The following is a 56,487-nucleotide window of genomic DNA, read 5'->3' as shown; positions in this document are numbered from 1 at the left end:
CTTCGCAACCATAGAGAATGTAATGTATGCCTGGTACAGTCAAGCTTCTATCGGCACGATGTTTGTCAGAGCACTGCTTCCCGTTTCGGGACACGCCATGTTTGGAGTCATCATGGGTTACCATATGGGCCGAGCTAAGTTCTCCAAGGGTGCCAAGACCAGGAGAACGCTTGCTCTTTCCCTGCTGCTGCCGCTGCTGTGGCACGGAATCTATGATTTCATCCTCTCGACCATGACGATTTACTGGATTTGGTTCATCGTTCCGTTGATGGCGCTGCTGTGGTACGGGGGCATGGGCAAGGTGGCCAGGGCCAACAGCCGCTCGCCGTTCCGTTTCTTGAAACGTGAGGAAGAGGTTAACCTCTAATCCAAATGGACACACTTATATCCGAAGGGTAGTTCCGCATGCAGGAATTCCAGAGAGGAGAGAGGGTGTCTTTTTTGCGTGTTAAGATTCGAATTATTTGCAAGCAGTGCGGTGAAACCTACATATTGAGAGGCAGCAAGGAGCAGGGTGTAATCCAGACCGGATTCAAGCAATGCCTGTGCAATAGCAGCAGCGGATTTGAGATCGAAGAACGCTACTGACGACCTGCGAGCAAGATTTACAGGGCAACCCAGTGCATAAGTCTTCCTGGTTATTGTCAAACTAACGGCAATTAGCTACCGAAAGGAGATTTGTTGCCCTATGTACAAAAGATTAAGTGCGATCATGTTCCCGCTTGCCACCTTGCTGCTGATTGGAGCGCTGGTTTGGGGTTATCAGGAGAATCAGGAGAAAAATTCGATTCTGATCAAGGCCGAGAACCAGTACCAGCGGGCCTTCCACGACTTGTCGTACCATGTGGAGCGGCTGCACGGGGAACTGGGAAATACGCTTGCGGTGCATACCGCAGCCAGCGGAATGCACCGCAAGGGGCTGGTGAATGTGTGGCGCCTGACCAGTGAAGCGCAGAATGAGATTAACCAGCTGCCGCTGACCCTGCTGCCATTTAGTGAGACGGAAGAATTCCTCTCCAAGATCGCGAATTTCTCTTATAAGGCTGCTGTCCGCGATTTCAACAAGCAGCCGCTGTCCGAGGCCGAAATGGCCAATCTGATGACCCTTTATAAGGACTCGGGTGAAATCTCGAAGGATCTGCAGGATGTTCAGAACAAGGTAATCAGCAATCGGCTGCGTTGGATGGATGTGGAGACAGCGCTGGCTACAGAAGAGAAGGCGGAGGACAACACTATTATCGACGGCTTTAAAACGGTGGACAAGCGTGTAGCAGCCTATCCAGAGCTGGATTGGGGCCCATCCGTCGCCAGTATTTATGACAAGCGTTCGGTCAAGAAGCTGGGGGCACTCCGGTAACTGCCGAGGATGTGAAGCGCAAAGCCCGCAAATTCGCGGAAGCCGGCCCGGAAGCCCGCATTGAGATCAAGGAAAACGGCAAAGGCACCGAATGGGCTTCGTATACGGCGACAGTCAGCGGCGCTAAGAACAAGCCGGCGCTCAGTATGGATTTCACCAGAGAAGGCGGGCTGCTGATCTCTTACAGCGACAGCCGCGAGGTGGGGCCGGCCAAAGTATCCATGGAACAGGCGGTAGCGAAGTCACAGGAATTCCTGAAGCAGAAAGGATATCCCAACATGACGGCCGTCAATGCAGACCGGTTCGATAATATGGGCAATCTCACTTTTGTGACAAGCCAGGACGGTGTGCTGATCTATCCCGAGAAAATGACGCTTCGAGTCGGTCTGGACACCGGGGAGCCTACCGGCTTTCAGGCCAGCGATTACGTCCGCCAGCATAAGGACAACCGGGAGCTGCCGAAACCGGCGCTAACCTCCGCGCAGGCAGAGAAATTCCTCAATCCGAAGCTCAAAATTCTGTATCAACGGCTTGCCTGGATTGAGAATGAGGATGCTGCAGAAGTGCTGACCTATGAATACGGCGGAACTATCAACGGGTCCCAGTACCGGATTTATCTGAATGCCGAGGATGGGCATGAGGAAGCGGTGGAGGAGATCAGGACTTCTACCGGGGGAAAGGATAAGAAATAATCGAAGTGCGAAGCAGGGAGCGCCAATTAAGGGTGTTCTCTGCTTTTTTATTGCAAGGCAAGGGAAATTTTTCTCGCCCGCTTATAAAACGCCATGCTATAATCAATGTTAGCATAATCACTATACGAGCTGGCGGTGACATCTTTGTATCCCAAAATCAATGAGTATCTATACATACAGGTTGCGTCTAGCGACGACGCTGAGGCAGAAGTGGAATATAAATCAAGAATTGCGGAGAACGAGGACGAAGCTTTTTGGATTGAAGTTCCAATACAAGAGAGCAATGGTCGACTCAAAAAGCTGTTCATAGGGGATGAGCTTTCTGTATATTTCATTACGGAAGGTGGGATCAAGAATTATTTCAACACGCATGTGCTGGGGTTCAAGGAAGATGTAATTCGCATGGTGCGTGTCAACAAGCCTGCTGCCGAATCGATCTTCAAGATCCAGAGACGAAGCTTCTTCCGTGTGAATGCTGAACTGGAGCTGGCGGTCAGAGACAAGCTAGGAAACCGTTTCCTGGTTCGTACCGACGACATCGGCGGCGGCGGAACCTCGTTTCTGACAGATGGCAAAGTAAAGCTTGAAGTTGGCTGTAAGCTGTTCTGCTGGGTGCTGCTGCCCTATCGCAACGGGAGCACGGAGCATGTCAATTTCGAAGGTGAAATCGTCCGCATCAAGACACTGGAGAACGGGCGCAATCTGGTGATGCTGAAATTTGCCGCTATTTCCGATTCGGAGCGCCAGAAAATTATCCGCTTCTGCTTCGAGCGCCAGTTTGATTTCCGCAACCGCTGATATTTTTCCTTCTATTTCTCGCAGAAATGGATGCCGCCTCTTACAGAGGACGGCGAAACCGTTTCTTCTTACCGTGTGAACAGTCTATGCTGTTTTGCACTGAAGCGTATTCTGTGGTATAATTTTATAAGTCGCAGGCAATGCCTGCTTTTTTCTTGATAATATCAGTAAGCATACACAATTTGTGTGTGCTTACTGATATTGCAGGAACCAGCCACTGTGTTTCGGTGGGCAGGCTTCCCGATTGATGAAGAGTGTTTGAGGAGGTAATGCCCCGTTGGATAGGCAGGGTACACATACTTACGAGAGATTTAACGTCGCCATCGACGGACCTGCCGGGGCAGGTAAGAGCACAGTAGCCCGCTTGGTCGCCCGGAAGCTGTCTTACATCTATGTCGATACCGGAGCCATGTACCGGGCCATAACCTGGTATATGATTCGGAAAGGAATTTCCTATCTGGATGAGGAGCAAGTGGACCAGGTTGTCCGCGACCTCATGATTGAGCTTATTCCTGAACAGGATGTGCAGAAGGTGCTGATCAATGGGGAAGATATTACTCCGCATATCCGCAGTCTACAGGTCAGCGGCCAGGTGTCGCAGTATTCGAAACTGAAGGGTGTCAGAACCAGACTGAGCGATCTGCAGCGCGAAATGGCGCTCCGCAAAGGCGTGGTGATGGATGGCCGCGATATCGGTACGACCGTGCTGCCGGATGCCGAAGTGAAGATTTTCATGACGGCAAGTGTTGAGGAACGGGCTCTCCGCCGTTACAATGAGCTGAGAGATGCGGAACAGGTTACGCTTCAGCAGCTTGAACATGATATCGCAGAGCGGGACCGTCTGGATGAAGGGCGGGAGATTTCTCCGCTGCGCCGTGCCGAAGATGCCATTCTTCTGGATACGACGTTTATGGATATCAATCAGGTTGTGGAGGCCATTGTGTCCCATTGCAGAACTCATGTGGACGAGGAGAGAAATCATTTATGATTTATGTAATTTGCCGGGGTTTGCTTCGCTTGATTTATGCCATTGTTTACCCGCTGAATATCGTGGGCAAAGAGAATGTGCCGAAGGAGGGCGGGGTGCTGCTGTGCGCCAACCATTTAAGTCTGCTGGATCCCATGACCATTGGGATTAAGCTGGACCGCCAGGTAAAGTACATGGCCAAGGCGGAGCTGTTCAAGGTTCCTGTTCTGGGCTGGCTCATCAAGAAAGTGGGCGCTTTTCCTGTGAAGCGTGGAGGCGTAAGCAAAGAATCCATTAAGACGGCTCTTAATACGCTCCGCGGCGGCAATGTCATGGGTATTTTCCCGGAAGGCACCAGGAATTCTGATGCCGGCGTTGCCAAGAAGGGTGCAGCGAGCTTCGCATTGCGCAGCGGCGCTGCCGTTATACCGGCTGCTATTATCGGTCAGTACAAGCCCTTCCGCCGAATGACTGTTGTTTACGGCGCTCCCGTCGATCTCAGCGCGTTCGAAGGCGCAGGCAGTGACTCTTTGGAGGCCGTCACCGATGTTATCATGGGACGCATCCGCGAGATGATCGCTACCGGCAAGCCAAGTGCGAGCTAGAAGTAGCGGTAGGCTGTTAGAACATACTATTATGAAATTACACATGCTTTTATTTAGAGTTATGGATTGTTTTGAACTCTGCTATGCGCGGGTTTAAATAAATGGGGTTTTGAATCGAGGAGGGTAATCACATGTCTGAGGAAACTAGAAATCAGGAAGCTGCGGATAACGTTGAGAATAACGAAACCGTAGAAGCAACGGAAACTGTGGAAGCCACTGTGCCAGCTGCAGAAGAAGCCGTTGCCGGTAACGAAGAAGAAGTGACGAACCAGGCTGATCTGGAAATCATGACTTTGAAAAAAGGCGATACCGTGAAAGGAACAATCGTCAAAATTGAAGATAACCAGGCTTATGTAAGCATTGGATATAAATACGACGGTGTGATTCCGATCCGCGAGCTGTCCTCCGTACAACTGGACAACGCGGCTTCCGCGGTGGAAGTAGGACAAGAAGTGGAATGCAAAGTGGTTAGCATCAACGACAACAAGGAAAGCCTGGTTCTTTCCAAACGTGCCGTTGACAGCGAGAAATCATGGGAAGATCTGGAGAAGTATTTTGCTTCCCAGGAAGCTTTCGAAGTTACCGTTGCCGATGTAGTCAAAGGCGGTCTGGTAGCTGATGTTGGCGCGCGCGGATTTATCCCTGCGTCCATGGTTGAGCGTCATTTCGTAGAAGACTTCAGTGATTACAAAGGCCGTACCCTGCGTGTTAAGGTGAAAGAACTTGACCGTGAGAACAGCAAAGTAATCCTGTCCGCTAAAGAAGTGCTCGAAGAAGAATTCGAAGCTAACAAGCTGAAGATTATGGCCGAGCTCTCCGAAGGACAGATTATCGAAGGTACTGTGCAACGTCTGACTCAATTCGGCGCATTCGTTGATGTTGGCGGAGTGGACGGATTGGTGCATGTCTCCGAAATCGCTTGGAACCATGTGGAGAAACCATCCGATGTGGTCTCCGAAGGTGACAAGGTTCGTGTTAAAGTATTGAAGGTTGACCCTGAGAAGGGCAAAATCAGCCTCAGCATCAAAGCGGCTGCTCCAGGTCCTTGGGATTCCGCTTCCGGCAAGATCAACATTGGCGATGTAGTAACAGGCGAAGTTAAACGTCTGGTCAACTTCGGCGCATTCGTTGAACTGCTTCCTGGTGTAGAAGGCCTCGTGCACATCTCCCAGATCTCCCACAAGCACATCGCAACTCCTCATGAAGTGCTTAAAGAAGGTCAAGAAGTGCAGGTTAAAGTCTTGGACTTCAACCCGTCCGAGAAACGTGTCAGCCTGAGCATCAAGGAAACTGAAGAAGCTCCGGCTCCTTCGGCCAGACCTGAAAGAAGCAGCAACAACAGAGACAGAGCACCTAAAGAAGTGCTGAACAACCCTAACGTATCGCTTAGCAACGAAGGCCTCAGCTTCACGCTGGCTGAACGTTTCGGCGACAAGTTGGATAAGTTCAAGGGAAACAACTAATCCCTTTCTGAAACTTTGAAGTTATACGGGTAAAGTAATCGGCGAACCCTCGTGATCGAGGGTTCGCCGATTGTGTTTTAAAAAGCTATGGATGGTTAGCTAAGTTTAATTTTTTTTGCTATGATGAGTAGCGTAAGAAAGACAGGAGGAATGGAATATGGCAAGACCCGTTGTGGCAATTGTCGGCAGGCCTAACGTCGGGAAATCGACGATCTTTAATCGGCTGATTGGCGACAGATTGGCCATTGTTGAGGATAAGCCGGGAATTACACGTGACCGGATTTACGGAATTTCGGACTGGAACGGTAAGTCCTTTAGTGTAATTGATACCGGAGGTATTGAGATTGACGGTGAGGATGCAATTCTGAAATCAATCCGTATTCAGGCGGAGCTGGCGATTGAAGAAGCGGATGTCATCATCTTTATGTGTGACGCGAAGAGCGGACTGACGAACTCGGACGAAGAAGTCGCACAACTGCTGTTCCGTTCAGGTAAGCCTATTGTACTAGCCATCAATAAGGTGGACAACATGAGACGTTCGGATGACATTTATGAATTCTACAGTCTAGGCTTCGGTGAACCGTTCGGAATTTCGGGAAGCCATGGCACAGGGCTTGGCGATATGCTTGATGCGGTCGTTGAGCGTCTGCCCGAGAAGACGGATGATGAATATGATGAAGATGTGATTCGTGTGGCTCTGATCGGCCGTCCGAATGTAGGTAAATCGTCGCTGGTAAACGCGATTCTGGGCGAAGAACGCGTAATTGTCAGCGAAGTCGCCGGAACTACGCGGGACGCGATAGATACTCCTTTTGAACGGGATGGCCAGCGGTATGTACTGATTGATACTGCAGGTATGCGCAAACGCGGCAAGGTGTACGAGAACATCGAGAAATACAGCGTCATGCGGGCCATGCGGGCAATCGAACGTGCCGATGTGGTGCTGGTTGTGATCAACGGTGAGGAAGGCATTATCGATCAGGATAAGCATATCGCCGGTTACGCCCATGAAGCGGGCAAAGCATCTATCTTTGTGGTGAACAAATGGGATGCCGTCGAGAAGGATGACAAGACGATGCAGAATTTTGAGACTAAGGTACGGGATCATTTCCTCTTTATGAGCTATGCTCCGGTGGTCTTCCTCTCGGCATTGACCAAACAGCGTCTGCAGAAGTTGCTGCCGGTTGTTCAGCATGTCTCACAGCAGCATGCGCTGCGGATTACAACCCATCTGGTCAACGATGTGGTGTCCGATGCGATTGCAATCAATCCTCCGCCGACGGATAAAGGCCGCCGTCTGCGTATTAACTACGTAACCCAGGTTGCGGTTAAACCGCCGACCATTGTCGTTTTTGTCAATGACCCGTCTCTGATGCATTTCTCCTATGAACGTTATCTGGAGAACAAGATCCGTGCGGCGTTTAATTTCGAAGGAACACCTATCCGCCTCTTTACACGGCGTAAATCCGAAAACGAAAGTTAGGGGAGAAGTAGTGTGGCGCTTGAAGTTCTGGTTATAGTTGTAAGCTATTTGCTGGGCTCGGTCAGCTTCAGTATGCTGTTTGCCAGGCTGTTTAAGGGAATTGATATCCGCCAATATGGAAGCGGCAATGCAGGCGCTACCAATACACTGCGCGTTCTGGGCAAGGGGCCAGCTGTACTGGTCCTTGTCCTGGATGTCCTGAAGGGGGTCGCGGCCGTCTGGCTGGGCACCTTGGTGGGCGGCTGGGACAGCTGGCCTGCGGCGCTCTGCGGAATTGCCGCCATTATCGGGCATAATTGGCCGCTTTATTTTCATTTCCGCGGCGGGAAGGGCATTGCCACAACCATCGGAGTGATGGCTACTCTCTGCTTATGGCCTGCACTGCTTGCTGGTGTCATCGCCATCCTGTCTATCGTATTCACCCGTTATGTGTCGCTCGGTTCCTTAATTTTTGTGGCGCTGACTCCGGTAGCACTGCTGCTTACAGGCTTTGCGGCGCCGGTGCTCTGGGCCAGCCTTATTATTGCGGTATTCGCCTTCTGGCGGCACCGCAGCAATATTGTGAAGATTGTGGAAGGCCGGGAGAACAAGCTCGGCTCCAAAGCCAAAGGGGGAGAACGTGTTGTCTGATAAGGTCACTGTACTTGTCGCAGGCAGCTGGGGAACCGCATTGGCCAGTGTGCTCGCGGCTAACCATGCAGAAGTGCAGCTATGGACGCGCAACTCTGAGCAGGCGGCTGAAATCAATGCTTTACATACCAATGAACATTATTTGCCGGGTATTAAGCTGCCTGCCAATCTATTCGCTACTACTGACATGGAAACGGCTGTAGACGGCTCCAAAGCCGTTGTAATTGTGGCCCCTTCTTCTGCCATGCGGCAGGTGGCCCGCAGCCTGAAGCCCTTCTGGAAGGATGATATGCTCTGTATTCATGCCACCAAGGGTTTCGAAACCGAAACGATGAAGCGCATGTCCACCGTGATTTCCGAGGAGCTGGGCTGTCGTGAAGGGCAGGTTGTCGTGCTCTCCGGTCCCAGCCATGCGGAGGAGGTTGTACGCCTGTGTCCAACAACCGTAGTAGTGGCTTCGCCGGAGGATAAGCTGGCGGCTGCAGCTCAGGAGCTATTTATCAACAATGATTTCCGTGTCTACACGAACCGGGATCAGGTAGGGGTGGAACTGGCCGGCGCGCTGAAGAATATTATTGCCCTTGGTGCAGGACTCTCCGATGGCCTTGGCTTCGGAGACAATGCCAAGGCGGCGCTGCTTACCCGTGGGCTGGCTGAAATCTCCAGGGTTGGCGTGGAGCTTGGCGCCAATCCTTTAACCTTCGCCGGACTGGCCGGAATCGGCGACCTTGTCGTAACCGCAACCAGCCAGCACAGCCGCAACTGGCGCGCAGGCTCCCTGCTGGGACAAGGCAAACCGCTGCCGGAGGTGCTGGAGTCGATGGGCATGGTAGTAGAGGGTATCCGCACGACGGAAGCGGCATATGCCATCTCGCTGAAGCTTGGTGTGCAGATGCCAATAACCGACCAGATCTACCATGTGCTCTTCAAGGGCCGAACCCCGCGCAGCGCGGTGGAAGCCTTGATGGGCCGGGACCGCAAGACGGAGATGGAGAATATCTCTCAGGAAACCTGGGAGCAGTGGCATTCCTGATCCCGGTCACCTTTTTCCGTAAATCCTCATATGCTGAGTTTGGGGACTTACGGAGGAGGGATGAGAATGAGCAGAGATTTTTCCAAGGACGCACTGAATGCAATCAACAAAAAAACAGGGAAGAACATTTCCGAAGGCGCCATCAAAAAGCTGGCCGGAACGGTCAAGCCGGGAACCACACAGAACGAGGCCCAGCTCCGCCAGTTGATTAAACAGGTGTCATCAATGGCTAAAGTACCGGTCAGCGAAGCTACCGTGCAGGAGATCGTCAATGCCGTCAAAAAAGGCGGCGCAGGCGCAGGCACGATAGAGTCATTAATGAAAATGATGCTGAAAAAATAGTTCTGCCACGCGCAGGTGGCATGTGAAGGGCATGGCCCATGGAATCCGGCGGATTCCATGGGTTTTTGCTCTTTTTGTGCGTGATCTGCCCATAATTCATGGTATAATAAGCCCTATAAATTACAGCTCTCTAGGAGGTTTGACCATGGATCCGATGGCTAAGATGTGGCTGTCCCTGATTGCAATTCTTGTGATGGGGTTGTCGGTGTTCCTGATTACCTTTGCCCGCAGCAGAACGAAGGGTCTGCTCAGAGGGGTGCTGTCTGTCGTAGCTTTTATTATCATGCTGATCGGTTTGCTGGGCGGGGCGGCCTCTATTATGTAAGCAGTTACAGAGCATATAGTTCAGCCTAATCCAGATACAAATTGCTGAAATGAGGCGCAGATCCAATGGCCAGAGCCGGGATATCAAGTGAACTGGGAAAAGCGTTAGGCCGGGTTACAGAGTTGTTAAGCTTAAACGGACGGGAGGAGCGGCCGGTATGGCTGCTTGGGGGCAGCTGCAGCCTGGCGCTGCAGCAGGTACCGCTGCAGGCAGCACCTAGGGATGTTGATCTGTATGCAGAGCTTGCCGCTGCGAAACCTCTTCATGAGGCGCTTAGCGACTTCGCCTTGGGCGAGCCAGAGGAGGACTTCAGCAGAGGCTGCTATTCGCTGATCAGCCGGTACCGGATAGAAGAAACGGCCGTCGAACTAATCTGCGGCTTCCGCATGAACTATGGCGGAAGTCAATACATTGTGGATACCGGCAGCCTGCTGCCGCATGCTCCGCTCCTGCAGCTCACGGAAGGCGGCCAGGTCCGCCTGATGCCGTTGGCACACGAATTTCTATTCAACGCCATCCGCGGCAGAGCAGACCGCTACGAGCGGATTGCCGCAGTTATGCGCAAGGATGCAGGCCGGCATCTTCCGCTGCTGCAGAGTCTAGTGCAGCGCAATGGGCTGGAAGCGGCCTTTGCCCTGCAGCTGGATGAGTGGCTGCAGGCTCCCTTGTCGCAAGCCAAATCAGGTTGAGGAGAGGAATAACACCATGAAACCGCATAAAGGATGTACTGTAATCTTCCAGCCCTCCGGCCGTCAGGCAACGGTGTCCCGGGGCGTATCCGTACTGGAGGCTGCGCGCAAGGCCGGAGTGAATATAGCGACCCGCTGCGGCGGCAAAGCCGGCTGCCTGATGTGCAAGGTAACGGTTGAAGCCGGCGAGGCTTCTGCCGTACAGCCTCCAGGCGATGTGGAGCGCCGCAAGCTGGGAAGCACACTGAACACAGGCATTCGCCTAGCCTGCCAGGCTGCCGTCTGGAGCGATGTGACTGTCCAGGTTCCCGAAGACCCTTTGAAGGCGGCTGTGCGCCGTAAGCTGGAAGCAGCACGCCGTGGAGAAGAAGATGAGCTGTGGTAAGCCATCGATGCTGTAAGGAGGCCTGACAGAATGAAGACACCCGTGAGTCTACGCACGTTTCCCGGCAGTAGAGTGCTGCTGGTGTTGTTTCTGGCCGCTATGCTTTCCGGTTGCATGTATCCAGGACCGGAGAGCCGGAAGACACCGGGAAAGGCTTACCGAGAGAGCATAAACCGTGTACAGGCCGCAGTGGAGGCCTATCAGGAGGAGGAGGGCGTGCTGCCGATTCTTAATGCCAGCCAGGATACGCCTAGATACGAGAAGTTCCTTGTTGATGTAGTGAAGCTTCAGCAGCAGGGTTATCTGGAGAGCATTCCGGCAGTGGCCTTTGAGCAGGGAGGCAGTGCCTATTTTCTGTTGCTCGATGAAGAAACCTCGCCTGTGGTGAAGCTTATGGATCTGGTCACCGTGCAGACCGTCAATGATGTCCAGCGGCAGGTCGACCGGTACACGAATGCCCATGGAGGAACGCCTCCAACTGCAGAACCGCTGTATCCCGGGCTGTTCAGCATTGACACAGCCAAGCTATCCGGCGGCAGTGTGAAGCTCATCAGCGTATACTCCGGCGAGCCCTTGGAGCTGATGATGGACAGCGAGGGCAAGGTGTTCGCCGACTACGCGCCGGACCTTATGCAACTGCTCGAACAGCAGGAGCCTGCTGCTTCTGCAGACCAGGACCTGCGGCCCCTGCTGGAGCAGGCCTCTTATTTCGTGCCTGTCAAATCACTGCCGTATCTCTGGATGGATGGTCAGCCGGTTCCCCAGCCCTGAATTTTTCTTCACCAATCTTCACCAAATGGTTGTTCTACTCCCGATCCCCGCTTCATATGCTTGATGAGAAAGCTTCCGGGCCTTTTGACCCGCTTCGCTGCCTACGAGCCCGCCGATTAGAAATTACAAATCAGTTTCGCGCGAAAACAGGTCATAAATTCATCCCGGATACATATGATGATACTAGTCCAAATGCATGTCCGAGCATTCGGAGTTTAGCGCGGGGCAAGCACTTCTCTAAGCGTGTCTAGACTCAGTAATGGCGGACATACGATAAGTCCGGTGGATGTCCTGCAAGGGTCAGTTGCCGGCGGAACGCGAAGTCGATGCTCTTCAGGCATTTTTTCTTCGGAGTAATATGAGGAGGGGATCTCTTTTGGAAAAAGTGGATATTTTCAAGGACATTGCCGAGCGTACCGGCGGAGACATTTATCTTGGCGTCGTCGGCGCGGTTCGCACGGGAAAATCGACATTTATCAAACGCTTCATGGAAACAATTGTGCTGCCGAACATCACGAATGAGTCAGACCGTGTAAGGGCAGTGGATGAGCTTCCGCAAAGTGCCGCAGGCAAGACGATTATGACAACCGAACCGAAATTTGTGCCCAACAATGCGGTTCAGATCAAGGTGGCTGAAGGGCTGGAGGTCAACGTAAGACTGGTGGATTGTGTCGGTTATGCCGTTGAAGGCGCCAAGGGCTATGAGGATGAGAATGGTCCGCGCATGATTTCCACGCCATGGTTCGAAGACCCGATCCCGTTCCAGGAAGCGGCCGAGATCGGCACGCGCAAGGTTATTCAGGAGCATTCCACGCTGGGCGTGGTTGTCACTACAGACGGGACGATTGCGGAGATTCCGCGCAGCTCCTATGTAGATTCCGAAGAACGGGTTATTGCCGAGCTGAAGGAGGTTGGCAAGCCGTTTGTGCTGGTCATCAATTCCACACGGCCGCGCGGCGAAGAAGCCCAGCAACTGCGGGGCGAGCTTGCGCTCAAATACGATATTCCGGTAATGACACTAAGCGCAGCCAACATGACAGAGGAAGATGTGACGGGCGTCCTGCGCGAAGTGTTATATGAATTCCCGGTACACGAAGTAAATGTCAATCTGCCCAGCTGGGTCATGGTGCTTGGAGAGAACCACTGGCTGCGCAGCAGCTACGAGAACTCGGTGCGCGACACGGTTAAGGATATCCGTCGTCTGCGGGATGTCGACCGTCTGGTGGCCCAGTTCACGGAATATGACTTCATCGACAGAGCCGGTCTCAGCGGTATGAACATGGGGCAAGGCGTCGCCGAGATTGACCTGTATGCCCCTGAAGAGCTGTACGATCAGGTGCTGATGGAAGTGGTAGGTGTTGAAATTCGCGGCAAGGACCATCTGCTGCAGCTGATGCAGGAGTTCTCCCATGCCAAACGGGAATATGACCGCTTCTCGGAAGCGCTTGAAATGGTCAAAACCACAGGGTATGGCATCGCGGCGCCTTCGCTGGCCGAAATGGCGCTGGATGAGCCGGAGCTGATCCGCCAGGGCTCCCGTTTCGGGGTCCGCCTCAAAGCCACCGCGCCTTCGATCCATATGATCCGCGTAGATGTGGAGTCCGAATTCTCGCCGATTATCGGCACGGAGAAGCAGAGCGAAGAACTGATGCGCTACCTGATGCAGGACTTCGAGAAGGACCCGATCAAGATCTGGGAGTCGGATATCTTCGGACGTTCCCTGCACTCCATAGTGAGAGAGGGTATCCAGGGTAAAGTTGCCATGATGCCTGACAATGCCCGCTACAAACTTCAGGAAACACTGGGGCGGATCATCAATGAAGGGTCCGGCGGACTGATTGCGATTATTCTCTAAATTGGATAAATCCAGCTAAGAAGGAAGGCTGCCCCACTTGCCATTACAATGGCCCGGGGCAGTTTTTTGGTTTGTTTGAGCGCCATTTTGGAGTAACGCTTGAAATTATGAGTGGGCTGTATTACTATAAGTTTGTTGCGCTTTAAGGTCTATGGGCGCTAGTGTGCAGTAATAAACGGGATTATCACGTATATTTTACGTTGAAACGGAAACAGTGTATGATACCGGAAATTTGCCCAGGGAGGTGAGAAGACATGAATAAATCAGATTTGATCAACGTAGTTACAGAGGCTACTGAACTTCCCAAGAAAGATGCAACTAAAGCTGTAGATGCAGTTTTTGAAGCGATCGCAGAAGCTCTGCAAGGCGGAGACAAGGTTCAGCTGGTTGGATTCGGAAACTTTGAAGTGCGCGAACGTTCCGCACGCAAAGGCCGCAACCCGCAGACTGGTGAAGAAATCGAAATTCCTTCGAGCAAGGTACCGGCATTCAAACCCGGCAAAGCGCTTAAAGACGGAATCAAATAAAGATTTCTACATATCTATCCCATAGTCTTTAGTAAACCACAAATGCCGCCCTCCCAGGCGGCATTTGTTTTTGCAGGATGGTGGACAGTCCCAAACAGATTCCAGAGGAGGTTCCTGAGATGACGGAGAACAATAACGGCGGCAACCCATTGCCTACAGGCAGTGATTATATTGTAGTTAAGGCCAAGGAGAACGGCGTGCAGGTTATTGGCCTGACCAGAGGCCTGGATACACGGTTTCATCATACCGAGAAGCTGGATAAGGGCGAGGTGCTGATTGCCCAGTTTACCGATCATACCTCAGCCATGAAAATCCGCGGCAAGGCCGAAATATGGAGCAAGCACGGACAACTGGAAAGTGAAAGCTGAAAAGCAGGCTGAGCCTGCTTTTTTCAAAATAAATGAGGCTTGAACATCGCACTGGCCGTTCGTGCGTGACCAAAAAACATGTGATATAATAGACAAGATTGTGAACAAAGTGATTTTTCTCAATGTCAATGGCTTCGGAGGCTGAAATGAAACCGTACCGCATACCGCAACTCGCTAAACCTTATACCGACTACGACATGATTCAGCGGCATACGGAATTGCCGCCGATTTCAGATGGTCGCGGTCATTTGTTATATATTTTCCTTGCCGGCGGATCAGCTGCCGGCCTCCAGAGCGGAGAACTGTTCACCCTTGTCACCTCACTTGTGCAGCTGGGGCTGGACACGCACGAGGTGATTGACCGTCCGGACCATGAGCCGGGCAAGGACCCGATGCGCTCGCGCCAGCTGAAGGTGCTAGCCGGCGACTATTTCAGCAGCTGGTTCTACCATCTGCTGGCGAAGAGCGGCCAGATCGAGATGGTAGGCATTCTCAGCACAGCCATTGCTGATTTCAACGTGCTGAAGGCCAATCTGTATGTCAAGCTGAAGGACATGCTGCTCTCGGCGGATCAATATTTGCGGCATATGGTACAGCTCAATATGAAGCTGTTCCTTTCTTTTACTCCGCTGATTGAAGCTCGGCTGCTGGAGCAGTGGGAGCGGCTGCTGGCTGAGGTCAGCCAGTATGAGACCCTGCTGCTGGAACAGCGGCGCAGCTGCGGCCTGCCGGATGCGGTAGACGGCTTCATCTACCTGTGGCTGCTGGAGACAGCAGCACCGGAGGAGCGGGAGCTATTGCGCAGCCGGAGCTTTGATCTGAAGGAATGGAACAAGCTGAAGCTGAAATATAAATGTGACTCCCTGCTGAAAGACAAGCTTCACCGCTCCGTCCAGTCCATACAGGGACTGCTGCAGGGAATGAACGACGAGAATCTGGCCAGTGAGCTTAGCGTTTTGCTTGACCGCTTCCTCCTGCAGAATAGATCCGCAAACGCAGCACTGGAGGGGTAATTAATGACTATGGACCAAGGCAGCAGACCTGTCCCTGAACATTCCGGCAAGCCCAAAGAACAGTTTGTGCATTCAGTGTTCGAGAGCATTGCCGGCAAATATGATCTGATGAATGATATTCTGAGCTTCCGCCGACATAAGTCCTGGCGCAAGTTCGCTATGCGCAAAATGGCCATAAAACAAGGCGATTCCGCTGTTGATTTATGCTGTGGCACCTGCGATTGGAGCATTGCCCTTGCAGAAGCCAGCAAGTCTGGCGAAGTAATGGGGATTGATTTCAGCGCAGGGATGCTGGAGGTAGGCCGCCGCAAAGTGGAGGAGCGCCAGCTGCAGGACCGGATTTCGCTGGTGCAGGGCAACGCGATGGCGCTGCCGTTCGGAGATCACTCCTTCGACTATGCCACGATCGGATTCGGTCTGCGCAATGTGCCTGACCTGGAGCAGGTGCTCCGCGAAATGAAACGGGTGGTTAAGCCGGGTGGAATGGTGGTTTGCCTGGAGCTGTCTAAACCCATGAAACAACCCTTCAAGGGGATCTATTATTTCTATTTCCAGCGGGTGCTGCCGCTAATGGGCAAATTGTTCGCGAAGCGTTACGAGCAGTACAAATGGCTGCCGGAATCGCTGGCGGTATTTCCCGACCGCGAGCAGCTCGCTGCTATATTCCGTGAAACCGGACTAAAGAGCGTGGAGTCCTATCCCTTGACCGGAGGCATCGCGGCATTACATATTGGGCTCAAGGAGAACTCTGATGTTTAAGAAAATCGGCATTTTTTTGCAAATGATCAAGTTTGAGCATACCGTATTTGCTTTACCGTTCGCGTTCATGGGCGCCCTGCTGGGTTCGGTGGTCATGTTCGGCTCCCTGCCCTCCTGGGGCAAGATCGGCTGGATCGTCATCGCCATGTTTGGCGCAAGAAGCGCAGCGATGGGCTTGAACCGGCTGATTGACCGGATCAGCGACGCCAAGAACCCGCGCACCTCGGGAAGAGCGATTCCCGCCGGGCTGCTGAAGGTCGGAGAGGTAGTTATTTTTATCGGCATATCCTTCTTCCTGCTGTTCTGGGCCGCGTTCAAGCTGAACCCCTTATCGGCTAAGCTGCTGCCTATAGCGGTATTCCTGCTGGTCTTCTATTCCTTCACCAAACGCTTCACCTGGGCCTGTCATATTATTCTCGGGCTGACGATTGCGCTCGCCCCGCTGGGCGGCTGGGTCGCGGTAACCGGAACGATTGACTGGACGGCGATGATCTTCTATTTCACCATTGTGTTCTGGACCGCCGGCTTCGATATTATTTATTCCTGCCAGGATGTTGAGTTCGACAAGAGGGAAAGACTGCATTCTATCCCGGTACGTTTCGGTGTGGCTCGCGCACTGGGAATTGCCCGTGTATGTCATGTGTTGACGGGGATTGGTTTCATATCCCTGCTCTTTATTACAGATTTAAGCTGGCTTTATGTGATCGGAATGGTAATTGCTTACATTATACTGTTCTATGAGCACCATATTGTATCACCCAATGATTTGAGTCGCCTGCAGACTGCCTTCTTCACCATGAACGGTGTACTCAGCATTGTGGTCTTCTCATTTACTCTGCTTGATCTGGTGGTGCAGTTCTATAAATGACTCCTAATCCAAAAAGCTATGTGGTGGGAATCACTGGGGCGAGCGGAGCAGTCTATGGCTTCCGCCTGATAGAAAGTCTGCTCTCACTGGGATACACCGTTCATCTGGTGGTCAGCAACGCAGGCTGGCGTGTCTGCAAGGAAGAAATGGGCCTGAATGTGACATCCAGGGAAGAGTTTCTGCAGGAGCGTTTTGGCGGTTACCCCGGCAAGCTGCTCTATCACCCTGTAGCCGATATAGGCGCTTCGATCGCCAGCGGATCTTTCCGGGTGGAGGGTATGATCATCATGCCTTGTTCAATGGGAACCTTGTCAGCTATCGCCAGCGGCAGCTCGGACAACCTGATGACCCGGGCGGCGGATGTGATGCTGAAGGAAGGCCGCCCGCTGGTGCTGGTTCCCCGTGAGACTCCGCTGCATGCGATCCACCTGGAGAATATGCTGAAGCTGTCCCGCCTTGGCGTAAGGATGATTCCGGCCATGCCAGCCTTTTATTTCGGCCCGCAGAGCATGGAGGATCTGATCGATTTCATGGTGGGCAAGGTGCTGGACAGCTTCAATATCGAACATACTTTATTTCGCAGATGGGGGGAATAAGGAATGGGCGTAAGTGACCATACCATCATCGGCAAGATCAGCTACACCAATTCATGGCCGGTATTTCACAATTTTCATCCTTCTGCCTTAGGCTCTCCGGCGGAAATGGTGAGTGAAGTGCCTGCCATTCTTAATCGGGGGATGAGCGAGGGGACGATCCATGTGGGCGCATTGTCCTCCTTTGCTTATGCCGAAGCCAGTGACCGCTTGCTGCTGCTGCCCGATCTGTCGGTCAGTGCGGACGGTCCGGTCGGATCGATTCTACTGTTCTCGCGTGTACCTGCGGAGCAACTGAACCAGGCTGAGATTGCCGTTACTAATACATCTGCTACCTCAGTGAACCTGTTGAAGATACTTATGGAGAGGGCTTTGGGCGTAATGCCTGAGTATCAGGTGGCCGCGCCTGATCTGGAACAGATGATGAGCGGCAGCGATGCCTGCCTGCTGATTGGGGACCAGGCGATCCGGGCTTCCTGGGACCCTCAGGGGTATATTGTCACGGATCTGGGAGCATTATGGAAATCATGGACAGGTCTTTCGATGACCTTCGCAGTCTGGGCGGTGAACCGGGATGCGGCCAGGGAGAAGCCTGAGGCGATTGCCGAAATTGCCGGAGCTTTTCTTAAGAGCAAGCGGAGCGGGCTTAACCATCTGCAGCCTATTGTCCGTGAAGCCTGCAGCGAAATTGGTGGAACCGCGGCTTACTGGGACGGGTATTTTCATAATTTATGTTATGATTTTGGAGAAAGGCAGCAGGAAGGTCTGAACCTCTATTTCCGCCATGCTTATGAGATGGGCCTGCTGCAGCAGGAAGTGAAGATGGAGCTTTGGAGCGACAGCCTGCTGACACGGGTGAAGGAATGAAACGACTGCAACTATTCGGATTGCTGAATAAAGATATGGATCAGATTGAGAAGGAGCTGTACCGAAGCGTACAGGGCGACGACGAACTGCTGACCGAAACCTCCATGCATCTGCTGAAGGCCGGGGGCAAACGCCTGCGTCCGGTATTTGTGCTGATGGGCGGCAAGTTCGGCCACTACGATCTGGAGAAGTTGAAGCGGGTAGCCGTGCCGCTGGAGCTGATTCACAGCGCTTCCCTGGTCCATGACGATGTGATCGACGATGCTGAGCTGCGGCGCGGTGAACTGACTGTCAAGGCCAAATGGGGCAACAGAATTGCGATGTATACCGGGGACTACATCTATGCCAAAGCGCTGGTGATGACTACAGAGTTGAAGAATCCGCGCATTCACCAGATTCTGTCCAAGGCGATGGTGGAGATGTCCATCGGCGAAATGGAGCAGATTCGTGATTTCTTCAACAGCGAGCAGAGTGTGCGCCATTATCTGCGGCGGATTCGCCGCAAGACGGCGCTGCTGATTGCCGTCAGCTGCCAGCTGGGCGCGCTCGCCGCCGATGCGGACGCTGAGTCGGCAAGGCTGCTCTATAACTATGGCTATAACGTGGGCATGGCTTTTCAGATCCGCGACGATCTGCTGGATCTGTCCGGAACGGAGAAGCAGATCGGCAAGCCGCCGGGCAGCGATATGCGTCAGGGCAACATCACGTTGCCCGTGATCTACAGCCTGCAGGACGCAAGACTCCGCGCACCGCTGCTGGAGGAGATTGAGGGCATCCGCGAGGAGCGTCTCGGCGTAGGAAGAGCTATTGACTTGATTCTCAGCGGAGACGGCATCCGGCGTTCCGAGGAGCTGGCTGCGCGCTATATCGCCAAAGCCCTTGCTTCTCTCGACCAGTTGCCAAGCAACAAGACGAAACGCAGCCTGCGCGATATCGCTTTTTTCGTAACAGGACGGGCTTATTAAGATTTCTCCCGGCAGACCCGCAATATTAAAATTCACAGATGGCGATGTTTCTGTTAAGATACCTACAAAAACTATCATTCTTAAGAGAAAATGGAGAGTGGTTCTATGGAACAGACTTATCTGATGGTCAAACCGGACGGAGTGCAGCGCGGATTAATCGGGCGGATTATCACCCGTTTCGAGGAGAAGGGCTTCAAGCTGGTTGCCGGCAAGCTGATCACCGTGACGCAGGAGCAGGCCAAGCGGCATTATGCCGAGCATGAAGGCAAGGATTTCTTCCCGGAGCTGGTAGCCTTCATTACCTCAGGACCGGTGTTTGCGATGGTATGGGAAGGCGACAATGTGGTAGCCTTATCCCGCATGGCGATCGGCAAGACCCAAGTAAGTGAAGCTCTGCCGGGTACCATCCGCGGCGATTTCGCCAGTCATACGCCGCTTAATCTGATCCACGGTTCAGACTCTCCGCAAAGTGCGGAAAGAGAAATCGCCAATTTCTTTGCGCCGGATGAACTGGCTGTATATAACAAAGACATCGCAGCCTGGACATAAAGAGCCGGGCGGGAGGCAGGGGGCAAACAATGTCTGAACGTGAAGAAGCAATAGGGGTTGCTGACCCGGATTACATCGGTTTTATTCAGAATGTCAAGCAAAGCACAGGAATTGATCTGGCCCAGTATAAGGAAGCGCAGATGAAGCGTCGCCTGACTACCTTGAGAATGAAGAACGGCTATCAGACCTTTCGTGAGTTTTTTGCGGCCATGATGAAGGACAAGGCGCTGTTCTATGAATTTCTGGACCGGATGACGATTAATGTGTCGGAGTTCTGGCGGAATCCGAACCGCTGGGAGGTGCTGCGCGATGTGATTCTGCCTGAGCTGCAGCACGGCAACCGCAGATTGAAGTTGTGGAGCGCCGCTTGCTCCACCGGTGAGGAGCCTTATACACTGGCAATGATCATGGCAGACAAGGATTCTTTGGCCCAGACCGGAATCCTGGCTACAGATATCGATGACGGAGCGTTGTCCAAGGCTAAGCAAGCCCTATATCTGGAGCGTTCCCTTAAGGATGTGCCGAAAGATGTAGCGGCTCGGTATTTCAAGCCGGAAGGACCTGTATTCAAGGTCAGCGATACACTTAAGAAAAATATCGATTTCCGTAAGCAGAACCTGCTGCTCGATAAATTCGATACGGGCTTCGATCTCATTATCTGCCGCAATGTGATGATCTATTTCACGGAAGAGGCCAAGAATCTGCTCTACCACAAGTTCTCTGCCAGTCTGCGGCCGGGGGGATATCTGTTCGTGGGCAGCACGGAGCAGATCTTCACACCGGCCCAATACGGGCTGGAATCGACGGAAACCTTCTTCTACCGCAAGAAGTAACCGGAGTTTTGCGTGTGGTAACCTGTGGAAATACATCAGCCTGTTTAGGATTGGTCTTGGTCTTATAGGTTTCATTCAACAGCGCCGCCGATGCTCTATGGAGTAACGGCGGCGCTGTTTCCTTAGGCGGGATTACATCACATCTCTGAAGCAGTCGTTTCTTGTCAAAGCGGATGGCCTATACTATAATGAGCAAAGATCATTAGGATTTTAGCGGTTTACAGTTTAAAAGTGTGAAGGGGGAACGCAGCATGAGTTTACGCTATTTAACAGCGGGGGAAACGCACGGGCCCCAGCTTACAGCCATTATTGAGGGATTGCCCAGCAATCTGACCTTGGATTTCGAGGAACTTAATTTCCAGCTGCACCGTCGCCAGAAGGGCTACGGCCGCGGACGCCGAATGCAGATCGAGAAGGATACCGCACAAATCGTCGGGGGGGTACGCCATGGCTATACCACAGGTGCCCCGGTGGCGCTGATTGTGGAGAACAAGGACTGGACCCACTGGAAGAACATTATGAATGTTGAACCGGTACCGGGCAGTGATGAAGAGAAGCGCCGTGTCAACCGCCCACGTCCGGGCCATGCCGATCTGAACGGTGGATTGAAATACAACCATACGGATCTGCGCAATGTGCTGGAACGCTCAAGTGCGCGGGAGACGGCAGCCCGAGTCGCCTGCGGAGCCGTAGCGAGACAGCTGCTGGCCGCATTTGGCGTCAAGGTAGCCGGTCAGGTGATCCGCATCGGTGAAGTTGAGGCTCCGGCCAACAACCTGCCGATAGATGAATTGATTGAACAGACCGAGCAGTCCTCTGTCCGGGTGGTAGATAAAGAGACCGAGCTTAGAATGGAAGCCTACATTGACAAGATCAAGGAAGAGGGCGACTCCATCGGCGGTATCGTGGAATGTATCGTGGAAGGCCTGCCGATTGGCCTCGGCAGCCATGTGCAGGCTGACCGCAAGCTGGACGCAGCAATCGCAGGTGCCGTAGTGTCGATCAATGCCTTCAAGGGTGTGGAAATCGGCATCGGGTTCGAAGCCGGCAAGCTGCGCGGCTCGCAGGTGCATGATGAGATCATGTACGATGCGGCCAAGGGCTACTACCGGTCTAGCAACCGGCTGGGCGGCTTCGAGGGTGGGATGACCAACGGAATGCCGGTGGTGGTGCGTGCGGTCATGAAGCCGATTCCGACCTTGTACAAGCCGCTGCAGAGTGTGGATATTGACACGAAGGAGCCGTTCACTGCCCAGGTGGAGCGTTCGGATGCCTGTGCAGTCCCTGCAGCTTGTGTAGTGCTGGAGAGTGTTGTGGCCTGGGAACTGGCCAAGGCGTTCCTGGACAAATTCGGCGGCGATTCGCTGGAGGAAATCCGGGCCAATTACAACAATTATCTGGCACAGCTGGAGAGCTACTAGGATGCGCACCATCAGGGTTGAACTGGGCGAGCGCTCCTATCCTATTCATATCGGCAGTGGACTACTGAAGAATATCGGAGCCTACTGCCAGGAAGCGGGGTTTGCGCTGCGGAGTCCGCTGCTGGTGGTCAGCGACAGCACGGTAGCCCCGCTGTATCTGCCGCAGGTTGAAGAAGCGCTGCGCTCGCAAGGGTACCAGGTGGTCACCCACATCTTCCCGGCAGGAGAAGCCTCCAAATCCCTTGCCGTTTACGAGGATGTCATGACAACAGCCATCCAGGGCGGCCTTGACCGCCATTCTGCCATACTGGCGCTGGGCGGCGGAGTCGTGGGCGATCTGGCCGGTTATGTCGCGGCAACCTATATGCGGGGAATCGGCTTCATGCAGATTCCCACGACCATTCTGGCGCATGACAGCAGTGTAGGCGGCAAGGTGGCGGTCAATCATCCGCTGGCCAAGAATATGATCGGCGCGTTCTACCAGCCGGCTATGGTCGTCTATGATCTGGATACGCTGCTGACCCTGCCGCCCCGCCAGGTATCCTCAGGTCTGGCAGAAGCCATCAAGCATGGCTTGATTACGGATGAGGTCTTCGCCTACTGGTGCCGTGAGCATGCAGAGGAGCTGCTGGCTCTGGATCTGGAGGCGCTTGGGTATGCGCTGGAGCTTGGCTGCTCCATCAAGGCCAAGGTCGTGGGCAACGATGAACGCGAGAATGGCCTCCGCGCCGTGCTGAATCTCGGCCATACCATCGGTCACGCGATTGAGGCTGTCGGCGGTTACGGCGTGTTTCTGCACGGTGAAGCCATTGCGATCGGCATGGCCGGCTCAGCTCTTCTGGCTGCGAAGCTGGGGCGGGACCGCGCCATCTATGAAGAGACGGTCTCCATGCTTACTGCGCTGTCATTGCCGATAAGATTGCCGGAGCAATATAGCGAAGATGACCTGATGGAAGCGATGAAGCATGATAAGAAATTCAAAGAAGGCAAGATGACCTTCATTATTCCGGAGGCTATTGGCTCCGTAAGCATAGTTAATGATATCGACGAGCAGCTGGTGCGAGAGGTGCTGGCCCAGCTCAAGAAGGAGGACAACCCGTGGTAAACCGTGGCATTCGCGGAGCAACAACCGTTACCCGAAATGACGAAGCTGAAATCCTGCGTGAGACGGTTGTGCTGCTGCGTGAGATTGTGGAGCGCAATCACGTGATCGCCGAGGATATCTGCAGCGTGTGGATTACGATGACGGAGGATCTGGACGCGACCTTCCCGGCGCGGGCGATCCGTGAGATTGAAGGCTGGGAAATGGTGCCATTGATGTGTTCAGTGGAGATCCCCGTCAAGGGCAGCCTGCCGCAGTGCATCCGCCTGATGGTACAGGTCAATACGATCAAAACACAGCGCGAAATCCGCCATGTGTATCTAAACGAAGCCCAGAAGCTGCGTCCCGATTTATCCCAGGACAAATCTTGAAATTAGGCAGCGGGGTTGTCAATGACCCTTGTCATCATGTATAGTGGTATTTAGCCGAGAGAAGAAGAGTTTAGTTTAGCCGAGATGAGTATAGTTGAGCAGAGTGCAAGAGATTGATCAGATTCAGCCAGGGATGTTAATAGCGGAGACTTTGCAAGAGGCTGTCGCAGGTTTATTTATTGAACCCGTGCAATGCCGATGAAGGGGTTAGTCTGCCAACACAGCCTTGTATCAGCCGGATCTTTGCTCATTTCATATACTTACTTACATAAACCTCTACTTCGGTGGGGGTTTTTTCTGTATTTCAAATTCAGTCAAGGAGGCAACTTATATGACGAAACCGAATGTTGATGAAGTGGTGAAGCTGTCAGGAGAGTACAACCTGATTCCTGTAGTAAAGACGCTGCTTGCCGATATGGAGACGCCGATCCGTATCTTCCAGCGTTTTGCAGAGCGCGACCGCGCTTTTCTGCTAGAAAGTGTAGAGGGAGGCATCCAGTGGGCCCGGTATTCGTTCATTGGCTGTGATCCTTTCCTGATGATCTCCGGCAAGCAGGGGAATATCAACGTCGAAATCGGCGGTGAGGTCAAACAGTTGAGCGGCAAGCCTATTGAGGAGCTGAAAGCATTGCTGCGCTCCTACCGCAGCCCAAAGCTCGCGGATATGCCGCCGTTTACGGGCGGTGCGATTGGATTCTTCGGTTATGACCTGCTGCAGTATTACGAGAAGCTGTCAGCTCATGCCCATGATGATCTGTTGATGGATGATATCCGCTTCATGTTCTGCGACCGCATCATTGTGTTTGATCATGTGAAGCAGCAGATCCTGCTGATCGGCAACCTTCATGTGCAGGCCGGGGCTACGGATGAAGAGATCCGGTTGAGCTATGAGGAGCTGAGCGCGAGGCTTGAGGTTATGGCTGAAGAGCTGCAGAAGGAAGGGCCGAAGGAGAATGTCAACCGGCGGAGCATTCCGCAGGATGTGGAGCTTGGCGAGATCCACTCCAATCTGACGAAGGAGCAGTATATCCGCAATGTGGAGCAGGCGAAGGAATATATCCGTGCCGGCGATATTTTTCAAGTGGTGCTGTCCCAGCGGCTGCATATTGATACGGAGGTATCTCCACTGCATGTCTACCGGATGCTGCGTACCATAAACCCTTCCCCATATATGTATTATCTAAAAATGGATGAGGAGATCATCGTCGGCACCTCGCCGGAGGCGCTGGTGAAGGTTGACGGCAGCCGGGTGGAGACCCGTCCTATCGCCGGAACACGTCCAAGAGGCGATAACGAAGCGATGGACCGTGCGCTCGCTGCCGAGCTGCTGGAGGATGAGAAGGAGCGGGCAGAGCATCTGATGCTGGTCGATCTGGGCCGCAACGATCTGGGCCGGGTATCGAAATTCGGAACCGTTACCTGCGACTCCTTCATGGAGATTGAGAAATATTCACATGTCATGCACATGGTCTCGAATGTTTCTGGGGAGCTGGATGAGAATAAGGATTTCTTCGATGCTTTTCTCTCCTGCATGCCTGCCGGAACCGTGTCGGGAGCACCGAAGCTGCGGGCGATGGAGATTATCGCCGAGCTGGAGCACGAAGCAAGGGGCGCTTACGCCGGAGCGATCGGTTATTTGGGCTTCTCCGGCAATATGGACTCCTGCATCACGATCCGGACGATTATTTTCCGCAAGGGCCGGGCTTATGTGCAGGCGGGTGCCGGGATTGTCTGGGACTCGGTGCCTGAGAAGGAATACGAAGAAACGGTTAATAAGGCTAAGGCGATGCTGAAGGCGATCCGGATGGCAGAAGCGATGTTTCCAACACAGGTGAAAGAACCGCAGGTAATCAACCAGGACTATATGTTCGAATATACCCCGTGAGCAGGAGGACGACTATAATGGAGACCACAACAATTATGCAGACAGCCATATCTGGACTGATCGAAGGCCATCATCTGACACGCTCCGAGGCGCGGGAGATTATGGGAACAATTATGGAAGGGGCCGCTACACCGGCGCAAATCGGTTCACTGTTGACCGCCTTGCGGATCAAAGGAGAAACGGTGGATGAGATTACCGGCTTCGCGGAGGCGATGCGGGGTTTCGGCACCCATGTGACGACGGAAACGGCACGTCTGCTGGACACCTGCGGTACAGGAGGCTCAGGCATTCATAAGTTCAATATCTCGACGGCTTCGGCTATTATTTCTTCGGCTGCATCCGTACGCGTAGCCAAACACGGCAACCGCTCGGCTTCCGGCCGCGCCGGAAGTGCCGATGTGCTGGAAGCACTGGGAGTCAACATTCATCTGAATGCGGAGCAGGCACGCAAATGTCTGGACAGCATCGGAATCTGCTTCCTGTTCGCACAGATCTATCATCCGTCGATGAAGCATGCCGCAGCTCCCCGCAAGGAGCTTGGAGTGCGTACCGTGTTCAATATGCTTGGGCCGCTGACTAATCCGGCCGGTGCAGACCGGCAACTGCTGGGGATCTATGACCGCAGCAAAACCGAAATTGTCGCCAAGGTCCTGAAGGAGCTTGGCTCCAAACGGGCGATGGTAGTCAGCAGCTTCGACGGTCTGGACGAGATCAGCATTTCCGCACCAACGCTGGTTTCGGAGCTTAAAGACGGAGAAGTAACGACTTATGAGATCAATCCTTACGATCTGGGACTGAGCATGCATTCCCTGGCGTCTGTCATGGGCGGAGGCGCAGCAGAGAATGCAGCGATTATTACTACCGTACTGGAGGGCGCCATTAACCCTTACCGGGATATTGTTCTGGCCAATGCCGGAGCCTGCATTTATGTTGCCGGGCTGGCGGAAACACTGGGTGCAGGAGTAGAATTGGCCCGCACTACAGTTGATTCCGGCCAGGCGCTGGACAAATTGAAGCAGCTAAAAGCCGTAACGGAGGAGCTTAATTATGTATCTTGATCAGATTGTAGCCACCAAACATAAAGAGGTCGAGGCGCTGAGCCAGACCTTCTCATTGACACAGGCAGAGCGTGAAATTGCAAGTCTGCCGGTCACCCGTGATTTCCGTAATGCGCTGGTCAAGGGGCGCAACCGCTCCATGGGTCTGATTGCCGAGGTGAAGAAGGCTTCTCCCTCCAAGGGGCTGATCCGAGCCGATTTCGACCCGGTCTCCATAGCTCAAGCTTACGAGCGGGGCGGGGCTGACTGTCTGTCCGTGCTAACGGACAAAGATTATTTCCAAGGCAGCGGGTCCTATCTGCAGCAGGTAAGAGCAGCCGTGGAGCTTCCGCTGCTGCGCAAGGATTTCATCATCGACGAAAGACAGATTTATGAAGCTCGGCTGCTTGGTGCCGATGCGGTGCTGCTGATCGCGGCGATTCTCACCCCGGAGGAGTTGGTATCCTTTGCGTATACTGCGGCCAGTCTGGGTCTGGATATTCTGGTGGAGGTTCATGACATCAGTGAGCTGACAACCGTGCTGGATGCCGGGCTTGCTGCCCATCCGGGAGTGCTGCTGGGGATTAACAACCGCAACTTGCGCACGTTCGAGACACGCCTTACGACAACGGCAGAGCTGGCAGCACTGATCCCAACTGCAGTTCCTGTGGTCAGCGAGAGCGGAATTACAGGACCAACAGATATCGATTATCTGCGAACAACCGGCGCTGCAGCCGTGCTGGTGGGCGAGTATCTGATGCGGAAGGCCGATGTGGAGCAGGCGGTTCATGAACTGCTTGGCCCACTTCCTGCAAATGGGAGAAGTGCTTCTGATGTCTGAGGTGAAGCTAAAAATCTGTGGACTTCAGGACGTTGAAGTGCTAAAATCTATGATACACTTACCGCTGGATTATATCGGACTCGTGTTCGCCAAGAGCCGCCGCCAAGTGACCGCAGAGCGGGCAGCCGAGCTGGTAGCACAGCTGCCCGGCTGGCAGGCGGGCAGACCGCCGCAGGCTGCCGGTGTGTTCGTCAACCCGCAGCTGCCATGGCTGAAGGAGCTGCTTGCCGTTGTTCCGCTTGACGTTATTCAGCTGCACGGGGCAGAGAGCCCGGACTTCTGCCGGGAGATCAAGCAGGCCTTCCCGCAGGCTGAGGTCTGGAAAGCGCTGAGCGTGACAGAAGGCAGCGGGGATGATCCCGCTGAAGGCAGCCGCCAGCTGGCGAGGTATGCCGGCACTGTCGACGCGGTGCTGCTGGATACCTACGATGCGCAGCAGAGCGGCGGCTCGGGAAGAGCTTTTGCCTGGGACAAGATCCCGTATTTGCAGGAGACGGCAGCAAGCTATGGGCTGCCTTTATTTATAGCCGGAGGACTGAATCCTATCAATATCGGACAGCTGCTGGACCATTATGCTCCCTATGGTGTGGATGTATCCAGCGGAGTAGAAAGTGACGGCGTTAAAGATTTGCTCAAAATGACAGCTTTTGTGGAAAGGGTGAAGCAATCATGATACAGGTACCGGACCAGCATGGACGTTTCGGAGCTTTCGGAGGACGCTTCGTGCCTGAGACTTTAATGAACGCGTTGATTGAGCTGGAGGAGGCGTACCGCAAGCATTCGGCCGACCCTGCTTTCCAGGCGGAAATCGATTATCTACTGAAGCAATATTCTGGACGCGAAACCCCGCTGTATTATGCGGAGCGGCTGAGCAAGCATCTGGGCAAGGCGAAGATTTATCTGAAGCGCGAGGACTTGAACCACACGGGTGCGCACAAGATCAACAATGCGATCGGACAGGGAATATTGGCGAAAGCCATGGGCAAAAAGAAAGTGATCGCCGAAACGGGAGCCGGTCAGCATGGTGTGGCTACAGCGACAGTGGCGGCCCTGCTGGGCATGGAGTGCAAGGTGTTTATGGGCGAAGAGGACACGCGCCGCCAGGCGCTTAACGTCTTCCGCATGAAGCTGCTCGGAGCCGAGGTCATTCCGGTGACCTCAGGTTCACGTACCTTGAAGGATGCCGGCAATGAGGCCTTGCGCTACTGGGTCAGCCATGTGGACGATACGTTCTATGTGCTGGGTTCTGCTGTAGGCCCGCATCCTTATCCGATGATGGTCCGCAATTTCCAGCGAATCATTGGCGATGAGACCCGCCGCCAGATTCTGGAGGCTGAAGGCAGACTTCCGGATATGCTGGTGGCGGCTGTCGGTGGCGGCAGCAATGCGATCGGGATGTTCTATCCCTTCGTTGAGGATAAGGATGTGGCTATGATTGGGGTAGAAGCAGCCGGCAAAGGAACGGACACTCCGTTTCATGCGGCTACGATGAGCAAGGGCACCCACGGGGTATTCCAGGGCTCGATGAGCTATCTGCTGCAGGATGAGCATGGCCAGGTAATTGAGGCCCATTCCATCTCCGCTGGACTGGATTATCCGGGAGTTGGCCCTGAGCATTCCTATCTGAAGGATATCGAGCGGGCACAGTATGTGCCGGTGACGGATGCCGAGGCGCTGGAAGCACTGGAGCTATTGTGCGTGACTGAGGGGATTATTCCGGCGCTGGAATCAGCGCATGCGATTGCCCATGTCGCCAAGATTGGCGCATCGCTCAGCGAAGACGATATTGTGGTCATCTGCCTGTCCGGCCGCGGAGACAAAGACGTGGAGTCCATTATGGCTTACAAGCAAGGAGAGGGTAAACAATGACAACCGAAACCACCAACCGCATGGATCTGGTGTTCCGCAAGCTGAAGTCGGAGGGCAAGGCGGCATTGATTCCTTTTCTGACTGTAGGTGATCCCGATCTGGAGACAACGCTGGATATTATCAAGGAGATTGAAGCCGCAGGAGCCGATATGCTGGAGCTAGGCGTTCCCTACTCGGACCCGCTGGCTGACGGTCCCGTGATTCAGCGGGCGTCCTCGCGGGCGCTGCGCGGCAAGGTGCATCTCCGTACCTGTATGGAGACAGCGCTGAAGGCGCGCGAAGCCGGCAGCAACATGCCGTTTATCCTGTTCACTTATTACAACCCGGTGCTGCAGCTGGGACTAGATAAGTTTTTCTCGGAGCTGCTGGCCCATGAGATCAGCGGATTGATTATTCCCGACCTTCCGGTCGAGGAATCGGAGGAGATGCGCCGCCGCAGCAAGGAAGCCGGAGTGAACTTCATCCCGCTGGTAGCCCCTACCTCCAGTGAGCGGATTGCCCGCATTGTGTCGGGTGCCAGCGGCTTCGTCTACTGTGTATCTTCTTTGGGCGTTACTGGAGAAAGAGCCTCTTTTCATGCCGGAATTGACGAATTTATTGCTTCCGTACGCCGTGCCACCGATTTGCCGATTGCGGTCGGCTTCGGGATTTCGACTGCTGAGCAAGTGCAGCGATTCTCCCAGGTCTGTGACGGTGTAGTCGTGGGCAGCGCGATTGTCCGCACGATTGAAGAGGTGATCCCACTGCTGGAGAACTCGGCGACCCGGAATGAGGGACTGTTGCAAATCCGCGAATTTGTGGCACAATTAAGACCATAATCAATGGAAAGTGAGGATCATCCATGAATCCCAAACCTAATATAGTGGATTTGCCTGTCTACAAGCCGGGCAAGCCGATTGAAGAAGTGAAGAAAGAGCTGGGACTGAGCGAGGTGATCAAGCTTGCCTCCAACGAGAATCCATACGGGTCCTCCCCCAGCGCCAAAGCGGCTATCCTGGCCGAGCTTGACAACCTATTCCTGTATCCTGACGGCTCTGCCGCAGAACTGACAGCCGCACTTGCCGCTCACTTGAACGTGAAGCCGGATCAGATCATCTTCGGCTGCGGATCGGATGAGATCATTGCGCTGATCGCGCGTGCTTTTTTCCTGCCGGGTGATGAGACGATTATGGCTGACCAGACCTTCTCCGTATACAAAAGCAATGCCGATATCGAAGGCGCGGTTACGATTGAAGTCCCGCTTGCCGAGGGCACCCATGATCTGAAGGCGATGCTGGCCCGTGTAACGGATCGTACCAAGATAATCTGGATCTGCAATCCCAATAATCCTACCGGAACGATTGTCCCTGAAGATGCGCTGGTCACCTTCCTGGATTCCGTGCCTTCGCAGGTGATGGTCGTGCTGGATGAGGCCTATTGCGAATATGTAACTGATCTGTCCTACTCCGACGGCGTTAAGCTGCTGGAGCGTTATCCGAATCTGGTCATTCTGCGCACGTTCTCCAAAATCTACGGTCTCGCCGCCCTGCGCATTGGTTATGGTGTAGCCAGTCCGCAGATCATTACCCTGATTAATCAGGTTAGAGAGCCTTTTAACACAACCCGGATCTCACAGGCGGCCGCACTGGCTGCACTCCAGGATCAGGAGTATGTGCAGGAATGCCGCCGTCTGAACAGCGCGGGTATTGTCCAGCTGCAGGCGGAATTCAAGCGTCTGGGTCTGGAAGCTTTCCCGGCACACGGGAATTTCATTATGGTTGATGTGCGCAAATCCGCGTTTGAGGTGTTCGATTCTCTGCTGAAGCAAGGTATTATAGTACGCGCCGGGCACCGCCTGTACCCTACATATATTCGTGTTACTGTAGGCTCTACTGAGCAGAATAAGGCTTTTGTCGCTGCCCTGGAGCTGGCCCTGGCGGGTCAAGGCGTTCAGGCATAGCCTGCAGCAGATCAGACAAACTATAGAAGGCAGGTAGTTCGAAGAACATGACGACAAAAATAGCGATCTTTGGTGTTGGCCTGATCGGAGGCTCTTTGGCCCTGTGCTTCAAGGGCAAGGAAGGGTTAACCGTGGTTGGCCATGCCCACCGTCCTGAATCCGCAATGAAATATGTCAGCAGAGGCGTGGTCGACAGTGCTACGCTTTCTGTGGAGGAAGCGGCACTGGATGCCGATTATATCTTTTTGTGCGTGCCTGTCGGCATGCTGGAGGGTTATCTGCAGCAGCTCAGCCAGCTGCCGCTGAAGCCCGGCTGCATCATCACGGATGTTGGCAGCACCAAAGCCAGCATCGCTGCTTGTGCGGTTTCGCTTGAGCTGCCGGGCGTACATTTTATCGGCGGTCATCCGATGGCCGGCTCTGAGCGCTCAGGCGTGGAGGCCGCGTCCTCGCTGCTGTTCGAGAATGCGTATTACGTGCTGACCCCTCCGCCAGGAGTGCCGGAGGAAGCCTACCATGCGCTGGAGACTCTGCTTCTACATACCCGGGCGCAGATTGTGCGCCTGGACCCTGAGCGTCATGACGAGATTGTTGGGGCAATCAGCCATCTGCCGCATATTATCGCGGTGGCCTTGGTCAACCAAATCTCTGCTTATGATGATACCGATTCATTGTACAGCACGCTGGCTGCCGGGGGCTTCCGCGACATTACGCGGATTGCTTCCAGTGACCCGGTGATCTGGCGCGATATTCTGCTGGGTAACCGTTCCGTGATGCTGCGTCTGCTGAAGGATTGGAATGAAGAGGTAGCATCCTTCATCGACATGCTGGAGCAGGAGGATGGCAAGGGCATCCAGCAAGCATTCGGCGATGCGAATGACTTCCGCAGCCAGCTGCCGGAGCGGCGCAAGGGCATGATCATGCCGCTGTTCGACCTTCATATCGATGTGCCGGATCATCCGGGTATCATCGGGCGCATTACGACCCAGTTGGGCGATCAGGGCATCAACCTCAGCAACGTGCAGATCATCGAGAGTCGTGAGGATGTGCCTGGCATTATGCGGCTGTCCTTCCGTCAGGAGCATGATATGGAGCAGGCCAAGCTGCTGCTGCAGCATAATGATTACACGGTATATGTATAAAAGCAAAACAGGACCCGGGCGGCTGCCCGGGTCCTGTTTTGCTGCTGATCCGTACGCCTTGTGCTTCACCTTGCTCCGTAACGAACTAGGCTCCTGAGTCCGTAAGTTAGTCAAATCATGCGAAAACGGACAAATAGAGGCTCCTCGGTCCGTTAGCCGGGAACTCCGTTTATTGCCCCCAGTACGTAACCGCCCTCCTGGCAGTCGTCCTTCAACGTTAAGCACGAACTCCATTGGCATCACGACGCTCCACAAACCGAAAAAAGACAAAAAAAGACCGCTTACAAAGTAAGCGGCTACAGTTCACAATAAATTGGAACCGTACAGTGTTTGGATAGGAGTGGAGAGAAACCATACTGTACTTTTATTATATGTATACGTTTTCATTCTGTCAACTGTTTATTTAAATTAAATTCGGAGCAAGGGATGCTTTTTAATTTTTTGTGATCCGCTGCGAGGTTCTGTTAACGCATACCGCCTCTAACAGAGGACGATCAAGTTGTGTCTTCTTGTTGTTTTCCTGCTTTTTTCGACCTCATATTAACTCTCTTGGCGATTTTCTCTAGCAGGCCTGTCTATGAATGTCATCCTGTAAGAATCTGTGATACAATAGATTAGCTATGTTTATAGATTCGACTAACATTTGACATTTCTTTTTATTTTCCAAAGATTAGATTGCAATAATTATTGGGTATTTGAATATACATAGATGTATTTCGAAAAAAGCTACAAATTTGCAGTAACACCGCAACTTTTCAAGCCCTAACCGGTATTAAGAAGTACGGACCGGACGGGAGTAGACGTGCAAGGGCGAGGAGGGCCAATCTCACCATGACGGATTCCCAGTTGATCCAACTAATTAAGCAAGGCGATACAGAGTTATACTCGGAGTTAATGCGCAGGTACCAAAGAAAGATTCTGGCATTTGTTTATCACATGCTGAAGAACTCTCACATGGAGCTGATCGCTGAAGACCTATGCTCGGAAACCTTCTATAAGGCATTCCGCAGCCTTCATTCCTTCCGGGAAGTGGATGCTTCTTTCTCTACTTGGCTGTACACCATAGCTCGCAATACCGTGCTGAGCGAACTGCGCAAGAACCGTGCTGGCAATGTGTCGCTCGAAGAGAGCGGCTATACCCCGGTTGCTCCGCTGGATGTTGCCCCTGAACAGGCTGCGCTGCGCAAGGAACGGATGAATCTGGTCCGTGAGGCGATCAACAGCCTTCCCGAGAAGCAACGTTCGGCGCTGATTCTCCGCGAGTATGACCAGATGGATTATCAGGAAATTGCCGTAATTTTGGATCAGAGTGTAAGCTCCGTGAAATCGCTATTGTTCCGTGCCCGGAGCAGTGTGAAGCTTCAGCTCGAATCCTATTTCTATGAGCCTGAATTTGATGAGCAGGCTGAGAGGGTGTAAGGCCTATGAACTGCAGGGAAGCACAGGATAGTTTTCCGCTCTTGTGGGACGCTCCCCCCACACATCCCAGAAGGATATTGCTGGAAAGACATGCAGCGAACTGTCCATATTGCGCCGCCGAATGGGCGCTGTGGCAGGAGAGCACCCAGCTTATTCATGATATGAAGGTAGAGATTAGCGATGAGCGGGCTGAAGCCATCAACCTGAAGGTTATGGAACGAATCTACCTTGAAAGCCCATGGCTGATGCCGGGAGACGGAAAGTCTCCGGGGACTTCTGCCATCGTGCGCCGCCGGATAAGTATGTGGATTGCTTGTTTTCTTGCCGTATTTTTATCCAGCTTCTTATATTTTACAATGTTTAGACCATCAACCGAGCCTGTTGCAGTTCTAACCGGTATAGTTGAAACTGGCGTTGCCGGCACTTCGCTGGAATGGCAGTCTTCCTTCCCTGAGATGGCTTCCGAGGGCGGCATTATTGAACCCCTGGTTGTAAGCATGGGTCCGACCCATCCCCAGTATTGGATGATGTTATCCATGCTGGGCGTAGGCTTGTCCGTGTTCACCCTAACCCGGCTGAACCGTTACCGTAGACAATAATTGAGGATTGATATGGGAGTCCCTTCTGTGTATGACAGAGAGGACTTTTTTTGATTACCCGCTTAACCGCTAGAATCAGCACCCGGAATGGGGCAAAAGAAGACTTTTGCTTACATCCGTGGTACATTAAGAAGCAAATACTTGCGAGGAAGGATGATGAGGTGTGTTGATTGGCTTGATACGCCATGGTTTGACGGACTGGAATGCCGCCGGAAGAATACAGGGTCAGAGCGATATTCCGTTGAACAATGAAGGGCGCAAGCAGGCTGAGCTGTTGGGAGAGCGGCTGCTTCAGGAGCCTTACCACTGGGACTATTGCGTGACGAGCAGCTTGTCGCGTGCTGCGGAGACCGGGCAGATTATTGCGGCCAAGCTGGGTATTCCGCTGCTGGAGCCTGATCACCGGATTCGTGAACGCGCTTATGGACAGGTGGAGGGACTAACCGCCGCCGAACGTGAACTAAAGTGGGGCAAGGAATGGAATCAGCTGTCCCTGGGACAGGAGACTGATGAACAGCTGCAGGTGCGCGCGCTTGCTTTTATGGAGGATATTGCCGCGCAGCATCCGGATCGGAATGTGCTGGTCATCTCCCATGGGGGCTTTTTGGCACAGCTCTACATTGCTTTGTACAAGGACAAGTATTCCGAGCGGCTGGGTAATTTGTCGCTGACTATATTGGAGAAGCAGGAGCAAGACTGGAACCCGCTGCTCTACAACTGTACGAGTCATATCCTCCAGAATCAGCTGTAACCCGTGCTACGGGTTATTTTTTTTGCGCGTAAGGGAATAAAATAGGCTGTAAATCCCATAATGGTAGTAAAACGGCGAGGCGATGAAAGATGAACTTGGCGGATATGCTCACTTATGCGGATATTGGTCAGCTGACTGCCATAGCGGGTCGCTACCAGTGCGATTGCAAGCGAAACTCCAAACATGATCTGATTCAAAGCATTCTGATTAGGCTCGGCAGCAGGGATTTCATGGAAAGCCACATCCGCGACAATTCTCCGGCAGATTTGCGCTTCCTGAACACCTTGTTGTTTGATGAACGCAGTTACTTCAGTCTTGAAGATCTGCTGGCAGCAGCGAGGCAGGCCTCCTTCGATACTCCTGACGGCAAGTCTGGGGGAGTCCGAGAGATGGTCGCACGGTTCAAAAGCGCGGGCTGGCTCTTCAGCGGCAACACCCAGCAGACGAGGTATCTGTTCCAGGTCCCCAGTGATCTGAAGGAACGTTTCCGCCAAATGATGGGCGAACATATTAAGGGCCGGGTAACGGTAAGCGGAGAACCTGCAGTTTACCGCAGTGAAGGGGATCTGTTGGCAGGGGATCTGCTGCTGCTGCTGCGTTATATCAAGGACAATGAGCCGGAGCTTAATCAAGAAGGCGCATTGTACAAACGTTATCAGCAGGCGCTGATGAATGCTGTGCATATCCCGGAGGAACTGCTGGGTAAAGGCGGCTGGAGATTCGGATACGGGAGGGCCGGAGAGCATTACCCGCCACGTCTGTCCCTGCTGTTCGATTATGCCCGCCACCGGCGCTGGCTCACAGAAGAAAGCTTCCGGCTGCGTCTGTCTGCGGCAGGAGAAGGGCTGCTTAATGCGGGTAAAACAGAAACGATGGTACAGTTGTTCTTATTTTGGTTAAGACTGTATAAAGGTGCTATTCCCAATCTGCCATCGCTTGTCTATTGGATAAGCCTCAGTGCAGGCGATTGGGTGAGCGTATCCTCCATTGTGGAGGGAATCAGCTGGCTGATTAAACCTTTTTATTACGATGATGCAGCTGCAATTCTGGAAGGTCGTATTCTGCGGATGATGCTGCACCTGGGAATGATCCGCTGGGGTGAAAGCCCGGAAGGGCCGGTCATCCAAATGACACCTTGGGGAATGGGTGCAGCTGTGCCGAAGCAGCTTCAGCAGTAAGGGAGGGGAAGCATGCAGATCGCTTATGGGGATTACATACCGCAGATTGCCGATGGCGTCTACGTGGCGCAAGGAGCGAAGCTGGTGGGTGATGTCAGAATGGGCCGGCACTCGAGTATCTGGTTTAATGCCGTACTCCGGGGAGACCTGGCACCTGTAATCATTGGGGAACGCTGCAATATTCAGGATGTCGCAGTGGGCCATGTGGCAGAAGGACTGCCGCTTGTGCTGGAGGATGATATTACCATCGGCCATTCCGCCATTATCCATGGCTGCAGGATAGGCAAAGGCACATTAGTTGGAATGGGGGCCATTGTTCTGAACGGTGCAGAGATTGGTGAATATGCTTTAATAGGAGCCGGAGCGCTTATAACCGAGAACGCCATCATCCCCCCGTATACACTTTCTCTGGGTTCACCGGCTAAAGTGGTCCGGGAATTGACCGACAAGGACCTGTTGCGGATGGCACGTACTACTGAAAGTTATGTTATCAAGGCCCAAGAGTTCGGAATCTCTTAAACAGTAATCAGCGGAGGTGTATCGAATGGACAAAATGAAAGCTACCTATGAAGTGATGCTAGGACTTGCGGCAGAAATGGTGTGGGATGAGGCGCTACGGAAGCGCCGCACTGACATCTTGTACCGGGAGATCGACACGGCGCTGGCTGCCGGAGATGAGTCGGCTTTCCGGAAATATACAGAAGAACTGAAGAGTTTAGCCTAAAGAATGCGGTTTGTAGTGGTTGAACAAGGCAGGAGGACCTATAGGGGCTTCCTGTTTTCTTTGCGTGTGGGGACCCGCGAGCTGTAAGGCTTACGGGGGAGCTTCTTTGCGTTATAATTGGAGTTATCATAACTGCAAGCTAGTAAAAAGGGGGAGGTCTCAAATGAAATTTAGTGATTTTGACAGGCAGAGCTGGGAAGAGAATGGCAGGTATTACGATACCTGTCTTATTCCGGTAACCGGACTTAGTGGAGCAGAAGATCCTGTAGACACCATTGAAGCGCTGGAGCGACTGCGAGATTTCCTGGATCGAATTGAACGGCCATACAGAGGACGAATCGTTGTGTATCCGGCAGTGCAATACCGAGCAGGGACCGCGGGAAGCGAATATATTAATGATATTTGCCGGAAAGTCAAATCCAGTTACTTCCAGTACGCTGTGATGGCCAGTGCGGATATTCCCCTCTCTACAACAGATATTTATGAAAGCGATTTAGTCCTTAGCCTGACTGCATTTGATCATGTTACAAAAAGTGAATTGAATCTGGAAATCGGCCGCCGGATCCAAGAGATGTGGCAGAGCTGAAACGGTGGTGAATGTGACGAAAAAGCAACAATTTATTGATTGTCGCTCATTTTAGTCTGTCACAATTTAGACAATATTCTTGACGGTTTTGTGACAGCTAAGCTATGATTAGATTAATTGAAGTGTCGTGTGGGTTGACTCACACTTGGATGTTATGGAAATGCCGCTTCATCTCTGACTGGTCATTATTAAGATTGTTTCCTTTATCTTGTATCTGATCTTGTATCTTGATTGAGGGGGTTATTTGCAGTATGAGCAGCCAAAATGAGCCACATGAGCTTGGGTCTGAAGCCCAGCCGCCCAGCCGTAATGAGATGTCGCGCCGCCAATTCCTAACGTACACACTCGGGGGAGCTTCAGCCTTCATGGGTATGGGTGCTCTTCTACCGATGATCCATTTCGCCGTGGACCCGATTCTACATAAAAAAGGCGCCGGTGAATTTATCAAGGTAGCGGAGGCCGGCCAAATTACCGAAGAGCCGCAGGAGTTTACCTTTGAGCTGCACCAGCAAGACGGATGGTATGCCAGTACAGCAACGCTGACCGCATGGATCCGCAAAGAGGCGAATGGAGATATTTATGCGCTTTCACCGATCTGCAAACACCTCGGATGCACCGTTGGCTGGAATAATAATAAGGCTTATCCTGATGAATACCATTGTCCCTGCCACGGAGCCAGGTATACCAAGCTGGGCAAGAATCTGATTGTGTCGCCGAAGCCGCTTGACCAGTACAAAACGAAAATTGAAAATGGCTGGGTACTGCTGGGCGATATTATTCCCAACACAGTAGCCAGGAAGGAGGCGTAGATTCCGATGTTTAAGAATGTCTACAACTGGATTGATGAACGTCTGGACATTACGCCGATCTGGAGAGATGTTGCCGACCATGAGGTCCCGGAGCATGTCAACCCTGCCCATCACTTCTCAGCTTTTGTGTATTGCTTTGGCGGCCTCACCTTCTTCATCACCGTTATTCAGATTCTGTCGGGCATGTTCCTGACCATGTATTATGTGCCGGATATTATCAATGCGTATGCCAGCGTGGAATATCTGCAGACCAAGGTAGCCTCCGGCAAAATAGTGCGCGGTATGCATCACTGGGGCGCCAGCCTGGTCATTGTGATGATGTTCCTGCATACGATGCGGGTGTTCTTCACCGGCTCCTACAAGGCGCCGCGCGAGATGAACTGGGTAGTGGGTATGCTGATCTTTTTCGTTATGCTGGGTCTTGGCCTGACCGGATATCTGCTGCCGTGGGACAACAAGGCCTATTTCGCCACCAAGGTTACGCTGGAAATTGCCAACTCCGTGCCGGTGATGGGACCGGTGCTGAAGGAGCTGATGCAGGGCGGCGGTATCGTGGGTGCGCAGACGTTGACCCGGTTTTTTGCGCTGCATGTGTTTTTCCTGCCTGCGGTGCTGCTGATTCTGCTGGTTGGACACTTTGTGATGATCCGCAAGCAGGGAATATCGGGGCCGCTCTAAACAGGGCTCAGGCGAAGGAGGAGGAAATCGGATGGCGCATGGAAAGGGAGATAACTCCAAGGAAAAAATCGTCTATGTCGGGGACTCCAGGGTCCGCCGGGGCAGCGGCTTTATCTCACCGCCCGATTATTCGGCGTATCCCGGCAAATCGGAGGCTTTTATCCCCAACTTTCTATTAAAAGAGTGGATGGTCGGTGTAGTTGTGCTGGTTGGAATCCTGGTGCTGACGATTTCCGAAGCGGCTCCGCTCGGATTCCCGGCTAATCCCAGTGCCACGGTCATTCCTATTCCGGACTGGTATTTTCTGTTTCTCTACCAATACCTGAAGCTCCCGTATGCTTCTGGTGATTATATCGTGCTCGGCACACTTGGCGTAACCGGTGTCGCTTTCGGAGCGCTGCTGCTTGCCCCCTTCCTCGATACGGGCAAAGAACGCCGCTTCTACCGCAGGCCCATTGCCTCCTCGCTGATGTTCCTGTCACTGGCGGCCATTGTGTATCTGACCAACACTGCCTGGACGGAATACAAGCATGAAATGGCCGAGACCAACCAGATTCCGGAGGATGTGCAGCGTGAGGAGCAGGCGGCGGAGAAACGTGCCAAGGGTTTGCCCACTACCAGTGCTATACAGACCAAAGAAATTGCCATTGTTGATAAGGATGATCCGGCGATGGCACTGTTCAAGCAGGCGACCTGCATCGCCTGCCATGCTGCCGATATGAAAGGAGCCGGAGGTGCTCCTTCGCTGCGCGGTGTGGGTGATACCCATGACAAGGCGGCCATTCTTACTATAATTAAAGAGGGGCAGGGACAGATGCCCCCTATGCAGGAGACGGCCCTGGGCGCGGGTCTCACAGAGCAGGACATCGACAGTCTTGCAGGCTGGCTTGCCAAACAAAAAAGTCAACAGTAAAATGATGTTAACGCAAACCTGATCGTGCCTGCGGTCAGGTTTTTGCCTGTGCGCAGGACAAGCCTGCAAATTCGGGAGGTCAAAATTAAGAAATGGCAGTTCATTGGTTTGAGAAACTGTTTAAAAACCGGGGAATCATTTGGCTGTTGTTTATCGTCAATCTCCTCGGCACCATCTATGGCTATATATGGTACGGCGATCAGATGGAGGCAACGGCGGCCAGCTCTCCGCTCTGGCTGCTGCCTTTTGTTCCGGATAGTCCAACGGCAAGCCTGTTCTTTACTCTGGCGCTGCTGCTGCTGCTCTATCCGCCGAAGAGTATTGCAGGAACGGTGATCCGTGAGCTGGTCGAAGCGCTGGCTGTGCTCACCTCTGTCAAATACGGGATCTGGGCGGTGGGTATTATTTTTGCCGGCGCTGCCCAGGGAGATGTGCTGAACTGGAAGGATTGGATGCTGGTCGTCTCCCATACGGGGATGGCGGTCGAGGCGTTGCTGTACGCACGTTTCTTCGCTTACCGCAGAATGCTGCCGCTGGCCCTGTTCTGGACCTTAGCCAATGATTTTATCGATTACTCCTTCGGCGTCTATCCTTGGCTGCCCGGTGTGCTGGATGACGACGTGGTACAGGTGCAATATTTGACTCTTCTACTTACAGCCTTCAGCACCGGGCTGGCCTGGGTGTTCAGCGGCAGATACAAGCCGGTTCATTCGCGGCTGCCTTACCGGAGCAGCAGGCCTTAGGCAGGTTCTATCCCTTGTCCCCCCGCCATAGATTTAAGGTAGGAGGGGATGTCTCATGCCGGGCAGGAGAACTTATTGGTGGATGGGGCTGCTGCTTCTCTGGCTGCTGGCCGGTACGGGCCATGCTGCGGCCTCTGTTTCGCAAGATGCAGAAGCCGCAGCTTCCGGAAGTGAACCGGCGGTGATCGGAGGCAGCAGCGGGGCTCAGCGCTTGGAGCAGGCGGCTGAAGCACTGTATGATTATGTGCTGGCAGGCGACCTGGCCAAGATCAGGCAGGAGAGCGACAAGATCTCACAGATTGTCGTCTCTTCCTCGTTCGAGGGAATGACGTCTGTGGAGGGCATTCATGCGTTGTCAGCCGTAATTATGGATCTGAAGGCTGAGGTGGCCAGCGTCCAGTTCTCCAAGGAGCGCTCGGAGGCGGCTGCAGCTAAGCTGCGGCTGGCGGCCAACAGCCTGAATCATCCGGGGCAGCCGATGTGGCAGCAATATTACAAGCTGGTGCGTGAGGATCTGGGCAAGATGGAGCAGAGCGCGGCAGCGGGTGATCAGGAGGGCTGGAAGGCGGCGCTGGAACGGCTGCAGAGCCGATATGACAATATCCGGCCTGCAGTGATTATTTCGAGCAAACCCGAGGTGGTAAGCGCCTTCGATACCTGGCTCTCCTATGCTGCCGGAGTTCCGGCTGCCGCCCATAAGCCGGACCGGACCCGGCTGCTGGAGATTGTCTCGTACGGCCAGGAGGCGGCGAGGGTCATGTTCGGCAAGGAAAAGGATGAGCCGGCCCTGTCGCTGCCGCTCTCTCCGCAGTCCTATGGAATCTGGGGGCTGCTGGCGGCAGGCTTCATTATAAGCGCGCTGGTGTACACGGGCTTCCGCAAATACCGTGGTGAGAACTCAGAATGGAAGACGGTATAGACAGGCGGCATAACCGCTGCTTCGCTAGGGGCGAATGCAGAAAAGGGTGCAGGCTGATGATCAGTCGCACTCTTTTTGCGTTATCGGGAGTTATGTAGTTTACTAATGCGAAAGGCAGCCCTCAGGTCTGCCGGAAGCCTTCACCATGCACGTCATGTACGTCACTGATAATGACGAAGGCCTGGGGATCGATCGATTTGACCAGCAGGCTGAGCCGGCGGATCTCCGAACGGGATACGACACAATAGACCATATGCTTGGCTTGTTTGGAATAAGCGCCGATGGCTGGGATAAGCGTCACGCCCCGGTCCATCTCGGCCGTGATCAGGTCGGCAATCTGCGGAGAGGCGTCGCTGATAATCGTAAAGGCTTTGGCGGCATAAGCCCCCTCCTGGATAAAGTCGATTACCCGTGAGGCAATAAATACGGCAACGAGTGTATACAATATTTTCTCCCTGGGGATATAAAACAGCGATGCACCGATAATAATGACGTCGACAGCCAGAATAATCTGGCCCATGCTCCAGCCAAATTTCCGGCCCAGGATGCGGGCGACAATATCGACCCCTCCGGTGGTTCCCCCGAAGCGGAAGACGATACCCAACCCCAGTCCCAGCGTGACTCCGGCATAAAGAGCAGCCAGGATGAAATCATGCTCCGTGGTAAAAGGCACGATCCAGCCGGCAGCGATCATCCGCTCGAACAGCCAGAGAAAAAAGGTCAGACTGCCGATCCCTATGCCAGTATAAGCAATCTGCCCAGCGCCAAGCACCTTCCAGCCCAGCCAGAAGAGCGGCAGATTCAGCAGCAGGGTGGTCAGGAAGACAGGAATGTTAAGCGCATAATTAAGCAGCAGCGTAATCCCGGTTACTCCGCCTTCCATTAGTTGGTTGGGAATAATGAAATACAGCAACCCAAACGCGTATACTGCGGTGCCGAGCATAATGGGGGCAGCGCTTTTGCCAATGGATATCATTTTGGATGAATTCATAGAAATCCCTCAAATTCAAAAAAGATTTGTCTTCAAAACGTCTTTACGATAACATAGGGGCAAACAGAAGGCAAGAACTTGCAGGGGGCGAACAAACATTTTATGGATAAAAGCCTTAGTGACATTCAGCGCGAAGTAGATGCTTATATATCGCAGTTCAAGGAAGGATATTTCAGTCCGCTGTCCATGATGGCCCGCATGTCCGAGGAAGTCGGGGAGCTGGCGCGTGAAGTCAACCACCAGTTCGGCGAGAAGCCGAAGAAAGCGGATGAAGCCGACAATTCCATTGAGCTTGAACTGGGCGATATTCTGTTTATCACCATTTGTTTTGCCAATTCGCTTGGCATTGACCTGACGGAAGCGCATAACAAGGTGATGCATAAGTTTGGCACCAGGGACGCCGAGCGTTGGACGAAGAAAGACACAGATTAGGCTTCTATATCATATGCTGTACCAAACGAACGGGTTTTAGCCGTGAGGATGGTGTGTATATGAATGAGAAGGATTATGTAAAAGAAGCTTACCGGTCAATCCTGCGCAGTGACTTCGCCGAGGCCATTGTCTGCTTCGAGGCAGCCATTGCCGCCAGTCCGGGCGACGCCGAGGTCAGATACCGCTGCTCCATTACCTATGCCCGTAGCGGCATGCTGGATAAAGCGGCACTTCATGCCCGCGCGGCAGTGAAGCTGGATGGAACCAAACCTGAATATAAGCTGCATCTGCAGCATCTTCAGGCGCTAATGCTGGTGCAGGCGGCGAAGCGGCTGCTGGAGGACGAAGCGGAAGGCGGGCGCAATCCGTATCATCCGGTTACTCTATTGAAAGAAGCGATATCGCTTGACCCTTTATATGGAGATGCCTATGTCTGGCTGGCAATCGCGCATAGCCGCCTGAATGAGCATCTGGAAGCCATCTCTGTGCTTAAAGAGGTGATGTCCCTGCATCCGGACGATTCTGGACTGCACCAGTTAATGAAGGAACTCCAGAAATCATTGCAAAACTACATGCAGTAACTACACAACCAGTGAAAGCGAGGCTGAATTCAAATGAGTAAAAGAATCAGGGTTATTGTGTCCGGTGCAGGCGGAAGAATGGGCAAAGAAGTTGTGAAGCTGGTTCTTGAAGATCAAGAGCTGGAGCTGGTGGCAGCCATAGACCGTTCTGCCAAGGATATGGATGCCGGCCGGCTTGTTGGCCTCGAAGAAGCCGGGATTGCGGTTACCGCAGATCTGGAGGCTGCCCTCGCTTCAGGCGATGGCGATGTCCTGGTTGATTTCACCACTCCGCAATCGGTTTACGATAATACGGTACTGGCTATCAAATACGGGGTGCGCCCTGTCATCGGGACTACTGGTTTTACGCCGGAGCAGATCAGCGAGTTGGACAAGCAATGCCAGGAACGGGGAATCGGCGGGCTAATCGCGCCTAACTTCTCGATTGGGGCTATTCTAATGATGAAATTTGCAGCTCAGGCTTCGAAGTATTTCCCTCATCTGGAGATTATCGAATATCATGGCGACCAGAAGCTGGATGCCCCTTCGGGAACCGCAATCAAGACCGCGGAGATGATTTCGGAGATGCGCAGCGAGCTGCGCCAAGGCAACCCGAAGGAAGAAGAAACCATTGAAGGCGCGCGGGGCGGTTATTACAATGGCTTCCGCATTCACAGTGTGCGTCTGCCTGGTATCTTTGCCCAGGAGGAAGTTATTTTTGGCGGCTACGGCCAGAGCTTGAAGATCCGCCATGATTCCTATGAGCGTGCAGGATATATGCCTGGGGTCAAAATTGGGATTCAGAAGGTTATGCAATACACCGGCCTGGTGTATGGTTTTGAGCATTTTATAGAGTAGACGGGAGAGCGAAGAACATGATGAAGATTGCTTTTATTGCACATGACCGCAAAAAAGAAGAAATGGTTAATTTTGTTACAGCCTATGAGCATGTATTCCATGGGCACCAGCTGTATTCCACCGGCACGACCGGACTTCGGATTATGGAGGCAACCAAGCTGTCGATTCACCGTTATATGTCTGGACCGTTGGGCGGGGATCAGCAGATCGGCTCCATGGTGGCGACCGACGAGTTGGACTTGATTGTGTTCCTGCGTGATCCGCTCATGGCTCAGCCGCATGAACCGGATATTACGGCACTGCTACGCTTGTGCGATGTATATGGCATTCCGGTAGCCACCAATATTGCCACCGCCGAAATTCTCGTCAAGGCGATTGACCGCGGCGATTTCGCCTGGCGCGACCTGGTACATAAGTACAAGCCGGGTGTGGACGAATGAAGCTGGATATTCTGGTCTTCGGCGCCCATGCGGACGATGCCGAGATCGGCATGGCCGGGACGATTGCCAAACATACCGCAGCAGGACTTAAAGTGGGTTTATGCGATCTGACCGCTGCAGAGATGTCCTCCAACGGCACAGTGGAACGGCGCAAAGAGGAAGCGCAACAGGCTGCGGATATTCTCGGAGCGGCGGTTCGTACCAATCTGGGACTGCCTGATCGCGGACTTAATGGAAGTCCTGAACAGATAGCTGCCGTGACGGCAGAGATCCGCCGCTTCGCGCCGGATATTGTGTTCGCGCCCTACTGGGAGGACCGTCACCCGGATCATATGGCCTGCAGCAAGCTGGTGGAGGAAGCGGTTTTTAATGCCAAGCTGCGCAAATATATGCCGGACAAGCTAGCGGTACCGGCTCCGCAGCTGTATTTTTATTTCATTAATGATACGGGCCGGACCGATTTGCTTGTCGATGTGACAGGGGAGTACGCGCTTAAGGAGCAGGCTTTGTCCTGCTATATTTCACAGTTTCAGAAGATTGACGGCGAGGATACAGTGTCTACGCCCTTGAACGAAGGGTATATAGAACGGGTCCGTGCCAGGGACATGCTGCTGGGGCAACGGAGGCTCATTCCGTATGCAGAGGCGTTTGCAACCAAGATCCCGCACACTGTGGATCTGTTTGTAACCGGTACTGCCAGGAAGAAGTGAGCTGAATGTCATCTTCCTCTTCTCGGCGCTCCAAGTTATCGTATAATGAGTCTGTACTCTATTGGCAGAAGGTTCAGAGATTTTTCCCCGAAGAGATTCGGCTGACCGCAGACCGTCTGCCCTCGGAAGAATGGTGGGCATGGGAGCGCGGGGACATTCATATTGACAGGCTGCCTGTGGCAGGAGCAACACTCCAAAATTATTCTGTTGCATGGTGCCGGAGGCAGCCTCTGGATTATACGATTTGGCTGGAAGACGGCGGTAATTACCTTCTTAAAGGCGATCCTGCAGGAACAGCGCGGTTAATATAAGTTATATACTATTCAGTCAAAGAAGGAGACAGGGCGATGGATCGGTTGTTAAAAATAGGCATTACCTGTTATCCGTCTCTTGGCGGTTCGGGTGTAGTGGCGACTGAATTGGGCAAGCTGCTGGCCGAAAAGGGCCATGAGGTCCATTTTATAACACACAGTGTCCCATTCCGGCTGGGGACGTTTCAGAAGAACATTTTCTACCATGAGGTTGAGGTCAACGATTATTATGTGTTTCGCTATCCCCCTTATGATCTGGCACTGGCAACAAAGATGGCCCAGGTGGCCAAAATGCAGGACCTGGATCTGCTTCATGTGCATTATGCGGTTCCTCACGCGGTGTGTGCATTCCTTGCTAAGCAAATGCTAGGCAACGATATGAAGGTCGTCACCACACTTCATGGTACTGATATTACGGTGCTGGGCCAGGATGAATCGCTCAAAGACCTGATTCGGCTTGGCATAAATGAGAGTGATGCGGTGACTGCAGTCTCCCAGGATCTCATCAACGAGACGCGGAGAGCGCTTGATATTACAAGGGATATTGATCTGACATACAATTTTGTGGACAAACGCGTCTATTACCCCCGGGATGTATCGAATCTGCGCGGGGACTTCGCTACCCGGATGAGAAGATCCTGATGCATATTTCCAACTTCCGACCGGTGAAGCGGGTGCAGGATGTGGTGGATATTTTTGCGAAGGTCAGCAAGGAGCTGCCTTCCCGGCTTCTGCTGGTGGGTGAAGGTCCCGAGCTGCCCAAGATCCAGGCCAAAATCAATGAGATGGGCCTGGAGGACAAGGTGCGCTTCCTCGGCAAGCAGGACGAGATTGCCCAGGTGATCTCGATGGCCGATCTGCTGCTGCTGCCTTCGGAGAAGGAGAGCTTCGGTCTGGTAGCCCTGGAAGCGATGGCTTGCGGTGTGCCAACGGTTGGCTCTCAGACCGGAGGGATTCCCGAGCTGATCCAGCATGGCAAGACCGGATTCCTGGCTCCGATCGGCGATACGGCTGCGATGGCGGACTATGCGATCCGCATCCTCTCGGACGATCAGCTGGCGGAACGGTTCCGCATAGCCTGTCTGGAGCGTTCCTGCAATGATTTCAGCAGGGACGTTATTACCAATCAATATGAAGATATCTATTACCGTGTGCTGGGTCGCAAGGTAACCCGGATGGATGCCGTCCGGGGGTAAGGAGTACAGGATGGAATGGACAATGGCCCCTGCCGCCATGGCGGCGGCAGCAGAGAAGGTGATCACCGGACTGATTCGCAGCGGTCATGAAGCCTATTGGGTAGGCGGATGCATTCGCGATGAGCTGCTGGGCAGGCCGGTGCATGATATGGATATTACAACCTCCGCCCACCCGGATGAAGTGACTGCGCTGTTCCCCCGCGTAATTCCCACCGGGATTGCGCATGGTACGGTCACGGTGCTGGAGGACGGCCAAGGGTTTGAGGTGACCACCTACCGCACCGAGAGTGGGTATGCCGATCATCGCCGTCCGGAGCAGGTGAGCTTTGTTACTGATGTGACGGAGGATCTGCGCCGCCGCGATTTCACGATCAATGCGATCTGCTGCGGGCCGGATGGCCTGCTGGTAGACCCGTTCGGCGGCGAGCGGGATTTGGAGCTCGGCCGCATCCGCTGCGTAGGCGACGCGCGCGAGCGCTTCGAGGAGGATGCGCTGAGGATGCTGCGCTGCCTGCGCTTCGCGGCAGTGCTGGATTTCGCCATCGCCAAGAACACGTGGCGGGGGCTGCTGCGCCAGCGTGACCTGCTGGCGCATATTGCCGCAGAGCGCGTGCGCGCGGAGCTGGAGCGCATCGTGGAGGGGCCGCATCCTGTGCGCGGCCTGGGTCTGCTGTCGCGCAGCGGGCTGCTGCCGCGCGGCAAAGCCCCGTTCCCCTGGACCGGAAGCACCCTGGCGGCAGCCGCCGCCGGGGTGTCCGGGATCGGGGAACTGCAGAGCGCCCATCTGCGGTGGGCGCTGCTGCTCCATGCCCTGGGCACCCCGGCCGAGGAGGCCGACGGATTGCTGCGGGCATGGACGTTCCCGGGGGCGACGCGTAGCGCCGTCGCCGGAGTGCTGCGCGTCCGCGAAGCGTGGACCGCGCTGCTGGAGGTGCCGCCCGGGGAACCCGGCGGCACAGAGGCCCTGCGGCGGCGCTGGATCGCCGCCGTGCTGCGCCATGGCACGGAAGCCGCCGCAGGCTGGCTGACCGTGCTGGCGGCGCTGCCTGCGGCGGAGCGGGACGCCGCTGCCCCGGATGCGCCGCCGCTGCGCGTGGCGGCGCAGAGCTGGACAGCGGAGATGCCGCTGTCCACGCTGGCGCAGCTCGCCGTGAGCGGTGGCGAGCTGGCGCAGGCATTGCAGAGACGCCCCGGCCCGTGGGTCGGGGCGATCTTAAGCGGCCTGCTTCATGCGGCCGCCTGCGGCGACATCCGAAACGACAACCAATCCCTGCTGCAGGAAGCGAAAAGGATGATTGAACATGAACAGCTATGAAGCCTTGTCTCCGGCGACAATCGACAGAGAGACCGCTGCGTCCTGCTGGAGCGGCAAGGTGCATCTGCTGGAGAGCGTGCTCTCCACCCAGGAGGAAGCGAAGCAGCTGGCGGAGAGCGGCGCACCGGAAGGAACGGCGGTTATAGCGGAGGAACAGACCGGCGGCAGGGGCCGGATGGGCCGCAAATGGCATTCTCCGAAGGGCAAAGGCATCTGGATGAGTGTTGTGCTCCGGCCGCAGCTGCCGCTGCTGCTGACCCCCCAGCTGACACTGCTGGCCGGGGTAGCCGTATGCACTGCAATCCGCAAGGTCAGCGGGGTGGAGGCCGGGATTAAATGGCCCAACGACCTGCTGGCTGGCGGCCGCAAAATCTGCGGCATCCTGCTTGAATCCTCTCTCCATGAGGGCGAGCTGCACTACTGTATCGCGGGCATTGGCATTGCGGTGAATCTGGACGCAGACGATTATCCCGAGGAGCTTCGTGGTGTCGGCACCTCGCTGCTGCTGGAACGCGGAGGCCGACCCGTGGACCGTTCCGTGCTGGCTGGTGTGGTGCTTGCCGAGCTGGAGGCTCTATACACGCTGTATCTGGAGCGTGGCTTCGCTCCGGTCCAGCTCCGCTGGGAAGCGATGTCGGTTACGCTGGGCCGTCAGATTGCGACAAACAGCCCTGAGGGCAGACGAAAAGGAATCGCTGTAGGCATGGATGAGCAGGGGTTTCTGCTGCTTCAGGGGCCGGATGGAACGGTGAGCAGTGTGTGTTCAGGTGAGATTGAACTAATATGACAGCGGGGTGCTACAACCCCTGTATGCGATATGTCCTTGCAGTTTCGGTTACTACTTAGGACTCCTTTAAGGAGCCGAACATTTAGTTGCGAAACGGGTTGCTGCTTAGGTCTCCATAAGATAGGAGCATCCAAGATGTGATTTCTTGAACACCACCTTAGTCCAGCCAGCGATTTAAGTGCGAAAACGCACCTAATTCACCGATTTTTTCTGTTTTGGAGCAAATAAGTGCGAATACGCATCTAATTTCGAGTTTTGAGCGTTAAACAAACGTTTTCCTTGAAAATAGTTGCAGATTCGCACTTATTTCTCCGCTAACAGGAATTTCAGCTGAAATTAAATGCAGATTCGCATCTAATTCTCTGAAAGCTCTTATGCAACACTCTACATTGATGTTTCAGCTGAATTTAGTTGCAGTTTCGATTACTGCTTAGGACTCGGGCCTTCCCCAAGCAGATTGGCGCCATCGAAAGAGAAAAATATAGGTGGCTATGGGGAAAAACTACCGTTAATTAAGGGCTAATGATCGATAATCTATGGCATATAGGGAAAAGTTACCACTAAATCGTCTATCGAGGGCATTTTGGAGCCCATAGGGTGTCATTAGTGGTAGAAACTCCCTATCCTCTCATGAGATTCCCCAACTTTCGTACAATTAGCGGTAGAATTTCCCTACACATCCTGACTGGCCCTAAGGAGTAACCAGTTTCCCATCAAATTACTCGAAAAGTTCCAGGGCAGACTCTAAATTCCTGGCAAGAACCTAAGTAGTAACCAGTTTCGCACTTATTTGCTCCCTGACAGGGTTTGCAGCAAAAATTAGTTGCAGTTTCGCATCTAATTTACTCTGAAGCTTCTTGACGGTGTCGCTGCCCTACATCCTCGCCAGGGCCTAAGCAGTAACCAGATTTGCACGTATTCGTCTGCTGATGGACGTTTCGGCTGAAATCGCACTTAATTGCCTCCTATCACAGGTTTCAGTTGAAATATACTAATTCCTCGAAAAAACGGATGCCACCTCTTGCAGAGGATGGCGAAACCGTTTTTTCTTGTTGTATAGCAAATAATGATTTTCTTTTGTTGTGGATTAGATCTTGCGCATTCCGGAGGAACAGCCCGCTTTCGCCCTTAAGGTCTTGCGCATTCCGAAGGAACAGCCCGCTTTCGGCCTTAAGGTCTTGCGCATTCCGAAGGAACAGCCCGCTTTCGCCCTTAAGGTCTTGCGCATTCCGAAGGAACAGCCTGCTTTCGCCCTTAAGGTCTTGCGCATTCCGAAGGAGCAGCCCGCTTTCGCCCTTAAGGTCTTGCGCATTCCGAAGGAACAGCCCGCTTTCGCTCTTAGAGTCTTGCGCATTCCGAAGGAACAGCCTGCCTTTGAACTTCCCCCCCGGCCGTGCATCCCGTCAGGGAGAGCAGGCCAGCCCCGCGGCGTTCAAGCGGTCCCGTAGGGATAAGCGATCTTTCCACCCCACCCACCTAATCACAGTACCGCCAGGCTCATTCGCCAAGCTTGCGGGTGTCCAGAGGGTGCAGCCCTCCCAAACCCTCCCTTGGAAGGGAGGGTTTGGGAGGGATCGATTTTTTAGTGTATTTCTCCATTTTTTTTGGTATACTAGCGGCAGAGGCGGTATCGAATGTCGAGCTGTACTCTTGCTGTAAATGGAATAATCAAGAATTTGTTATTGGGATGCACCATCATAACTGCGTTTGACGGTTACGTTGGATTCTGCTCTGAGCCGTAAGGACCGAGACAGAAGGGACGATCGCGAGTGACTCTTTTTTGCCCTTCGGACCTTTTTAGCGGAACATGCTAAGAGGTTTTTTTGTTTGCGCGTTTACGCGTATTTAACTGGGAAAAGGGGAATGGAGAGCAATGGCAAACAAGCAGGCGTTAAATATTGTCAAAATGAAAAAAATGAAAACGGAAGGTGTGCCGCTGAGCATGCTGACCGCTTATGATTATCCTTCGGCCCGGTTGGCCGAAGAAGCAGGAATCGACCTGATTCTGGTCGGCGATTCGCTGGGAAATGTAGTGCTGGGCTATGACAGCACCCTGCCGGTAACCATAGATGACATGGTGTATCATACCCGCTCCGTCACCCGGGCAGCACAGCATACGTTTATTTTGGCGGACATGCCGTTTATGACCTATCACGGAAGTATTGACGAGACCCTGCGCGGCGTCCGCCGCCTGATGCAGGAAGGGGGGGCCCACGCCGTCAAGATGGAAGGCGGCCTGGAAATCTGCTCCACCGTATCTGCACTGGCTGCGGCCGGAGTTCCCGTTATGGGCCATATCGGGCTTACCCCGCAGTCGGTCAACATGATCGGCGGCTACCGCATCCAGGGCAAGGATGCCAAGGATGCCCAGCGGCTGATGGATGAGGCGCTGGCGCTGGAAGCGGCCGGGGCTTTTGCCATTTTGCTGGAGCTGGTGACCGAAGAGGTGGCAGCGGCCATCTCCAAAGCGCTTTCGATCCCAACCATTGGCATTGGTGCAGGCCGTTATTGCGACGGTCAGGTGCTGGTCTATCATGACCTGCTGCGCTACACGGCGGATTACCGGGAGAAACGTTTTGTCAAAACCTATGCCGATATAGGCAGCCTGATCCGTGAGGGGATCAGCCAGTATGTGCAGGAGGTCAAGCAGCGTACTTTTCCGGAGGAGAGCCATGTATTCGGCGCCGATGAAAGTGTGCTGGAATCCCTATACGGCGCTGCCGTAACCAAAGGAGCGAAATCATAATGAGAGTGGTCAGAACTGTAGAGCAGCTGCGCGAAGCGCTGGAATATATGCGGAGCGGGGGCCACAGCCCCATTGGATTTGTGCCAACGATGGGTTATTTGCATGAAGGACATGCCAGCCTGCTGCGGCGGGCCGGAGAGCTGAGCAACACGGTAGTGATGAGCATTTTCGTCAATCCGCTGCAGTTTGGTCCCAATGAAGACTTCGCCTCCTATCCGCGCGATGAGCAGCGGGATCTGGAGCTTGCCGAGCGCGAAGGCGCAGATATCGTGTTTATTCCCACTGTAGAGGAAATGTATCCGCAGGCGATCCGTACTACAGTTTCAGTGGCTTCATTAACTACGCAGCTGTGCGGGGCTTCGCGTCCCGGACATTTTGACGGCGTGACTACCGTAGTCAGCAAGCTGCTGCATATGGTGCAGCCGGATTATGCGTTCTTCGGACTGAAGGATGCCCAGCAGGTGGCTGTGCTGCGCCGGATGGTATCCGACCTGAACATGCCGGTAGAAATTGTCGCTTGTCCGATTGTCCGTGAGGCCGATGGCCTTGCGCTTAGCTCGCGCAATGTGTATCTGTCTGGAGAACAGCGGGAAGAGGCGCTGGTATTGTCCCGTTCGCTCCGTGCTGCGCGCGAGGCCATTCTGGATGGCCGGGCGAGAACCGCATCCGAAGTGCGCCAGGTGCTGGTATCTGAGATTTCAACCTCTCGTCTTGCCGAGATTGATTATGCCGAAGTATTAACTTTTCCCGATCTGGAGAACCTGGGAGACAACGAAACTCTGGCTTCAGTGCCCGGAGAGATTATTATGGCGCTTGCCGTTAAGTTCGGCAGAACCCGCCTGATCGACAACAATGTATTTATTCCGAAGGAGGCTGCTGCACTTGTTTAGACATATGATGAAATCCAAGATCCACCGTGCGACGGTGACCGAAGCGAATCTGAATTATGTGGGCAGCATTACCATAGATGAGAATCTGATGGAAGCAGCTGATCTGCTGGAGAATGAGAAGGTCCAGATTGTCGACAATAACAACGGCTCCCGTCTGGAAACTTATGTGATTCCTGGCCCGCGCGGAAGCGGTGTGATCTGCCTGAACGGTGCTGCAGCGAGGCTCGTACATCCGGGCGACACCGTAATTATTATTTCTTATGCCATGCTGTCCTCGGAGGAGCTGGCTGCTCATAAGCCAACCGTTGTGTTCGTCGATGAGCATAACCACGCAGTGAAGCTGGCCGATCATGAGCTCCATGCTACGATTGTCTAATTCGTGCGCTTCAGTCATGTATTGATTGGCAGGGATGAAAGTACCCGTTCTCGCAGAAAATGAAGTCAGGCAAGCTTAAGCTGATTTCATCTTCAGTGAGGTGGGGTGGTCCCGTGTTTCAACATTTGTTTGCTGAAATGAATAAGGTGCTTCGTGAGATCGTAACTGATTACCCTACTGCGGAGGGTGCCCGCCGAAACGAGCTTTTATGCAAATACAATATGCTGCACCGGCTAAGTGATAACGTGATGGACGAATGGCTGCTCTTCGCCGAGAAGCTCAGCCAGTTCCGGGAGCAGGCCGATTTCACGCTGGAGCCTGAAGACAGCCCGGAGCCGCCATTGGAGGCTGCAGAGCTGTCAATGGATGCCTTTGTCCGTGGACAGGGCTACTACAAGCTGCTAATGTACCGTAAATGTATTGACCAGTTTAAGGAAGTGATTGCACGGCACCCGGATAGTCTGGCTGCCCGTCTGTATCTGGCGATGGCTTATCTGCAGGAAGGTGAAGGGGAGAGCGCTTGGAGGCATCTGGACCATATGCTGGCCCTGATCCGGGAAGCCAAGCTGAAGGCGATGATCTATAACGCCATGGGGTGCATCAGAGCCACTCAGGAGCGCTTTGGCGAAGCAAGGGAACTATTTGATCTCTCCCTGCAGCATGACCCCGCTCTGCCGGAGCCACCAGTCAATCTGGAGGTGTGCCGCAGGCGGGGAGGCAAGCTGCAATTTGGAAATCAGTTGGTTGAGCTTTTGTAATCATAGGTTTCTCCTCTTAAGCGATGCATCCGCGAAGACCGGGGTGCATCGCCTTTTTTCGCAACTTCTGTTATGCTGATAAAGAGCCTCAAGTGAAAGGGAATAGAACTTATAATGAAATTTGCCGTGCTTGATTTCGAAACAACGGGCACCCAATCCGTGGGTGAGATCATCCAGGTTGGCCTGGCCATAATTGAAGAAGACCGGACCATCTCCCGGGTGTATGGTTCCTTTGTCAAGCCCGGAACACCGATTCCTTCTTTTATTACGGGTCTGACAGGTATAACCGATAACGATGTGCAGGATGCGCCAGAGCTGGACGAGATGATGATGGAGCTCGTGCCGCTGCTGGATGACGTAGTGCTTGTAGGGCACAACGTGGCCTTTGATTTTCATTTTTTACAGAATGCGCTTGACCGCTGCGGGTATTTGCCGTTTCAGGGGCGGATTTTAGATACGATAGATTTCCTGAAGATTTGCTTCCCTTCCCTGACCTCCTATCAGCTTGGCGCGGTCAGCGCGAACTTCGGCGTGGAGCATGAGCGTCCGCACCAGGCGGACAGTGACGCGCTGGCTACTGCGCTGATCCTGCTGAAATGCATTGAGGAGCTGTATGAGCTTCCCCTACTGACGATTCAGAGAATCAGCGAGCTGCTTAGCGGGCAGGACAGTGATCTGGGCTGGTATTTCGACGGACTGCTGCATGAGCGGGAGATGGAGACCTTCCAGCCCGAGAATGGACTGACCTTCTACCGTCAGTTGGCGCTGGCTGTTGGCGACTGGGCGGAGCTTGCACCACCGAGAGCCGAGAGCGACCCCAATCCGCTGCTGAAGCTCTCCTTCACAGAATATATGGAAGAGGTGACCCGGCTTCTTAAGGAAACCCTGCCGCATTATGAGAGCCGCGAAGCCCAGGATATCATGATTGCCGAGGTGATGGCGGCCCTGGCGGAAGACAAGCATATGCTGATCGAGGCAGGAACCGGAACCGGCAAGTCGCTGGGCTATCTGCTGCCTGCCATCTATCAGAGCGTGCGCAGCGGGGAGAAGGTGATGGTCAGCACCCATACCATCAATCTGCAGGATCAATTGCGCGAACGGGATATCCCCCTGTTGACGCAGGTGGTCCCGTTTCCGTTCAAGGCTGCGGTGTTTAAGGGAAGAGGCCATTATTTGTGTCTTCGCAAGTTTGAACATAGAATAAACAAAAGAGATTTCGTCAGTCCAAGAGAAGATGCGCTGATCGCGGCTCAGATGATGGTCTGGTTGACCCAGACCGAGTCGGGTGACGACGAGGAGCTTAACCTCAGCGGCCGGGGCGGGGATTTCTGGGAGACGGTTGCCAGCGATACGGATTCCTGCCAGGGCCGTTCCTGCCCATGGTTCCGCAAATGTTATTATCACCGGGCCAAACACGAGGCCGGCATTGCCGATGTGGTGGTCACTAATCACTCCAAGCTGTTTGCCGATGTGAAAGCAGGGCACCAGCTTCTTCCCGCCTATGAGCATCTGGTTATAGACGAGGCACATCATCTGGAGGACGTGGCAGGTAAACATCTCGGCATGCATATGAAGCATTTCACCGTGCAGCACACCCTCTTGCGGCTCTACAAAGATAGCAAGAACGGCCAGCTTCCGGCGCTGCGCCAAATTCTGCAGTCCTCCGGCTCAGAACAGGCTTCGGAATGGAGCCTGACGATAGACACACTGTATCCTGATCTGCTTACCGTTAAGGAGAGCTGGGATACACTGAGCGAGAAGCTGTTTGCGCTGCTGCCTGAACGCAGCGATGCGGGAGCAGGGGAAGCCGGTCAGCTGGTGCTTCGCCTGGTGCCTGGCAGCAAACCGAATGACTGGGATGAGCTGACGAAGCTGGAGAACGGCATGTACCTTGCCCTCAGTGACATCATCCGCAAGGGTGACAAGATGCTCAGCGACATGCGCGAGCAGGAGGGGCAGTCCTCTGCCGACGGGCTGGTCACGGATATCAGCGGGTTGTTCAAGGATCTGGCTGGAATCCGGGAGCAGGTGCGTTTCTTCATGGGGCTGAACGATGACAACATCGTCTACTGGCTGGAAGCGAACGGAAACTACCGCAGCAAATCCTTGCAGATGTACGCTGTGCCTGTAGACGTCAGCTCCCAGCTGAAGGAGCTGTTCTTCGATAAGAAGAAGAGCATCGTGCTGACTTCTGCCACCTTGTCGGTGGACAAATCGTTCCAGTTCATGATCGATAATCTGGGTCTGAACGAGACGGCAGAGGAAGGACGCCTGAAGACCGTGCTGCTGCCTTCGCCGTTTAAGTACCGCGAGCAGGCCTTGCTGGTTATTCCGCGTGACTTCCCAAGCGTCAAGGGCAGCGTGGGAGACGCGCGCTTCGTGAATACCCTGGTACAGTCGCTGGCTGAAGCGGCAGAAGCTACCAGAGGGCGGATGATGGTCTTGTTCACCTCC

The 56,487-nt window shown here is 53.7% G+C and carries 63 protein-coding genes and 2 pseudogenes (2 of these 65 only partly in view); 64 read left to right on the top strand and 1 reads right to left on the bottom strand.

Annotation, left to right across the window (positions count from 1 at the left end; all coding sequences use genetic code 11):
* The 49 genes and pseudogenes from prsW to B9T62_RS19965 all read left to right on the top strand — a co-directional run.
* Positions 1-367: the 3' portion of a glutamic-type intramembrane protease PrsW gene (gene prsW, locus B9T62_RS20200; RefSeq protein WP_087916942.1), read on the top strand. The gene continues 329 nt to the left of window position 1, outside the view; 367 of the gene's 696 nt are visible here — the last part of the coding sequence; its start codon lies beyond the left edge, outside the window; it ends in the stop codon at positions 365-367.
* A 74-nt stretch (positions 368-441) separates the two neighbouring features.
* Positions 442-588, top strand: a complete 147-nt coding sequence (locus B9T62_RS40025; protein ID WP_169834413.1) for a hypothetical protein — start codon at positions 442-444, stop codon at positions 586-588.
* Between the two features lie 100 nt (positions 589-688).
* Positions 689-2,049 (top strand): annotated as a pseudogene (ypeB, locus tag B9T62_RS20195) (germination protein YpeB).
* A 144-nt stretch (positions 2,050-2,193) separates the two neighbouring features.
* Entirely contained in the window at positions 2,194-2,847 is a 654-nt protein-coding gene (locus tag B9T62_RS20190) for a flagellar brake protein (protein WP_211296335.1), read from the top strand.
* 277 nt (positions 2,848-3,124) lie between these two features.
* Positions 3,125-3,835: a (d)CMP kinase gene (gene cmk / locus B9T62_RS20185; protein ID WP_087916940.1), complete on the top strand. Its 711-nt coding sequence runs from the start codon at positions 3,125-3,127 to the stop codon at positions 3,833-3,835.
* Positions 3,832-4,419: a lysophospholipid acyltransferase family protein gene (locus tag B9T62_RS20180; RefSeq protein WP_087916939.1), complete on the top strand. Its 588-nt coding sequence runs from the start codon at positions 3,832-3,834 to the stop codon at positions 4,417-4,419. The genes cmk and B9T62_RS20180 overlap by 4 nt, the downstream gene beginning before the upstream one ends.
* 131 nt (positions 4,420-4,550) lie before the next feature.
* Positions 4,551-5,882: a 30S ribosomal protein S1 gene (rpsA, locus tag B9T62_RS20175; protein ID WP_169834412.1), complete on the top strand. Its 1,332-nt coding sequence runs from the start codon at positions 4,551-4,553 to the stop codon at positions 5,880-5,882.
* 157 nt (positions 5,883-6,039) lie between these two features.
* Positions 6,040-7,365: a ribosome biogenesis GTPase Der gene (der, locus tag B9T62_RS20170; protein WP_087916938.1), complete on the top strand. Its 1,326-nt coding sequence runs from the start codon at positions 6,040-6,042 to the stop codon at positions 7,363-7,365.
* Between the two features lie 12 nt (positions 7,366-7,377).
* Positions 7,378-7,995 carry a glycerol-3-phosphate 1-O-acyltransferase PlsY gene (plsY, locus tag B9T62_RS20165; RefSeq protein ID WP_087916937.1) on the top strand — a complete coding sequence of 206 codons (618 nt, stop codon included), beginning with the start codon at positions 7,378-7,380 and terminating at the stop codon, positions 7,993-7,995.
* Complete coding sequence (locus B9T62_RS20160) at positions 7,988-9,028, top strand: NAD(P)H-dependent glycerol-3-phosphate dehydrogenase (RefSeq protein WP_087916936.1); 1,041 nt, start codon at positions 7,988-7,990, stop codon at positions 9,026-9,028. Before plsY ends, B9T62_RS20160 begins: the two co-directional genes overlap by 8 nt.
* A 66-nt stretch (positions 9,029-9,094) precedes the next feature.
* A complete protein-coding gene (locus B9T62_RS20155) occupies positions 9,095-9,370 on the top strand; it encodes a stage VI sporulation protein F (protein WP_087916935.1) in 276 nt (91 codons plus the stop codon).
* Positions 9,371-9,515: 145 nt separating this feature from the next.
* The gene (locus B9T62_RS20150; protein ID WP_087916934.1) at positions 9,516-9,695 is read left to right on the top strand and encodes a DUF2768 family protein; all 180 of its coding nucleotides are present in this window, start codon (positions 9,516-9,518) and stop codon (positions 9,693-9,695) included.
* A gap of 65 nt (positions 9,696-9,760) precedes the next feature.
* A complete protein-coding gene (locus tag B9T62_RS20145) occupies positions 9,761-10,384 on the top strand; it encodes a nucleotidyltransferase family protein (RefSeq protein WP_087916933.1) in 624 nt (207 codons plus the stop codon).
* A 16-nt stretch (positions 10,385-10,400) separates the two neighbouring features.
* On the top strand, positions 10,401-10,769 hold the full coding sequence (locus B9T62_RS20140) for a 2Fe-2S iron-sulfur cluster-binding protein (protein WP_087916932.1): 369 nt from the start codon (positions 10,401-10,403) through the stop codon (positions 10,767-10,769).
* Between the two features lie 30 nt (positions 10,770-10,799).
* Positions 10,800-11,540 carry a DUF3939 domain-containing protein gene (locus tag B9T62_RS20135; protein ID WP_087916931.1) on the top strand — a complete coding sequence of 247 codons (741 nt, stop codon included), beginning with the start codon at positions 10,800-10,802 and terminating at the stop codon, positions 11,538-11,540.
* 376 nt (positions 11,541-11,916) lie between these two features.
* Entirely contained in the window at positions 11,917-13,395 is a 1,479-nt protein-coding gene (spoIVA, locus tag B9T62_RS20130) for a stage IV sporulation protein A (RefSeq protein WP_087916930.1), read from the top strand.
* A 254-nt stretch (positions 13,396-13,649) separates the two neighbouring features.
* Entirely contained in the window at positions 13,650-13,922 is a 273-nt protein-coding gene (locus B9T62_RS20125) for an HU family DNA-binding protein (protein WP_087916929.1), read from the top strand.
* A gap of 119 nt (positions 13,923-14,041) precedes the next feature.
* On the top strand, positions 14,042-14,290 hold the full coding sequence (gene mtrB, locus B9T62_RS20120; RefSeq protein WP_087916928.1) for a trp RNA-binding attenuation protein MtrB: 249 nt from the start codon (positions 14,042-14,044) through the stop codon (positions 14,288-14,290).
* A 146-nt stretch (positions 14,291-14,436) separates the two neighbouring features.
* On the top strand, positions 14,437-15,303 hold the full coding sequence (locus B9T62_RS20115; RefSeq protein ID WP_087916927.1) for a heptaprenyl diphosphate synthase component 1: 867 nt from the start codon (positions 14,437-14,439) through the stop codon (positions 15,301-15,303).
* 3 nt (positions 15,304-15,306) lie between these two features.
* Positions 15,307-16,062, top strand: coding sequence for a demethylmenaquinone methyltransferase (locus tag B9T62_RS20110; RefSeq protein WP_281257638.1), 756 nt, complete (start codon positions 15,307-15,309; stop codon positions 16,060-16,062).
* On the top strand, positions 16,055-16,930 hold the full coding sequence (locus B9T62_RS20105) for a UbiA-like polyprenyltransferase (RefSeq protein ID WP_087916926.1): 876 nt from the start codon (positions 16,055-16,057) through the stop codon (positions 16,928-16,930). The genes B9T62_RS20110 and B9T62_RS20105 overlap by 8 nt, the downstream gene beginning before the upstream one ends.
* The gene (locus tag B9T62_RS20100) at positions 16,927-17,526 is read left to right on the top strand and encodes a UbiX family flavin prenyltransferase (RefSeq protein WP_087916925.1); all 600 of its coding nucleotides are present in this window, start codon (positions 16,927-16,929) and stop codon (positions 17,524-17,526) included. Before B9T62_RS20105 ends, B9T62_RS20100 begins: the two co-directional genes overlap by 4 nt.
* A 3-nt stretch (positions 17,527-17,529) precedes the next feature.
* Positions 17,530-18,390: a menaquinone biosynthetic enzyme MqnA/MqnD family protein gene (locus B9T62_RS20095; protein ID WP_087916924.1), complete on the top strand. Its 861-nt coding sequence runs from the start codon at positions 17,530-17,532 to the stop codon at positions 18,388-18,390.
* Positions 18,387-19,355 carry a polyprenyl synthetase family protein gene (locus tag B9T62_RS20090; RefSeq protein ID WP_087916923.1) on the top strand — a complete coding sequence of 323 codons (969 nt, stop codon included), beginning with the start codon at positions 18,387-18,389 and terminating at the stop codon, positions 19,353-19,355. The genes B9T62_RS20095 and B9T62_RS20090 overlap by 4 nt, the downstream gene beginning before the upstream one ends.
* Positions 19,356-19,460: 105 nt before the next feature.
* Positions 19,461-19,904, top strand: coding sequence for a nucleoside-diphosphate kinase (gene ndk, locus B9T62_RS20085; RefSeq protein ID WP_087916922.1), 444 nt, complete (start codon positions 19,461-19,463; stop codon positions 19,902-19,904).
* A 29-nt stretch (positions 19,905-19,933) separates the two neighbouring features.
* A complete protein-coding gene (locus B9T62_RS20080; RefSeq protein WP_087916921.1) occupies positions 19,934-20,737 on the top strand; it encodes a CheR family methyltransferase in 804 nt (267 codons plus the stop codon).
* A 251-nt stretch (positions 20,738-20,988) separates the two neighbouring features.
* Positions 20,989-22,158 (top strand): chorismate synthase, encoded by a 1,170-nt coding sequence (aroC, locus tag B9T62_RS20075; protein ID WP_087916920.1) that lies wholly within the window; start codon positions 20,989-20,991, stop codon positions 22,156-22,158.
* A gap of 1 nt (position 22,159) precedes the next feature.
* Positions 22,160-23,263, top strand: a complete 1,104-nt coding sequence (aroB, locus tag B9T62_RS20070; protein ID WP_087916919.1) for a 3-dehydroquinate synthase — start codon at positions 22,160-22,162, stop codon at positions 23,261-23,263.
* Positions 23,257-23,631 carry a chorismate mutase gene (gene aroH / locus B9T62_RS20065; RefSeq protein WP_087916918.1) on the top strand — a complete coding sequence of 125 codons (375 nt, stop codon included), beginning with the start codon at positions 23,257-23,259 and terminating at the stop codon, positions 23,629-23,631. Before aroB ends, aroH begins: the two co-directional genes overlap by 7 nt.
* 331 nt (positions 23,632-23,962) lie before the next feature.
* The gene (trpE, locus tag B9T62_RS20060; RefSeq protein ID WP_087916917.1) at positions 23,963-25,516 is read left to right on the top strand and encodes an anthranilate synthase component I; all 1,554 of its coding nucleotides are present in this window, start codon (positions 23,963-23,965) and stop codon (positions 25,514-25,516) included.
* Positions 25,517-25,533: 17 nt separating this feature from the next.
* Positions 25,534-26,574, top strand: a complete 1,041-nt coding sequence (gene trpD, locus B9T62_RS20055) for an anthranilate phosphoribosyltransferase (protein ID WP_087916916.1) — start codon at positions 25,534-25,536, stop codon at positions 26,572-26,574.
* On the top strand, positions 26,564-27,394 hold the full coding sequence (trpC, locus tag B9T62_RS20050; protein WP_087916915.1) for an indole-3-glycerol phosphate synthase TrpC: 831 nt from the start codon (positions 26,564-26,566) through the stop codon (positions 27,392-27,394). Before trpD ends, trpC begins: the two co-directional genes overlap by 11 nt.
* Positions 27,387-28,067, top strand: a complete 681-nt coding sequence (locus tag B9T62_RS20045) for a phosphoribosylanthranilate isomerase (protein ID WP_087916914.1) — start codon at positions 27,387-27,389, stop codon at positions 28,065-28,067. The genes trpC and B9T62_RS20045 overlap by 8 nt, the downstream gene beginning before the upstream one ends.
* The gene (gene trpB, locus B9T62_RS20040; protein ID WP_087916913.1) at positions 28,064-29,263 is read left to right on the top strand and encodes a tryptophan synthase subunit beta; all 1,200 of its coding nucleotides are present in this window, start codon (positions 28,064-28,066) and stop codon (positions 29,261-29,263) included. The genes B9T62_RS20045 and trpB overlap by 4 nt, the downstream gene beginning before the upstream one ends.
* Positions 29,260-30,081 carry a tryptophan synthase subunit alpha gene (trpA, locus tag B9T62_RS20035; protein ID WP_087916912.1) on the top strand — a complete coding sequence of 274 codons (822 nt, stop codon included), beginning with the start codon at positions 29,260-29,262 and terminating at the stop codon, positions 30,079-30,081. The genes trpB and trpA overlap by 4 nt, the downstream gene beginning before the upstream one ends.
* A 23-nt stretch (positions 30,082-30,104) precedes the next feature.
* On the top strand, positions 30,105-31,202 hold the full coding sequence (gene hisC, locus B9T62_RS20030; RefSeq protein WP_087916911.1) for a histidinol-phosphate transaminase: 1,098 nt from the start codon (positions 30,105-30,107) through the stop codon (positions 31,200-31,202).
* A gap of 47 nt (positions 31,203-31,249) precedes the next feature.
* Complete coding sequence (locus B9T62_RS20025) at positions 31,250-32,344, top strand: prephenate dehydrogenase (RefSeq protein ID WP_087916910.1); 1,095 nt, start codon at positions 31,250-31,252, stop codon at positions 32,342-32,344.
* 831 nt (positions 32,345-33,175) lie between these two features.
* Positions 33,176-33,763 carry an RNA polymerase sigma factor gene (locus tag B9T62_RS20020; protein ID WP_087916909.1) on the top strand — a complete coding sequence of 196 codons (588 nt, stop codon included), beginning with the start codon at positions 33,176-33,178 and terminating at the stop codon, positions 33,761-33,763.
* Positions 33,764-33,840: 77 nt separating this feature from the next.
* Positions 33,841-34,362, top strand: a complete 522-nt coding sequence (locus tag B9T62_RS20015; RefSeq protein ID WP_087916908.1) for a hypothetical protein — start codon at positions 33,841-33,843, stop codon at positions 34,360-34,362.
* Positions 34,363-34,525: 163 nt separating this feature from the next.
* The gene (locus tag B9T62_RS20010; RefSeq protein WP_087916907.1) at positions 34,526-35,113 is read left to right on the top strand and encodes a histidine phosphatase family protein; all 588 of its coding nucleotides are present in this window, start codon (positions 34,526-34,528) and stop codon (positions 35,111-35,113) included.
* A gap of 89 nt (positions 35,114-35,202) precedes the next feature.
* Positions 35,203-36,291: a hypothetical protein gene (locus B9T62_RS20005; protein ID WP_087916906.1), complete on the top strand. Its 1,089-nt coding sequence runs from the start codon at positions 35,203-35,205 to the stop codon at positions 36,289-36,291.
* A gap of 12 nt (positions 36,292-36,303) precedes the next feature.
* On the top strand, positions 36,304-36,810 hold the full coding sequence (locus B9T62_RS20000; RefSeq protein WP_087916905.1) for a gamma carbonic anhydrase family protein: 507 nt from the start codon (positions 36,304-36,306) through the stop codon (positions 36,808-36,810).
* A 25-nt stretch (positions 36,811-36,835) separates the two neighbouring features.
* Entirely contained in the window at positions 36,836-37,015 is a 180-nt protein-coding gene (locus B9T62_RS19995) for an IDEAL domain-containing protein (protein WP_087916904.1), read from the top strand.
* 163 nt (positions 37,016-37,178) lie between these two features.
* Positions 37,179-37,601, top strand: a complete 423-nt coding sequence (locus B9T62_RS19990; RefSeq protein ID WP_087916903.1) for a DUF2487 family protein — start codon at positions 37,179-37,181, stop codon at positions 37,599-37,601.
* Positions 37,602-37,852: 251 nt separating this feature from the next.
* Complete coding sequence (locus B9T62_RS19985; protein WP_087916902.1) at positions 37,853-38,410, top strand: QcrA and Rieske domain-containing protein; 558 nt, start codon at positions 37,853-37,855, stop codon at positions 38,408-38,410.
* A gap of 6 nt (positions 38,411-38,416) precedes the next feature.
* Positions 38,417-39,088 (top strand): menaquinol-cytochrome c reductase cytochrome b subunit, encoded by a 672-nt coding sequence (qcrB, locus tag B9T62_RS19980; protein WP_087916901.1) that lies wholly within the window; start codon positions 38,417-38,419, stop codon positions 39,086-39,088.
* Positions 39,089-39,119: 31 nt separating this feature from the next.
* Positions 39,120-40,001 carry a menaquinol-cytochrome c reductase cytochrome b/c subunit gene (locus tag B9T62_RS19975; protein ID WP_087916900.1) on the top strand — a complete coding sequence of 294 codons (882 nt, stop codon included), beginning with the start codon at positions 39,120-39,122 and terminating at the stop codon, positions 39,999-40,001.
* Between the two features lie 92 nt (positions 40,002-40,093).
* Positions 40,094-40,744, top strand: a complete 651-nt coding sequence (locus tag B9T62_RS19970) for a DUF1405 domain-containing protein (protein WP_087916899.1) — start codon at positions 40,094-40,096, stop codon at positions 40,742-40,744.
* A 55-nt stretch (positions 40,745-40,799) separates the two neighbouring features.
* Positions 40,800-41,663 carry a sporulation protein YpjB gene (locus B9T62_RS19965; protein ID WP_087916898.1) on the top strand — a complete coding sequence of 288 codons (864 nt, stop codon included), beginning with the start codon at positions 40,800-40,802 and terminating at the stop codon, positions 41,661-41,663.
* Positions 41,664-41,784: 121 nt separating this feature from the next.
* On the opposite strand, the gene B9T62_RS19960 is transcribed toward B9T62_RS19965, so the two are convergent.
* On the bottom strand, positions 41,785-42,654 hold the full coding sequence (locus B9T62_RS19960; RefSeq protein ID WP_087916897.1) for a YitT family protein: 870 nt from the start codon (positions 42,652-42,654) through the stop codon (positions 41,785-41,787).
* A gap of 102 nt (positions 42,655-42,756) precedes the next feature.
* Here B9T62_RS19960 and B9T62_RS19955 point away from each other — a divergent pair, with 102 nt between their 5' ends.
* The 15 genes and pseudogenes from B9T62_RS19955 to dinG form a co-directional block, all read left to right on the top strand.
* Positions 42,757-43,086, top strand: coding sequence for a nucleotide pyrophosphohydrolase (locus B9T62_RS19955; protein WP_087920335.1), 330 nt, complete (start codon positions 42,757-42,759; stop codon positions 43,084-43,086).
* 59 nt (positions 43,087-43,145) lie between these two features.
* Positions 43,146-43,667 (top strand): tetratricopeptide repeat protein, encoded by a 522-nt coding sequence (locus B9T62_RS19950; RefSeq protein WP_087916896.1) that lies wholly within the window; start codon positions 43,146-43,148, stop codon positions 43,665-43,667.
* 33 nt (positions 43,668-43,700) lie between these two features.
* Positions 43,701-44,504: a 4-hydroxy-tetrahydrodipicolinate reductase gene (dapB, locus tag B9T62_RS19945; protein WP_087916895.1), complete on the top strand. Its 804-nt coding sequence runs from the start codon at positions 43,701-43,703 to the stop codon at positions 44,502-44,504.
* A 17-nt stretch (positions 44,505-44,521) separates the two neighbouring features.
* On the top strand, positions 44,522-44,944 hold the full coding sequence (gene mgsA / locus B9T62_RS19940) for a methylglyoxal synthase (protein ID WP_211296334.1): 423 nt from the start codon (positions 44,522-44,524) through the stop codon (positions 44,942-44,944).
* Positions 44,941-45,654 (top strand): bacillithiol biosynthesis deacetylase BshB1, encoded by a 714-nt coding sequence (gene bshB1 / locus B9T62_RS19935; protein ID WP_087916894.1) that lies wholly within the window; start codon positions 44,941-44,943, stop codon positions 45,652-45,654. The genes mgsA and bshB1 overlap by 4 nt, the downstream gene beginning before the upstream one ends.
* 5 nt (positions 45,655-45,659) lie before the next feature.
* Positions 45,660-45,965, top strand: coding sequence for a hypothetical protein (locus B9T62_RS39325; protein ID WP_157793935.1), 306 nt, complete (start codon positions 45,660-45,662; stop codon positions 45,963-45,965).
* Between the two features lie 36 nt (positions 45,966-46,001).
* A pseudogene (gene bshA, locus B9T62_RS19930) lies at positions 46,002-47,161 on the top strand (N-acetyl-alpha-D-glucosaminyl L-malate synthase BshA).
* Between the two features lie 10 nt (positions 47,162-47,171).
* The gene (locus tag B9T62_RS19925; protein ID WP_245863931.1) at positions 47,172-48,476 is read left to right on the top strand and encodes a CCA tRNA nucleotidyltransferase; all 1,305 of its coding nucleotides are present in this window, start codon (positions 47,172-47,174) and stop codon (positions 48,474-48,476) included.
* Positions 48,463-49,263 carry a biotin--[acetyl-CoA-carboxylase] ligase gene (locus tag B9T62_RS19920; RefSeq protein WP_087916892.1) on the top strand — a complete coding sequence of 267 codons (801 nt, stop codon included), beginning with the start codon at positions 48,463-48,465 and terminating at the stop codon, positions 49,261-49,263. The genes B9T62_RS19925 and B9T62_RS19920 overlap by 14 nt, the downstream gene beginning before the upstream one ends.
* 1,094 nt (positions 49,264-50,357) lie before the next feature.
* Entirely contained in the window at positions 50,358-50,711 is a 354-nt protein-coding gene (locus B9T62_RS19915; RefSeq protein WP_087916891.1) for a hypothetical protein, read from the top strand.
* Positions 50,712-51,136: 425 nt separating this feature from the next.
* Positions 51,137-52,009: a 3-methyl-2-oxobutanoate hydroxymethyltransferase gene (gene panB, locus B9T62_RS19910; RefSeq protein ID WP_087916890.1), complete on the top strand. Its 873-nt coding sequence runs from the start codon at positions 51,137-51,139 to the stop codon at positions 52,007-52,009.
* Positions 52,009-52,899, top strand: a complete 891-nt coding sequence (gene panC, locus B9T62_RS19905) for a pantoate--beta-alanine ligase (protein ID WP_087916889.1) — start codon at positions 52,009-52,011, stop codon at positions 52,897-52,899. Before panB ends, panC begins: the two co-directional genes overlap by 1 nt.
* Entirely contained in the window at positions 52,892-53,275 is a 384-nt protein-coding gene (panD, locus tag B9T62_RS19900; RefSeq protein WP_087916888.1) for an aspartate 1-decarboxylase, read from the top strand. The genes panC and panD overlap by 8 nt, the downstream gene beginning before the upstream one ends.
* Before the next feature lie 113 nt (positions 53,276-53,388).
* Complete coding sequence (locus B9T62_RS19895; protein ID WP_087916887.1) at positions 53,389-54,033, top strand: tetratricopeptide repeat protein; 645 nt, start codon at positions 53,389-53,391, stop codon at positions 54,031-54,033.
* 114 nt (positions 54,034-54,147) lie between these two features.
* A protein-coding gene (gene dinG / locus B9T62_RS19890) for an ATP-dependent DNA helicase DinG (protein ID WP_087916886.1) crosses the window boundary here: on the top strand, positions 54,148-56,487 show its 5' portion. Its footprint extends 522 nt past the window's final position; the window shows 2,340 of its 2,862 coding nt (coding positions 1-2,340); its start codon is at positions 54,148-54,150; its stop codon lies off the right edge, out of view.

Source organism: Paenibacillus donghaensis (assembly GCF_002192415.1).
Taxonomy (GTDB): Bacteria; Bacillota; Bacilli; order Paenibacillales; family Paenibacillaceae; genus Paenibacillus_AQ; species Paenibacillus_AQ donghaensis.
Note: the sequence above shows the minus strand (reverse complement) of the source record. Positions and strands in the feature narration are given on the sequence as shown.

What these genes read in the sequence shown, in the direction of transcription:
- B9T62_RS20180 (WP_087916939.1), top strand. Translation starts at nt 3,832, where the DNA reads ATGATTTATGTAATTTGCCGGGGTTTGCTTCGCTTGATTTATGCCATT.
- rpsA (WP_169834412.1), top strand. Translation starts at nt 4,551, where the DNA reads ATGTCTGAGGAAACTAGAAATCAGGAAGCTGCGGATAACGTTGAGAAT.
- der (WP_087916938.1), top strand. Translation starts at nt 6,040, where the DNA reads ATGGCAAGACCCGTTGTGGCAATTGTCGGCAGGCCTAACGTCGGGAAA.
- B9T62_RS20155 (WP_087916935.1), top strand. Translation starts at nt 9,095, where the DNA reads ATGAGCAGAGATTTTTCCAAGGACGCACTGAATGCAATCAACAAAAAA.
- B9T62_RS20150 (WP_087916934.1), top strand. Translation starts at nt 9,516, where the DNA reads ATGGATCCGATGGCTAAGATGTGGCTGTCCCTGATTGCAATTCTTGTG.
- B9T62_RS20145 (WP_087916933.1), top strand. Translation starts at nt 9,761, where the DNA reads ATGGCCAGAGCCGGGATATCAAGTGAACTGGGAAAAGCGTTAGGCCGG.
- B9T62_RS20140 (WP_087916932.1), top strand. Translation starts at nt 10,401, where the DNA reads ATGAAACCGCATAAAGGATGTACTGTAATCTTCCAGCCCTCCGGCCGT.
- B9T62_RS20135 (WP_087916931.1), top strand. Translation starts at nt 10,800, where the DNA reads ATGAAGACACCCGTGAGTCTACGCACGTTTCCCGGCAGTAGAGTGCTG.
- B9T62_RS20125 (WP_087916929.1), top strand. Translation starts at nt 13,650, where the DNA reads ATGAATAAATCAGATTTGATCAACGTAGTTACAGAGGCTACTGAACTT.
- mtrB (WP_087916928.1), top strand. Translation starts at nt 14,042, where the DNA reads ATGACGGAGAACAATAACGGCGGCAACCCATTGCCTACAGGCAGTGAT.
- B9T62_RS20115 (WP_087916927.1), top strand. Translation starts at nt 14,437, where the DNA reads ATGAAACCGTACCGCATACCGCAACTCGCTAAACCTTATACCGACTAC.
- B9T62_RS20110 (WP_281257638.1), top strand. Translation starts at nt 15,307, where the DNA reads ATGACTATGGACCAAGGCAGCAGACCTGTCCCTGAACATTCCGGCAAG.
- B9T62_RS20105 (WP_087916926.1), top strand. Translation starts at nt 16,055, where the DNA reads ATGTTTAAGAAAATCGGCATTTTTTTGCAAATGATCAAGTTTGAGCAT.
- B9T62_RS20100 (WP_087916925.1), top strand. Translation starts at nt 16,927, where the DNA reads ATGACTCCTAATCCAAAAAGCTATGTGGTGGGAATCACTGGGGCGAGC.
- B9T62_RS20095 (WP_087916924.1), top strand. Translation starts at nt 17,530, where the DNA reads ATGGGCGTAAGTGACCATACCATCATCGGCAAGATCAGCTACACCAAT.
- B9T62_RS20090 (WP_087916923.1), top strand. Translation starts at nt 18,387, where the DNA reads ATGAAACGACTGCAACTATTCGGATTGCTGAATAAAGATATGGATCAG.
- ndk (WP_087916922.1), top strand. Translation starts at nt 19,461, where the DNA reads ATGGAACAGACTTATCTGATGGTCAAACCGGACGGAGTGCAGCGCGGA.
- B9T62_RS20080 (WP_087916921.1), top strand. Translation starts at nt 19,934, where the DNA reads ATGTCTGAACGTGAAGAAGCAATAGGGGTTGCTGACCCGGATTACATC.
- aroC (WP_087916920.1), top strand. Translation starts at nt 20,989, where the DNA reads ATGAGTTTACGCTATTTAACAGCGGGGGAAACGCACGGGCCCCAGCTT.
- aroB (WP_087916919.1), top strand. Translation starts at nt 22,160, where the DNA reads ATGCGCACCATCAGGGTTGAACTGGGCGAGCGCTCCTATCCTATTCAT.
- trpE (WP_087916917.1), top strand. Translation starts at nt 23,963, where the DNA reads ATGACGAAACCGAATGTTGATGAAGTGGTGAAGCTGTCAGGAGAGTAC.
- trpD (WP_087916916.1), top strand. Translation starts at nt 25,534, where the DNA reads ATGGAGACCACAACAATTATGCAGACAGCCATATCTGGACTGATCGAA.
- trpC (WP_087916915.1), top strand. Translation starts at nt 26,564, where the DNA reads ATGTATCTTGATCAGATTGTAGCCACCAAACATAAAGAGGTCGAGGCG.
- B9T62_RS20045 (WP_087916914.1), top strand. Translation starts at nt 27,387, where the DNA reads ATGTCTGAGGTGAAGCTAAAAATCTGTGGACTTCAGGACGTTGAAGTG.
- trpB (WP_087916913.1), top strand. Translation starts at nt 28,064, where the DNA reads ATGATACAGGTACCGGACCAGCATGGACGTTTCGGAGCTTTCGGAGGA.
- trpA (WP_087916912.1), top strand. Translation starts at nt 29,260, where the DNA reads ATGACAACCGAAACCACCAACCGCATGGATCTGGTGTTCCGCAAGCTG.
- hisC (WP_087916911.1), top strand. Translation starts at nt 30,105, where the DNA reads ATGAATCCCAAACCTAATATAGTGGATTTGCCTGTCTACAAGCCGGGC.
- B9T62_RS20025 (WP_087916910.1), top strand. Translation starts at nt 31,250, where the DNA reads ATGACGACAAAAATAGCGATCTTTGGTGTTGGCCTGATCGGAGGCTCT.
- B9T62_RS20020 (WP_087916909.1), top strand. Translation starts at nt 33,176, where the DNA reads ATGACGGATTCCCAGTTGATCCAACTAATTAAGCAAGGCGATACAGAG.
- B9T62_RS20005 (WP_087916906.1), top strand. Translation starts at nt 35,203, where the DNA reads ATGAACTTGGCGGATATGCTCACTTATGCGGATATTGGTCAGCTGACT.
- B9T62_RS20000 (WP_087916905.1), top strand. Translation starts at nt 36,304, where the DNA reads ATGCAGATCGCTTATGGGGATTACATACCGCAGATTGCCGATGGCGTC.
- B9T62_RS19995 (WP_087916904.1), top strand. Translation starts at nt 36,836, where the DNA reads ATGGACAAAATGAAAGCTACCTATGAAGTGATGCTAGGACTTGCGGCA.
- B9T62_RS19990 (WP_087916903.1), top strand. Translation starts at nt 37,179, where the DNA reads ATGAAATTTAGTGATTTTGACAGGCAGAGCTGGGAAGAGAATGGCAGG.
- B9T62_RS19985 (WP_087916902.1), top strand. Translation starts at nt 37,853, where the DNA reads ATGAGCAGCCAAAATGAGCCACATGAGCTTGGGTCTGAAGCCCAGCCG.
- qcrB (WP_087916901.1), top strand. Translation starts at nt 38,417, where the DNA reads ATGTTTAAGAATGTCTACAACTGGATTGATGAACGTCTGGACATTACG.
- B9T62_RS19975 (WP_087916900.1), top strand. Translation starts at nt 39,120, where the DNA reads ATGGCGCATGGAAAGGGAGATAACTCCAAGGAAAAAATCGTCTATGTC.
- B9T62_RS19970 (WP_087916899.1), top strand. Translation starts at nt 40,094, where the DNA reads ATGGCAGTTCATTGGTTTGAGAAACTGTTTAAAAACCGGGGAATCATT.
- B9T62_RS19965 (WP_087916898.1), top strand. Translation starts at nt 40,800, where the DNA reads ATGCCGGGCAGGAGAACTTATTGGTGGATGGGGCTGCTGCTTCTCTGG.
- B9T62_RS19960 (WP_087916897.1), bottom strand. Translation starts at nt 42,654, where the DNA reads ATGAATTCATCCAAAATGATATCCATTGGCAAAAGCGCTGCCCCCATT.
- B9T62_RS19955 (WP_087920335.1), top strand. Translation starts at nt 42,757, where the DNA reads ATGGATAAAAGCCTTAGTGACATTCAGCGCGAAGTAGATGCTTATATA.
- B9T62_RS19950 (WP_087916896.1), top strand. Translation starts at nt 43,146, where the DNA reads ATGAATGAGAAGGATTATGTAAAAGAAGCTTACCGGTCAATCCTGCGC.
- dapB (WP_087916895.1), top strand. Translation starts at nt 43,701, where the DNA reads ATGAGTAAAAGAATCAGGGTTATTGTGTCCGGTGCAGGCGGAAGAATG.
- mgsA (WP_211296334.1), top strand. Translation starts at nt 44,522, where the DNA reads ATGATGAAGATTGCTTTTATTGCACATGACCGCAAAAAAGAAGAAATG.
- bshB1 (WP_087916894.1), top strand. Translation starts at nt 44,941, where the DNA reads ATGAAGCTGGATATTCTGGTCTTCGGCGCCCATGCGGACGATGCCGAG.
- B9T62_RS39325 (WP_157793935.1), top strand. Translation starts at nt 45,660, where the DNA reads ATGTCATCTTCCTCTTCTCGGCGCTCCAAGTTATCGTATAATGAGTCT.
- B9T62_RS19925 (WP_245863931.1), top strand. Translation starts at nt 47,172, where the DNA reads ATGGAATGGACAATGGCCCCTGCCGCCATGGCGGCGGCAGCAGAGAAG.
- B9T62_RS19920 (WP_087916892.1), top strand. Translation starts at nt 48,463, where the DNA reads ATGAACAGCTATGAAGCCTTGTCTCCGGCGACAATCGACAGAGAGACC.
- panB (WP_087916890.1), top strand. Translation starts at nt 51,137, where the DNA reads ATGGCAAACAAGCAGGCGTTAAATATTGTCAAAATGAAAAAAATGAAA.
- panC (WP_087916889.1), top strand. Translation starts at nt 52,009, where the DNA reads ATGAGAGTGGTCAGAACTGTAGAGCAGCTGCGCGAAGCGCTGGAATAT.